This is a genomic window from Larkinella knui (assembly GCF_003858645.1).
GTDB classification, from domain to species: domain Bacteria; phylum Bacteroidota; class Bacteroidia; order Cytophagales; family Spirosomataceae; genus Larkinella; species Larkinella knui.
The window spans coordinates 749,729-807,399 of record NZ_RQJP01000001.1 but is presented as its reverse complement, the minus strand read 5'-3'; the positions used below and the strand labels follow the sequence as shown (position 1 = coordinate 807,399).

Below are 57,671 nucleotides of genomic sequence, written 5' to 3'. Positions count from 1 at the left end.
GCCGACGAAACACACAGACCCGCGCCTTTTAGCGGGTATGCATCCCGTAAGCGGGCCAGCCGGTGTACGCAAAACCGGGTTGCACGAGCACGATTCGGCCCCCGGGACACGACGCCAGCAGCTGCCCGTGGCATGCGAATTACCATCCATGCCGCATAAACTGATTATTGACACTAACTTCGCGTATAACACGACCTGAAACGGTGATATAATCACTAAAAACCACGATGGAAGATCAAAGCAATCAACAAGACCACGCCACTTCACCTGCCGATACAACCCCAAAGGTGACCGGAATTGGAGGTATTTTCTTTTTTTCAGACAATCTGCAGGCAACGAAAGACTGGTATGCAAAAAATTTAGGGTTTGACATCAATGCCTGGGGTTCGGCAAGTTTTGAATCCAGAAACATCAGCAAGCCAGACCAGATCGATTCGCTCCAATGGAGTCCTTTCAAAACCGGAGATGACTATTTTTCTCCGTCCAAAAAGGAGTTTATGATTAATTACCGGGTCCAGAATATGGAAGGCCTGCTGGACAAACTCAGAGAAAACGGCGTAACCATACTCGATAGCATTGCGACGTATGACTACGGAAAATTTGTCCATATCATGGACGCAGACGGCAACAAGATTGAATTGTGGGAGCCTGTGTAGTGGGCTTCCGCCGAAAAACAATGCGCTGAAAACCGGCTTCGGGCCCTGATTTTGTCGCGTTTGTACAAGATTCACGCAGGCGCATTCCCGAATTTTGCATCGTTTTAAAACGATGCAAAATCATGATACTGAACACGAAAAAAGTAGCCATCCTCGGTGCAGGGCCCGTTGGTCTGACCATGGCGAAATTACTACAGCAAGAGGGAGTAGACGTCACCGTTTACGAGCGAGATCGGGACGCAGGGACACGAATTTCGGGCGGTACGCTCGACCTGCATACGGGTTCGGGGCAGGACGCCCTCAAAAAAGCAGGCTTATTGGAGCGGTATTATGCCATGGCGATTCCCATGGGCAGAACCGTGGCTGATGCCCAAGGCAACGTATTGTTCGCTAAAAAACCGACTCCCGAAGACCAATTCGATTCCCCTGAGATCAACAGAACCGATTTAAGGAAACTATTGCTCGATAGTTTACCAGGCGATACCGTTGTGTGGGACCGAAAATGTACCGGCCTCGAAGCGCATAACGGCCAATGGCGGCTGCATTTCAATACCGATGTAACGGCAACGGCCGACTTGGTTATCGGCGCAAACGGAGGCATGTCCAGGGCAAGAGAACAGGTGACGGATGCCGAAATCGAATACACCGGAACGCTGATTTTGCAGGGCGAAGTACCTCAACCGGAAGCGACCTGCGCAGCGTTCTGCCAGTTGTGCAATGATACCATCCTGATGGCGGCCAGCAAAGGTAATTTAGTCGTTGCCAATCCAAAAAACGGCGGTCTGTTGAGCTACAATGTAATTTTCGAAACACCCTCATCATGGGATTTCGAAAATGGAGCAGACGTTCAGTCTAACGACCGCCTGATCAGGTTCCTCTTGCAGCGGTTTTCCGATTGGGATGAACGTTACCGGCAACTGTTCCGCGCAACCGCTTCTTTTGTGATCTGGCCAACGAGAAAAATACCGCTGGATAAACCCTGGAAAACGAATCGCCCGCTGCCGATAACGCTGATTGGCGATGCGGCTCACATCATGCCGCCTTTTGCCGGGCAGGGTGTAAATACCGGACTGAAGGACGCTTTGATCTTGTCCGATAACCTAACAAACGGGAAATTTAAAACTATTGAAGCGGCTATTCACGATTACGAACAGCAAATGCTTGTTTATGCAACAGCCGCCCAATTGGAAACCAGCAGGAATGAACGCGAAATGCGTGATCCCGACTTCTCTTTCCACAAATTGTATCACCCGGCAATCAACCGGTAGTGTTTCCCCGAAAAATTACCGGCAATTGGGCAGACGGCCTGCAACGTGTTATCGTTTGCTCTTTTTGAGTAAATTAAGGCAGGATTTGAAACCGCTCCCCGGTTCTGTCGCTAAAATGCTCCGAAACCCATGCAGCACCGTGTTTTTTCGTTGATCGTCTTCCTGACCCTACCCGGTTTGCGCAGCTACGGCCAGTGCGTCGTTTCGCAGGATGCTCAGAATCGGGTCATCACCACCTGCCGGTATTATGATGCAAAAGGTGGCTTTCTCATGAACCGGCCGGATCGAAGTCAGGCCATTACGCAGGTTACGTACCTGGGCAGCGAGTATTTAACGTATCCCGTCTGGCAAAACGGAACGGTGGAATCCGGTGCTTCCGAAAAGCCAATACCGTGCAAGATTGCCTTTAACATCGCCACCAATGTTATAAAGTGCCTGTTTGAAGGCGATGAAACGATATATGAGGTTCAGCCCGATGCGTTTACGGTCAATGACATGCGGTTTATCAGCCGGGTCAGCGAAAAGGGAGGCAAAACCAGCCGGGCCTACTACCTGGTTTTATACGCGGGTAAAACCAGGGTTTTGAAACAGTTTCGATGCACCCTGAGCAGGACCAAGAAGGAAGCCTATGCGTCGGATGAGCCGTTTGAAGGAACGTTCCGGCAGCAAAAGACCTACTTTATTCAGCGGAACAACGAGAAGCTCCGGGTCGTGAACTTATCCCGCAAATCCGTACTCGGCGTCCTCGACGATCAGGCCAGGCGGTTGGATCAGTACATCACCCAACGAAAACTGGATGTCTATCAACTCGTCGATGCCGTGGCGTATTACGATGGTTTTCAGTAGGTCACGCCCCCACCTCAAACAGCTCCACCTGGGTCACCGCCCATTCGCCCGCGATCATGGGCATGCCGCGCAGAACGCCCCGGTTATTGGTACAAATCAGGTAGAGATCACCGGATTGAAATATTGCCACAATCGTTTCGCCGGAAGTCTCCGACGGTTTGCCCACGGTTTCTGTGATCCGCAGGTTGTTGTCGTCGAACGTGATGGAATAAATCCGCAAGTCGGTGGTTTCGTAGCGGTGTTTCAGCATGGATTTCCGCAAAATCCCGTGCACTTTCTCAGCTTCTTCTAAATTCCTGGTAGCGGGAACGAAAAACTTCATCGTTTCTAATTTTGTGTTTATGGGTGTAGCTGACGGTTTTTGGTGGCTGGCGCAGGCTTACCTAAGCGTTTTTACTTCGGGCGCTGGCCACCGTAAACTGAAAACCGTAAACTTATTTCTTCCACGTCAACGTGCTGCGGTCCTGATCGACAAAGCCGACGGATTCGTACAACCGCCTGGCGCGGGTATTGTATTTTTCGGTTTGCAAATGGATCACCATCACGCCCAAATCGCCGGCGGCTTTTTGTAGATGCCGCAAAACCCGACGGCCCCACCCCGCGCCCCGGTGTCCTTCTTCGATGAACAGTTCGTCTACCAAAGCGGTTTTGCCACCAAACTCGAAGGCAAAACCGTACGTCAGCGCCACATAGCCAACCGGCTCATTTTCCGGCTCGATCAGCCAGAGCGACCCCAGCGACGGGTTTTCCAGCACATGGCGGATCAGATTCCGGCGAAGTTGCCGATCGAACGGGTAGCTGAAATGCCGGCAGAACGTTTCCATCATCCGCAATACCGCATCGGCATCATCGGTTGTGAGGGCAGGTCGGATACAATCCGGAATGGGACGACGGGTTTCCAAGGGCGATAAAAATACGGGATTAATAGTAAACTTTATTCCTAAATCCTCTAAAGGGCGCTTGAACCCTAAAATAACCGGTGCAACCGCACCTTTTAAAGGCGGGCAGAAAAATACTTCTTTTTTTTCTTGACTCTCCCCTTACGTCATAGCCTACCTTTACAACGTCAACATCGGCAATGTTCTGAAAATGAAAACCTATTCGGTCAAAAAACTGGCGAATCTGGCGGGGGTCAGCGTGCGCACGCTCCACCACTACGACCGCCTGGGCCTGCTGAAACCGTCCATTCGCACGGCAGCACGGTACCGGCTTTATGGCGAAAAAGAGGTATTCCGACTGCAGCAGATCCTCTTTTACAAGGAACTGGATTTTTCCTTGCTGAACATCCGGCAGGTCCTCGAAGACCCCGACTTTGATCTGGTGAACGCGCTCGAAAGCCACAAAAGCGCGTTGCAAGATCGGCGGGACCGGCTCACAACTTTGCTGAACACCGTTGACCGGACTATTTTAAAACTAAAAGGAGAAAAAATCATGTTAACCGACGAAGAATTATACGAAGGTTTCCCGAAAGAAACAGCGGAAGCCTACCGGCAGGAAGCCGTTGACAACTACGGTGCGAAAACCGTGGACGAATCGGAACGGAAGATCCGCCACCTAAGCAAAGCGGACTGGGCAACGCTGAAAGCCGAGGGCGAGGAAATCGCCCGTGCGCTGGCCGGGCTGATGGATAAAGATCCATCGGAGGCAGCGGTTCAGCAGCAAATTACCCGTCATTATGCCTTCATCAAATGCATGTGGGGCGATTCGGTTTGCAACGGCGATACGCTGGCCGCTTACCGCGGTCTGGCTCAATTGTACGTCGATGATCTGCGGTATACCAGCCAAAACGGGGTTTCCAACCCCGAATACGCCCAGTTTGTGAGCAAAGCGATGACGCATTTTGTAGACGGAAAGAGGTAGTTTTCGGTTTTCGGTGGCTGACGCCCGTACCAACAGACTAAAGTCTGTGTTCTGGGTCAAAAGAGTAGATAATAGAGTACTTAAGTAAACCCTAAAAACACGGACTCAAGTCCGCGGGTGCGGGCGTAAGCTACCGAAACCGGATACCACTACCCTTTTTTGTCAAAATACGTCCGCATAAACAGCAATTGATACGTTACGGCGTTGTTCCAGTAATTCCAGTTGTGGGCACCGGGGCGGGTGATGAAGTCGTGGGCGATGTTCATGTCCAGCATCTTCTGGTGCAGATTGCTGTTGACCCGAAAGAAAAAATCCTCCGTTCCGCAGTCTACGATGATGGCCTGCGAACCGGGGGTGAGCAGATACAGCAGGTTGATGACGGTATTCTGGTCCCAGCGTTCCGGGTTTTGGGCGTACGTTCCCAGCCACTTCGCCATGTTCCAGTTATTCGGAAAAGGCCGGATATCGACTCCTCCGCTCATGCTACCCGCGGCTCCGAAAACATCCTGGTGTCTGAACGCCAGATACAACGCGCCGTGCCCTCCCATGCTCAAGCCCGTGATGGCCCGGCCCGCGCGGTTTTTGATGGTTTTGTAATGGCTGTCGACCCACGACACCAGTTCCGTCGATACATAAGTTTCATACCGGGAGGACGGATCGACCGGGCTGTCGAAATACCAGCTCGAAACGTTGCCATCCGGACAGATGATGATCGACTGATAGGTATCGGCGGCTTTGTGAACAGACGGTGCTTTTTTGACCCAATCGCTATAATTGCCGCCGTGACCGTGTAGCAAATACACCACCGGAAACTCCCTGTCGCCCGTATACGAGTCCGGCGTGATGACCACCGCTTTGATGGTTTTTTTCATCGATGCGCTGTAGGTCTCGACAGTATCCACTTTGGAGGCCCGAACCGATTGCTGGAGAAAAAAGAAACTGCTTAAAAGAATGAATAAACGGGTTGCTGTCATTGGATTAGTAAGTGGGAATAAGGCGGTTTTTGGGGAAAGGCATTCGTCAATGGCTGCAAAATAAAACCATTTCCAAACTTTTTGTATCTTCATGGGCGAATTCCTCTTCAAAACAAACGCATGAAATCCATTTTCTTTTTTTGCCTGCTGACCGGCACCGTGCTGGCCCAAACCCCTCCTAAACGCCCCATTGCTCCTTCCGACATTCTGAGACTGCAAAACATTACCGACCCGCAGGTTTCGCCCGAAGGCTCGTGGGTAGCTTTTGCGCTGTCGTCGGTGGACAAAGAAAAAGACAAACGCAATTCCGACATCTGGATGATTAGCTGGGACGGCAAACAATCGGTGCAGTTGACCAGCAGCCCCGACGGCGAATCGTCTCCCCGCTGGAGTCCGGACGGGCGGTATCTTTCATTTGTTGCCACCCGCCAGGGCGATAAAGACAGCCAGTTGTGGCTCCTCGACCGGCGGGGTGGCGAAGGCAAAAAACTGACCGACCTCAAAGGCGAACTGGAGGAATACGAATGGGCACCCAATGGCAAAACCGTCGCCCTGGTCATTCGTGACAAAGATTATTCGGATTCGGCCAAGACCAAAATCCGTACTCCATACGTCATCGACCGCCGTCATTTCAAAGAAGACCGGAAAGGGTACCTCGACCGGCGGGCCGCCCACCTGTATCTGTTCGATGTTGAAACCAAAAAACTCGATACGCTCACAACCGGCATCTACGACGAAACGTCGCCGGTTTGGTCGCCCGACAGCAAACAGATTGTCTTTGTTAGCAACCGCACGGCCGACCCCGACAAAAACGAAAATACCGACCTGTTCGTGCTGGATGCGCGGCCGAAATCTTCCCTGAAGCAGCTCACCAATTGGGCCGGTTCGGACAACAATCCGGTCTGGAGCCCCGACGGCACCCAAATTGCGTATCTGCGTTCGACCGCTTCGACCAATTTTATCATGTATGACCAGCCCATTCTGTCGGTTATTTCGGCAACCGGCGGAGAACCGAAGCTGGTTTCGGCGGCATTGGATCGCCCGGTCCGGAATCCGCGGTGGTCGGTGGATGGAAAATCGGTAGCGGTTCTGGTGGACGACGACCGCCGAACCTATGTGAGCGCCTACGACCTGGCATCCGGCCAGCCAAACCGCCTGGCCGCTGGCGATTGCGCCTTTGCCGATCTGGAACAAAATCCGAAAGGTGGCTGGGTGACGCTCATGAGTAAGCCGCAGCTTCCGGCCGAAATCTATGCGGTCGAAAATGGCAACACCCGTCGGCTCACCACTATTCAGGATGCTTTTGTGGCTCCGCTCCTGCTGGCTTCGGTCGAAGGATTTACGTCGCGCAGCAAAGACGGCACCCAGGTAGAAAACCTGCTTTTCCGTCCCGCCAATGCGCCCACGGGTCAGAAAATGCCGACGATTCTATTCATCCACGGCGGTCCGGTCGGCCAGGACAATTTCGGGTTCGACCTCGCTCGTCAAATCCTGGCGAGTGGTGGCTACGCCGTCGCGGGCGTCAACTACCGGGGTAGCAGCGGACGCGGACTCGCATTTTGCAAAGCCATTTACGGCGACTGGGGCAACAGAGAAGTGGCGGATATTCTGGGGGCTGCGGATTATCTGGTTGCCAACGGCATTGCTGACCCGGCCAAACTGGGCATCGGCGGCTGGAGTTACGGCGGTATCCTGACCAATTATACCATTGCCACCGACCAGCGGTTTAAGGCGGCCGCCAGCGGAGCCGGCAGTTCGTTGCAAATGACGATGTATGGATCCGATCAATACGTCAATCAATACGAAAACGAACTGGGACTGCCCTGGAAAAACACCGACAAGTGGCTGAAAGTCTCGTATCCGTTCCTGAAAGCCGACCGCATCAAAACCCCGACCTTATTTATGGGCGGTGAAAAAGATTTCAACGTGCCGATTGCCGGCAGTGAGCAGATGTACCAGGCTTTGAAGTCGTTGAGTGTTCCGACCCAACTCATTGTGTATCCCGGTCAGTTTCACGGCCTTTCCATACCCAGCTACCAAACCGACCGCTTCGACCGGTATTTGAAGTGGTTCGATCAGTATCTGAAAACATCCGTTGCGGTTCTGGGAACTGGTAAATGAGGACGTTACCTTTGAAATTGCAACTATCCCTTTAAAAACAGAACAAATTCAATAAGCTAGTTCCTGAATTGCTACGTTTGAGCAAAAACTCCTAAGTTCGGGCGGATTTTGCCAACTAACAGGAAATCTGTCGTATGAAAACATTAGACTCTTACAATTTTTCCGGTAAACGCGCCTTGATTCGGGTTGATTTCAATGTTCCACTGAACAGTAAATTTGAAATTACGGACGATACCCGCATGAAGGCCACGTTGCCAACCATCACTAAAATTTTGAAAGATGGCGGTTCGTGCGTGTTGATGTCGCATTTGGGGCGTCCCAAAGGTGGTCCTGAAGATAAATATTCGCTGAAACACCTGGTTGGCCCGCTGTCCATTATGCTGGGCGTTCCGGTTAAATTTGCTGACGATTGCATTGGTGAATCCGCCAAAGAAATGGCCAGCGCCCTCAAACCGGGTGAGGTGCTGTTGCTGGAAAATCTGCGTTTTTACAAGGAAGAAGAAAAAGGAGACGTTGATTTTGCCGAAAAGTTGTCGAAACTGGGCGATGTCTACGTAAACGACGCGTTCGGAACCGCCCACCGCGCCCATGCGTCGACGGCGGTTATTGCGCAGTTTTTTACGGATAAAGTGTGTGGCTACGTTATGCAGGCCGAACTCGACAACGCCCAGCGCGTTCTGGACAATGCTGACCGTCCGTTTACCGCCATCATGGGTGGGGCCAAAATTTCGGATAAAATCCTCATCATCGAGAAATTACTCGACAAGGTCGATAACCTGATCATCGGCGGTGGGATGTCTTATACTTTTACCAAAGCCGCCGGTGGCAACATCGGGAAATCCCTCCTCGAAGCCGACAAGCAGGAACTGGCCCTCGAACTGCTCGAAAAAGCCAAGGCGAAGGGTGTTCAGGTCTATTTACCGGTCGACAACGTTATTTCGGATGGATTTTCGAACGATGCCAACCGGCAGACGGTGAAAACCGGTCAAATTCCGGACGACTGGCAGGGACTGGATATTGGCCCCGAAACCATTGCGCTGTTCAGCGAAGTATTGGCCAAGTCAAAAACCATCCTCTGGAACGGCCCGATGGGAGTGTTCGAATTTCCGAACTTCGCCATCGGTACCAACGCCATCGCCGACGTGGTTGTGAAAGCTACCGAAGAAAACGGTGCGTTCTCGCTCATCGGTGGGGGCGACTCGGCTTCGGCCGTCAACAATGCCGGTTATGGCGACCGGGTCAGTTACGTTTCGACGGGCGGTGGAGCTTTGCTGGAGTATATGGAAGGCAAAGTATTGCCGGGTGTTGCCGCTCTGGACGAATAAACTACAATTAATTGAATAGTAATTATCATTTAGGAAATCACAAAAAAGGTCACCAAAAGTGACCTTTTTTTATAACATTTAAATTAAACCGGTCTATTCGCTATAATTTTATTAAATGTATATACATCAGGTGTTTGAATCATATTTTGAAATTGGTTATTGTTACTGTATTTTTAAAAATCAAAAAAGCCACTCCTCAAGGTGGGAATGGCTTTCTGCTTTCTTAACCTAAACTAATTATCTATTAAAGTAACGGCGGACGGACGAAAAACCATCCGCCGTTTGCTTTATTTAACTTTTATTTAATTATTGCCCCCTCCGGCCCGGTTGCGTTCAGTCTCCGTACTGGTGCTGCGTTGACGGGCGGCTTTCACGTTCTGGTTGCCGAAACGATACGTAAACGTCAGGCGGGCAATGCGACTTTCCCAACGGGCGCGCACCCGGAAGTTGATGTCCTGATATACGGCTTTTCCCTCAAATTTATTCAGCCAGAACGGATCGTTCACATTCAGTTTCAGGCTCGCTTTCCGGTTCATCAGCGTCTTCTGTAGGCCGATGCTGAAAGCTCCCATGGGCTGGGCGCGGTAAAAACCGTACACGTTTTTTGAGTTATACCAGCCGGCCAGTTCTGCGCTAAAGCCCTTGGGCAACACAAAATTCTGGGAAGTATAGACGTTATAGGACACAAAACTGACGTTGTATTGCGCACCCAGATACGGTGAATCATACTTGTTGTAATTTGCGCCGATGTTGTTCTGCATGTTCCACCACTTGGTCACGGCCACCGGGAAACTGATCGTCAGACTCACATTATCCTGCGTAGCCAGGTTGTCGGTAGTAACGTAGGTGATGTTCTGTTCCGCAATCTGGCCGGGCACTTCGTTGACAATCACATCAGTAGTGCGGCTATAACCCAGCGCCGTCGAGAATTTTCCTTTGTAGACGTGCGTCAATTGAAAGGAATTCGTAAACTGCGGTTTCAGATACGGATTTCCCTGCTGATACGTGTAGGGGTCCAGATAGAACCTGAATGGGTTCAGATTCTGGTAATTCGGTCGGTCAATTCGGCGGCTGTACGAAATATTCAACACGTTATTGGTATCAAGCTGTCGCGAAATAAACATCGTCGGAAATAAATTGGTATAATTCCGATCCACAATTTTATTGAGCGTCACCGAGTTTCCCCGTGAGTGCGTGTTTTCCAGCCGTAATCCAGCCTGAATGCTGGTTTTTTTATTCAGTTTGCCGGAAAAATTTACGTAAGCGGCATTGATGTTTTCGGTGTATTTGAACTGGTTGCTCTGTTTGGAATTGAAAACCCAGCGACCATCGACAAAGTCTTCATACGTCAGGATGTTGTCCGAATTTACAAAGCTGGTTTTCACCCCGGTTTCCCACTTTCCGATCTTTGTTGGATGCACATAATCCGACTTGAACGCCCAGATGTCGATGGTCGACGGCATGTTGTTGCGAACGATAGCCGTTGGCTGAACAATGCTGTCGCGGGCGTTGGTATACGTCGTGCTCAGGTTGTTATACGAATCTCCGTTGAACCGGGAATAGTCGAGATCGCTCGTTAGCTCCCGGCCTTTCCCGTCAAAATCATACTTGTAGTTTACGTTACCTGTCACGTTTGACCATTTGTTTTTCACCGAAACATCCGTCGTCGGTTTCAGCGTAATCTCATGAAATTCGTTGCTGATCACCGAGTGATTGATCCCGTTGTCCTGCCGCCAGTCGTTGATAAAACCGGTTGCCAGAACGCCGATCGTGCTTTTCTTATTGATGAAATAATCGACGCCCGTCCGGAACGTGTGTCCGTCAAATCGGTTGGGACGGAAGGAATTCTGGTCGAAATAGGTGATTTTTCCGTTGTACGGAATGATCCGGTCGAGGCTGTTTTCCTGGAAGCGACGGTTATGAAAGTAGCTGTAATTGCCAAAGGCGTTGATTTTTCCGACGCGGTGATTCAGGTTCAGGCTGGCGTTGGCTTTTTCGTACCGGCCGTATCCGACCCCGGCTATGGCCGTCCCGTTGGTTCCGAAATTCTTGTTTTTCTTCATCCGGATGTTGATGATCCCCACATTACCGGCGGCATCGTATTTGGAAGAGGGATTGGTGATGATCTCGATTTTCTCGATATTATCACTTGGCGTATTTTTCAGCAAATTGGCCACTTCCTGCCCTGACAGGTACGTTTGTTTGCCGTCGATCATGACGATAACACCCGATTTTCCTTTTAACTGGATGTTGTCATTCTGGCGGTCGATGGTTACACCCGGCGCTTTTTCCAGGACTTCCAGCGCCGTACTCCCACTCGCCACGATGCTGTTTTCTACGTTGACCACCGTCCGGTCGATTTCCTGTTCGATGAACGGTTTTTTAGCCACTACTTTTACCTCCTTAAGACTTTTAGCTTCTTCCACCATCGTCAGCGTTTTCACCTGAACTTCCGGATTGGCGGCATCGACCGTGAACGGTTCCGAATATACTTTCTTATAGCCGACGAGTGAAGTAGCCACCCGATAACCGCCCTCGGCTACGTTGTCGAACTCGTATTTTCCGTGATCGTTGGTCACCACCCCCTTCACTAAAGTCGAGTCTTTGGCCTTCAACAACAGGATGGTGACGAATTCAGACGGTTTTTGGGCCTGGTCGATAACCACCCCGAGGACTTTACCTTTCATCGGAGCCTGGGCCATTGCAGTCGTCATAGCCAGCCACACACACACGGCGGTGATAAACGTTTTCATAGTGATTTATTAGTAGGTTGTTGTTTACTCTTTACGTTCAAAAGTGTTGTTTACTGTCCGGGTTTCCCTTGGAGTATGTGGCAAAGTTAAGTAGTGTGTATTACATAGAACCTTATCTTACATAGATGGTCATTTTTTTAGGATGATTGGCAAATGGGAGGCAAATCGTACATATTGACAGATGCAAATGTGGCAAGAGAGGTTGCTTTTGCCAACGCAAAAAATGTGAACGGGCGTTAAGTGGTGTTAAACGGAACGGGTTTTTGTTGGTTATACAGGTAACGACTGCTTATTTGACTGAAAACGATGATTCAACCCCTGTATAGCAATTCGCTCAGCCTGCTCACCGATCTTTATCAACTCACGATGGCGTATGGATACTGGAAATCCGGAACCGCCGAAAAAGAGGCCGTTTTTAACCTGTATTTTCGAAAACATCCCTTTCAGGGCGGCTTCACCATCGCCTGCGGACTGTCGGGCGTGATCGATTTCCTGAATGCGTTTTCCTTTTCCGAAAACGACCTTGAGTACCTCCGCTCGCTGACCGGAAGCGACCATCGGCCGTTGTTCGAACCGGCTTTTCTGGATTATTTAAGAGACCTGCGCTTTGCGGGCGAGCTGGAGGCCGTTCCCGAAGGCACTGCCGTTTTCCCAAATGAACCCCTGATTCGGGTACGCGGTCCGATTTTACAGTGCCAGCTGCTCGAAACGTCCCTGCTGACGATCGTTAATTTTCAGTCGCTGATTGCGACCAAAGCCGCCCGGATGCGGCTGGCCGCCCGAAACGACACGCTGCTGGAATTTGGCCTTCGCCGGGCGCAGGGCATCGACGGGGGAATAACCGCCAGCCGGGCGGCCTACATCGGCGGTTGCGACGCAACTTCCAATGTGCTGGCGGGCAAACTCTACGGAATTCCGGTGCGCGGCACCCACGCACACAGTTGGGTGATGTCGTTCGACGATGAACTGGCGGCTTTTGAGGCTTACACGGCTGCGATGCCCAACAATGTCACGTTGCTGGTCGATACATACGACTCGCTGCAGGGCGTAAAAAATGCCATCGAGGTCGGAAAAACCCTGAAAGATAAAGGCTATCAATTGAACGGGATCCGGCTGGATTCGGGCGATCTGGCCTATTTGAGCATCGAAGCCCGCAAATTACTCGACCAGGCCGGTTTCCCCGAAACTTCCATTGTTGGCAGCAATGATCTGGACGAATACCTGGTGAGCAGCCTCAAGGAACAGGGGGCCCGCATCGACATCTGGGGCATCGGCACCAAACTGGTTACGGCCTACGACCAACCGGCACTGGGCGGTGTTTATAAACTGGCGGCCATCCGGGATCCGGCGGGGTCGTGGGAATATAAGCTGAAATTATCGGAGCAGGCGATCAAAATTTCGACGCCAGGAATCCAGCAGGTGCGCCGGTATTCGAACGAACACGGTTTTATGGCCGACATGATTTTTAACGAAGAAACGCCACCAACCGGCTCCACAACGATGATCGATCCGTACGATTTTACGCGGCAGCGGCAGTTTAGCGAGTCCACCGCGTATGAAGATCTGCTCGTTCCGGTGTTTCGAAAGGGGCAATTGGTTTATGATACGCCGGCTATTGATTCGGTACGAAACCGGGTGCAGCAGCAACTGGCCCAGTTTCATCCCACCATCAAGCGGTTTATCAACCCACATGCCTACCCGGTTGGGCTGGAACACCAGTTGCACGAGTTGAAAACCGCTTTGATTTTTGGCCTTCGGCAGAAATAAAAGCCGAAATTGGGCGAGTAGTATCCAAACAAACCAATTTCCCGTTCATATTTGTTCTTTCCATAACAAGAGACGAATCACATCCATGAAACTTATAAAAGTTGCTGCCGGGGTTGTCAACCAGATTCCCATGGCCTGGGAACACAACCGCCGGAACCTAATCGACGCCATCGAAGAAGCTAAAAGTCAAAACGTCAGCATCTTATGTTTGCCGGAATTGTGTATTACCGGCTACGGCTGCGAAGATATGTTCTTCTCGCACGAGCTCGTCGAGCAGTCCAAGCAAAGCCTGCTGGAGATTGTGCCTCACACCGACGGGATCATCGTGGCTGTCAGTTTGCCGCTGCGGCTGGCCAACAACCGGACCTACGACACGGCCTGTCTGATTGCCAACAAACGCATTCTGGGTTTTGTCTGCAAGCAGGTGCTGGCCAATAACGGTATTCATTACGAAACGCGCTGGTTTCAGCCCTGGACCGCCGGGGTGCGCGACGAAATCCAGATTGGCGAATTTGTTTATCCCGTGGGCGATCTGCTGTTCGACGTTTCGGGCGTAAAAATCGGCTTTGAAATTTGCGAAGACGCCTGGATTTCGAACCGGCCGGGCCGCAGCCTCCACGAACGTGGTGTCGATATTATCCTGAATCCCAGTGCGAGCCACTTTTCGTTTTACAAATCGCACGTACGCGAACGGTTTGTCATCGACGGATCGCGGGCTTTTGGGGTCAGCTACATTTATTGCAATCTGGTCGGCAACGAGTCGGGACGCGCCATTTTCGATGGTGACGCCATGATTGCCTCCAACGGGCAGTTGCTGGTGTCGGGACCGCGTTTCAGCTATGCCGACCACCTGATTGTAACCGCCGTCATCGACGTCGACGATACCCGCCTGAGTCAAACCCAGACCAAAGTCAACCTCGCCTATCTGTTTCCCAACCTGCGCGTGGCCGCCCAGTTTGATTTTCCGTATGTCAAACCGGTGGTGCAGAAAGCCGAACTGGAATACTGGGAACACGATTCGCACCTGAAAGAGGAAGAATTTGCGCGCGCCGTTGCGCTGGCGCTGTTCGATTACCTGCGCAAAAGCCGCTCCCACGGTTTTGTGCTGTCGCTGAGCGGTGGGGCCGATTCGTCGGCGATTGCCGCCCTGGTCTCGCTGATGATCCGGATGGCCGACGAGAGCATCGGCCTGGACGCGTTCAAAAAGAAACTGAGTTACATCAAAAGCATTCAGAAGCTCAAAACCGTCGAGGAAATTTGCGGAGCCTTGCTGACCACCATCTATCAGGGAACCGAAAACAGTTCGAAAGACACGTATGAATCGGCCGAATCGCTGGCAAAATCCATCGGAGCGACGTTTTACAACATCAATATCAATGGTTTGGTTGAAACCTACACCAAACTGATTGAAGATCAACTGGGCCGTCCGTTGACGTGGGAAACCGACGATGTAGCCCTGCAAAACATTCAGGCGCGGGTTCGGGCTCCCAGTGCGTGGCTGCTGGCCAACATCCAGAACGCGCTGTTGTTGTCGACCTCCAACCGCTCGGAAGCATCGGTGGGTTACGCCACGATGGACGGCGACACGGCGGGCAGCATCTCCCCCATTGCCGGTATCGACAAGCATTACCTGCGCGGCTGGCTGCGCTGGCTCGAAACCGTGGGCGTGGGCGGCACCATCAAGGTGGAAGGTTTACAGAAAGTGAATAACCTGCAACCCACCGCCGAACTCCGTCCGCTCGACAAAAAGCAAACCGACGAAGAAGATCTGATGCCTTACGACGTGCTCAACGCCATTGAAAAATTCGGCATTCGCGATAAGCTTTCGCCGAAAGAAGTCATGCAGCAAGTGGAAGTGGTGTTTGAGAACCAGTATGACCGCGCTACCTTGTACACGTCCGTCGACCGGTTTTTCCGGCTCTGGAGCCGCAACCAGTGGAAGCGCGAACGGTATGCGCCCTCCTTCCACGTCGACGACGAAAACGTGGACCCCAAAACCTGGTGCCGCTTCCCGATTCTCAGCAGCGGTTTTGAAAAAGAACTGGCGGAGCTGAAGGAATACGTTGAAGGGAATGAAGGCCGGGGACGGAAAGGAAAAATTGGGTTTTAAGGGTACCGAAGTTGCCAGGTCTTAGAAATAATTTGGTTGAAGAAACCCCACGGGCAGATGGTGCCCGTGGGGTTTCTCAATGAATGAACGCTCTCTAATCGAAGCGCCCGCCAATTCACCGACACAATCGACTTATTTACCTCAAAAGTTTTCATCAGGGCAACGTAGGCCGGTTTATCGGCGTATTAGGGGTTGACTATCCGAAAAATACAACTGATGAAACACGACATTTTTTTATCCAAAAGCTCTGATTTAGCAACCACCATACGGACTAGTGCGGTCACCGTTTTGGTATTGGCCTCGCTCCTTTCCTGCTCGAAAAACAGTGACGACCTGAGTCCGGGAAGCACGACCACCACCGGCTCCCCGGTAGCGATCGACAGTACAACCACTTCTTCCGCGACCAAGGAGGGCAATACGGAAACGGCTGCAAATGAAGAGGATCTCCTGGCAAATTCAACGTTTTCTTCTACGGTGACCATCAGCTTTGGTAGCTCCATCACTATTTCCAATCCGCTGGCCACCAAGGGCGTAACCGTAACGGAGTCCAACGGCGATGTCGTTATCAATTCCACCGTTGCCGAAGTGGCGTACGTAGTATCCGGAACGACCGCGAACGGTTCCGTGAAAATTTACAGCGATAAAAAATTCAAGCTGACGTTAAACGGGGTCAATCTGACGAACACCGACGGCCCGGCCATCAACATTCAATCCAAGAAAAGAGCGTTTGTTGTGTTAGCGGATAACACCACCAATGCGCTGACGGACGGGGCAACCTACACCGCCAGTGGCACGGAGGACATGAAAGCGACGCTATTCAGCGAAGGACAGTTGATTTTCAGCGGCAACGGCACCCTGAACGTAACCGGAAAATACAAACACGCTATTTGCAGTGATGATTACATCCGGGTGATCAGCGGAACCATTACCGTACCGGCAGCTGCATCCGACGGAATTCATACCAATGAAGCGTTTATTGCCGATGGCGGTACGCTGAACATCACCACAGCGGGCGACGGTATTCAGTGCGAGGAAGGCTATATTGTGATTAACAACGGTACGTTTACGGTCAATGTGGCGGATAAAGGAATTACGGCTTCGTATGATACCGACACCACCATCAACCCGTATCTGACCATTAACGGAGGCCTTTTTACAATCAATTCAACGGCAGGGGAAGGCATTGAAAGCAAAAGTACGCTGACGATCAACAACGGTACGTTCGTGATCAAAACCGCCGACGATGGAATCAATGCGGGCAAGGCGATTTACATCAACGGCGGAACCATCTACTCGTATGCCACCTCGAACGACGGCATCGACTCCAACGGCCCGCTCACCGTTACGGGTGGCAGGATCGTTTCCGTCGGTGCTACCGGACCCGAAGAAGGGTTTGACTGCGACCGCAATACGTTTAAAATAACCGGTGGAATCATGGTCGGGATCGGCGGAGCAAGCAGCGTTCCAACGGCCGGCGTCAGCACCCAGCCTTCCGTTCTTCTCGGCGGAGGAACCGCCAATCAGTTGTTCCACATCCAGTCGGGCGACGGAGCCGAAACCCTGACGTTTCTGATTCCAAGAACGTATACGACGATGTTGTTTTCCAGTCCCAAACTAAAAACCGGTCAATCGTACAAGGTCTTCACCGGAGGCAGCGTTGCGGGCGGCACCAGTCTCAACGGGTTATACACCAGTGGAACCTATACCGCCGGTACGCAATCTTCAACGTTCACCGCAAGCAGTATAGTCACCCAGATCGGCGGCAGTTCGGGACCGGGGAGATAATTCCGGAAATAGCTGAATGCAAAAACCGTATTCGGAAAACGGCGGTTTCACTCCGTTCCCGAATACGGTTTTTTTATAAAATACTAAAAATTCAAACCAGTTCGGCAACCCGGCTAAAAACGGTGGCGTGATCTTGAACAAAATCCGCATACGACCGGGGGGCTCTTCCCAACACCTTCGTCAATACCGTAAGCTCATCGTCAGATGCTTTCAGTCCCTGAGCCTGGAAAAACCGGTACATGTGAACCCAGTCGTCGACCATCCAGCCGGGGAGCCACTGCCGCGCCTGAGCCGCCCAGACATCCAGATTATTACCGGCGTAGCGAACGTCGTAGCCAAGTTGTTCGCTCAGGATTCGGGCGGTCGATTCGCCCGTTAACGCTTCCGGCCCGGCCAGTGCAATCCGCTGCCCGTCGAACTCGTCGGTCATCAACACCCGGACGACGGCTTCGGCAATGTCGCGTACATCGACGCGGTTGAGGCCCACATTACCAAACGGCTGGGTATACAGGCCGTGATGGGCAATACCGTCTTTAAACCAGAAGTCGTTCTGATAGAAGTTATTGGGGCAGATAAAGGTATAGTTCAAACCGGACCACAGAACGGCTTTTTCGATGGCGATCTTGGTGTGAAAGTGCGGAATATGCGCGCCTTCGTGAACATTGTGAATGCTTTGGTAGACGATTTTGCTCACGCCCGCCCGTTTGGCCGCGGCCACGGCGTATGAACCCTGGGCGATTTCGGTAGGACTCTGGCGGTTGAGCAGAAAAACCCGGTCGATGCCCTCGAACGCTTTCGGCAAGGTGGCAGGTTCGTCCATGTTTCCAAGGGCAGCTTCCACGCCTTCGGGCAACAAAGCGGCTTTTTCGGCGGAGGTGACCAGCACCCGGACGGGTTGTTGGTTGCGTTGAAGTTCCTGAACAATCTGGCTTCCTACGGTACCGGTACCGCCAATGACTAATGTTTTCATGGTGTTTGGTTTGCGTTGTTTACGGGTTCAAAAGTGGGCGGTTCCGCAAACCAATTCAATACCAAACCCGCTGAAACGGAATAAGCCGGGGTTGAAGTGCCTGATTATCCGGCTTTCGGTCAGGTTTCTGAGCCTGAATTAAAAAGCTGGCTGGTAGAAGCGGTTGCTTCGCCGTACCTTTGCGGCATGAAATCCCTCCTCCCCGGCCTGCTCTTTGCCGCATTGTGGGCCTCCGCTTCGGCAGCCACCAAGTTCGGTATCCTGTCGGCCGACCCGCTTATTCTGGCCGAAATACGGTTTTTGATTGCCGGACCGTTGATGCTTTTGATGGCCCACGGAATTCAGCGTCACCCGATGCCCAACCGAACGGAATTCAAACGGCTGACGCTCTTTGCCCTTTTGAATACGACCATTTACCTGGGCGCTTTCGTTCTGGCGCTCAAACACGTAGCCGCCGGTATTGGCAGCCTTTCAACGGCCACCAGCCCCCTGTTCATCACACTGCTGTCGGCGGTATGGCTCCGGCGCCCCGTTCGCTGGTACGAATCCGCCGGTATTGTCATCGGCATGGCGGGGGTGCTGCTGGCGACCTATCCGCTCCTCCAGAACAGTTATGCCACCATTCCGGGTCTGCTGATTCTGCTGGGCGGCATGGTTTCGGTCTCGGCGGCTACGGTCTACTACGCCCGGTATACGTGGCGGTTGCCCAACCTTGTCATCAACGGCTGGCAGGTGCTGATTGGCGGTATGTTGCTGCTGCCTTTTACGCTGTCGTTTGCCGATTTTACGAACTCGCACTACGACGCCCGGTTCTGGGGATCGGTTTTCTGGCTGATCATTCCCGTTTCCGTCATCGCCTTGCAGCTCTGGTTTTATCTGGTGCGTCAGGATGCCGTTCAGGCGTCGCTCTGGCTGTTTCTCTGCCCGATTTTCGGCTTTGCCTTTTCATCCCTCCTGCTGGACGAGCCCCTGACCCTTTATACGTTCCTGGGGACCGCCCTGGTTTTAGCAGGCTTGTATCTGGGCCAGCGGGATAAGTTCACAAAACGCTGACAGCGGTTGACAGCGGTGTCAGGACTTAATGAAATTTTTCCGCGAAAACCGATTATTTTTCCACCACTACATATTCCAGATCAACGGTTTTCCCATCAGCAGCCGGAACGGGATTGATTCCGATTTCCTTCGGATTGAAATACCCCGATTCGGCCAGGGCCCGTTGGGATCTGATCAGTTTTGAACTGCTAAACAAGTCGCCGGACCGGATAGCGATCAGATCAAGAATCGTTTTACGGGCCACTTTCCTGCTCCCCTTCACCGTCACGTTTCCAATCGATACGGGTTTCCCTTCAAAAACCGTCAACTCCAGATCGACCACCGGGCCAACCCGTTTTTCGTTGACGTCGATGTTAAAAAACAGGTAGCCCTGATCCATGTACAGTGACGTAACAGTCGGCCCAACCACGCTAAAAAGGCGCTTTTTAAAATCTTCTTTGTCGTACAAATCCCCTTTCCGCACGCCCAGAGCTTTGTTCAGTTCGTCGGTTGAGTGAACGGTGTTTCCCTTCCAGCGAATACGCCCGATCGGCGTTCCCTTCACCGGTTTCTCAGCCTTCAAGTGCCTGCTCTGCCGGGTTGCAGTGGGTTGAAAAAAGGAACATAAAACGATCGTGAGTGCCAGGAACGGCAGAATAATCAAAAAAGTTAGCTTTTTCATGGGACTGGAAGGGGTTTGGGTGAACATCTGGATGCGTTGGAAAACCGACCGGTTCGAGAAGGTGTTCAACAAGGGCGCTGCGGCCATCTGAGTCGTGAGTTTCAGCAGTAAATAACCGTACGTTTTAACGTGGCTCCGGTCGCGGGTCATCGACTGATCGACGATGTATTCGTGCACCTGCCGAATCGAGAATTTCAGGTACGCCATCAGGGGATTAAACCAGAACAGGATGCCGGTTATTTCAAAAAATAGCAGATCGATCGTGTGCCGTTGTCTGACATGCACCAGTTCGTGTTCCAGTATCAGATTCTGCTCTTCTTCCGCTAAAGACCTGTTCCCGGCATGGAGAAACACGTACCTTAGAAATGAGAAAGTCGGCAAATCCGATTGCCCATACACAGAATAATACGAACCGCTTTCTCGTTTCCGGCTCGTCCGGATCAGCTTGAAAATGGCTTTCAGATTTTGGCAAAACCGCCCGGTTTTATACAGACAACCAACCAGGTAGACCGCCAGCAGAATGAATCCTGAAAACTCCCCTGGAAAAGCCGCCGGATCGGTTTGCGCGCCGGTCCGAAAGGCATCAGTCGGTAAGCCCGATAAAACACGATTCAGGCGGGGGGCCGCTTCCGAAACCGCATCGGGGCCGACCAGCTCCGGCAGTGGAAACAACGGAATGACGAGACTCAACAGCAGGCTACCGACTAAATAGACGCGGTTCCATTGAAAATGCGTGAGTCGGCAAAAGAAGAGCCGGTAAACCAGCGCGAAAATCGAAACCGTTAGCGTTGATTGGGCCAGATACAGGAAAAAATCAGTCCGCATGGCCGGTTTTTTTAGGTGGTTTTTCCTCCTTGTCGAGCAATTCAACAATCCGCTGAATTTCGTCCGCACTCAGCTTTTCTTCGTTGACCATAAACGACACGACTTTTTCCGGCGACCCTTCAAAATAGTTGGTCAGAAAACTCTGGAACGTAAATTTCCGGTAAGCCAGTTTTGAAACCGTCGGAAAGTACTCGTGCGTTTTTCCATAGGCCCTGTGTCCGACAAATCCTTTCTTTTCCAGAATCCGGATGAGCGACGAAATGGTGTTGTAGGGCGGTTTGGGGTCGGGCATGCCATCGATGACGTCCTTTACAAATCCTTTGCGAATGGCCCAAAGAATCTGCATTACCTTCTCTTCTGTTTTGGTAAGTGCTTCCATTGATCAAATGTATAACGCATTTTACAGTTACACAACGCATTTATCAGTTATATAACGTTAAAATACGTTAAAAGATAGGGAATGCCGGTTTTTTAGAAGCAAATCAGAAAAAAATCAAGCCTAAATAGATGTAAAAACAGCTCGTTTTTAAATCAATTTGGGTCCGAAAAAACGACTTTTTCGATTCATTTTTAAGATCTGTTTGCAGGGGCAAAAAATAGTTTTTAACAGTCTGATATACAATAGTATACAAACCGAAAAAAGTTTCAAAAACCTGAACATCAGGCGACTTTTTTTTGTTCTAACTGTATGAACGAGAACACAGAAAAGTCGACAAATCAAGAGGGCAAGCTGGTGTCGTTTGTGCCAGCCCAGCCCGTGGACGAAACATGGCGAAAATCGATTCCCGCACAGGTGTTTCTGAATCACTTCTTCGCGATTGATTTTCACATTCAACGGCAAGACGACCTGTTTGATTTGCGTCGTTTTCCGCTGTTTCAGGATTTTGCACCGAACGTTTCCGACGAGCAGCGTAAGGCGTTGGAAAAGTTGCTCCTCAATAGCTGGAGTGCCGAGTACGCGCTTCGGATTACGCCGGTGGTGAATGACAACCAGTATCTGCAAAGTTCGCTGCACTGGACGTTCCCGCAGGCTTATTACAGCGTTTTGTTCAGCGTACGGGCGTTTCTCCATACCATGGGCGAACCCGTCAGCAATGAAGAGATCATTCGCCGGCGCATTGGCAATATGGTCGTTCGGGGCTATTATCCGGCTTCGATTGGATTCTATGCATCCGGCCCGCTGAATGGCTACCGCACGATGCGGTTGCCGCTGGCGAAGTTCGATATTGCCAAACCGGATCTGACCCTGCCTTCGCGCGAATCAGCCGCCCAGATCGAGATTGCCCAGTTTCTGAAAACCTCCCGCGACCGGCGCATCAAAGCCCTGCGGCAGGCCATTCAGAACAACCCGAAGACGGCGTTACGCAGTGCGAAAACGGGTAAGATTTTGCAGAAATTCGGAGTGGATCAATACAAGCAATTGGGCAAGCAGATTGGTTACACGACGTATTTCGACGCCCTGAGCCGACTTCGGATTTCATCGAACAACCGCGAAATCGAGCGGTTTGTTGAGTCAGAGATCGATGTCCGGCTATTCCACGAAAGTCTGGTTAAAATCGTGTCGCACATCAATGCCGTCCACGAATCCTACATCGCCAAAGCGCTGGGACTTCAGGGCTACAAGCAATTGATTGCCAAACTGCCTTCGTATCTTCAGGAAGGATTCCTGCGCGAGCGCCTGAACACCGTTATCGAACCGATGCTTCAGTTTGAACAACAGGACCTCCGCCTGGCGGCTTAACGACCGGCATCTTTATAAAGGAAAAGCCCCGACTGAAAAATCGGGGCTTTTTTTGTTAGTACTGTACCTGTCAGGTTTTGAAAACCTGACAGGTACAGTACTAAGTGGCTTCTCGATCAGCGGTTTTCCAGATACGTTCGGCACAGTTGCAGATACTGCCCCACCGGAGGCATTTCCAGGTCGGTTTCTTTAGCCAGTTCATCCCAGCCACGGACCTGCAAAATTCCCCGGAAATAGGGATTCGTTTCAAATTCCTGCGCTTCTTCCGCCGACATCGGCCCACCCTGAAATTCGAGCGTTTTCAGGCTGGCTTCCGAAAGTTTACTGAAATAGGCCGGATGCTTGTAGGTCAAATACCGCTTGGCATTGACGTGATGTTCAATCAGTTGGGCCACTTTCTCCGAAAAACCGCGTTCACGCAGCCAGTCGGCCCCCAGTTTTTCGTGATCGACGCGACCGTAATCGTCCATGTGATCTTCCGCCAGATCCGACGGCAGCAAGTGCCCAATGTCATGCAGAAAAGCCGCAATGATCGTTTCCTCATCGGCCCCGGCCCGTTCCGCCAGCATGGCCGCTTGCAGCATGTGTTCCAGTTGCGAAACGGGTTCGCCGTAATAATCATCGGAACCATGCTGATCGAACAGCGCGGTGATCTCAGTAATCGTTTGCTCGGCTTTCATAGTTTGAATGAGCGAAAGAATGAAAGAGCGAAAGAGTGAATTAAAAGGGACGCACTTGTTTTTAATTCACTCTTTCGCTCTTTCATTCTTTCACCACTAATTATTTATCCCACCAGACGGCGGTATTGATATCATTGGGTCCCTGGCGCTGGATGGCTTCTTCAACGGACGCTTTGTTCAGGCTCAGTTCCGAACTGGGATACTGAAAACGAACCGGAACGCGGTTTTGATTCAGGTTCGACGGCCCCGGTTTGATGGCGGGGAAACCCGTTCGTCGCCAGTCGAACCAGCCTTCCAGACCGCTGTAAAATAACGCAATCCATTTCTGAGTTCCAATCAATTCCAGGGCTTTTGTTTCGGCAAACACCACATCCGGCTGGGCCAGATAACCCGCCGGAACTTCCAGGCCATAAAAGCCAAACGAGGCCGTGATGCCCTTTTCGTAGTACGTTTTGGCATCGCCGGTAATCAGCTTTTTCTGAGCCGCTTCGGCCAGGATGAATTGCAGTTCGGCATAGGTCATGATAATTCCTCTGGCGATGTTCAGGTTGGCTTCCGTCGGAGTTCCAAAACCGTCGATGTAATACGTCGATCCCACGCGGGAAACGTTCTGGGCCCCGCCGTTGTAGGTCAGGGCCGACACATCATCCAGGCTGTTGGGCACGCCGACATAAGCCGGTTTTCCGGCCGCTACCGACGCCACCGTTGGCCGGGCAAAAATGCCGAGTCGCGGGTCGTTCAACTGGATCAGTTTGTCACCCAGCGTTTTGCTCAGCCGAAACTCGTCGAAGGAGCCTACCCGTGAGGTATACAACGGAAACTGATTCGGAACCGTGGCCAGATACCGCAAAGCCGCATTGTCCACGTTGGCCGTAAAAATGGGCGTCGCCGTCGGATTGCTGACAATGGCCTGCAAATCTGCTTTTACGTCGCGCTTGTTCGAAATCCGCATCAAATACCGCAGCCGGAGCGAATTGGCCATTTTTTTCCATTTCGTCACATCACCCCCGTACAGAATATCGCCGTTAACGACGCCATTTTCGGGCGCCAGCAACGCGTTGGCATCCGCCAGGTCTTTCAAAATCCCGTTGTAAATGGCTTCCTGCGTATCGTATTTGGGAAAATACGCTTTGTCCTTGCCCTTGGTCGCTTCCGAATAGGGAGCGTCACCGTAGGCATCCGTAACCAGCGACATCATCCAGGACTTCATAATGAGCGCCACCGCCTGGTAATTTTTCTGAACCGGTGTGGTGCTCGACGCGATGTTGTACATATTCTGCACTTCCCGCAGGGTCGAATACGTAGTGCTCCAGATGCCGTTCTGTTCCCCCCAGAGGTAGCGGTCTTCGTTCACAAACTGGATTTTGGCCGTATACTGCATGACAATGTTGCCGATGCCCCAGGCCGTTCCCATGTTCTCGTTCACCGTCGACCGGATGATGTTCGGCAACAGCAAATCCGGCGTTACGGTATTGGGAACGTTGGGGTTGGTATTGACTTCCTCGAAATCATTGTCACAGGAGGTGCTGGTGGCGATGAGCAATGCCAGGCAGGCGAGTAATTGAATGTATGTTTTTTTCATTGTCCTAGTTGCTTGGTTTATACGTTATAGTTTAGTGTTAAAACTGACTATCAGCCATTTAACCAAAAACTATAAACCTTAAACTATAAACTGATTACAGATTAAACGACAGGTTGACACCGTAGCTCCGGGCCGATGGAATGGCGACCGACTCCGCCCCCGGAATGACGGTACCGCCCGAAACCGACGACGTTTCGGGATCGATGTGTGGCACTTTCGTCCACAGAAACAGATTGCGGCCCACCAGCGAAACGGTCACGTTGCGGAAAGGCAGTTTCTTACCCAGCATGGAATTCGGCAACGAATACCCCAGCTTCACTTCCCGTAATTTGGTAAACGACGCATCGAAAATGGCGTCTTCCAGAACCTGACGACCCAGGGTAAAAGCGGTGTGCCACTCACGGGCCGAAATCCGGCGGGCGTTGGCCGCAAATTGGCCTTCACCGGTTTTCACCACGCCCGGCACAACGTAATACGTTCCAACGGGCGCGTTTTTGAACTCCTTGTCGACCGAATTATCGTAATACCCGTTTTCGCGGCCCTGCAGGGTTTCGGCCAGCTGACCGCCTTCACGACCCACGACGTACGTGTGGGAATAGACCTGTCCGCCTTTGCGGATGTCGAACAGAAAACTCAGGTTGAAGCCTTTGAATTTGAAGGAGTTATTGATACCCGCCAGCCAGTCGGGGTTGTAATTTCCCAGTTTTTGCAAGGTAGATGTTGCCACAGGCCGGCCATCGGTCGTGATGACCAGTTGGCCCACATTCTGCCCGGTCGGATCGTAGTATTTACTTTTCGGATCGCTGCTAACCCGCTCATACGCATAGCCATACATGTCGCCCATGCGTTCGTTCACCCGCGCCTGAACCGAGAAATACCGGTTGGCCAGTTCGTAGGTCGAAACCCCGTCGGCCAGTTCGAGCACCTTGCTGCGGTTGCGCGAGAAATTGACGTTCATGTCCCAGCGGAACCCAATGTTGTCCATCCGGATCGGCGTCAGGTTCAGCATAACCTCGATCCCGCTGTTCTGAATCCGGCCGGCATTCTGCACAATCTGGCTGTAGCCCGTCGTTCCCGAAAGGGGCAAAAAGATGATCTGGTTTTTACTGACGGTATTGTAATAGGTGACGTCCAGCCCCACCCGGTTTTTCAGGAACCGAAGATCGATCCCGTATTCCTGCGAACTGCTGATTTCCGGTTTCAGACTCAGGTTCGGAATCCGCGTCGATTCGCTAAAGGTCGGCGTCGTGCCCCAGGGCGTTCCCGGATTGAACGGTTGCGAAAACTGGTACGGTTCCGTATCGTTTCCGACCTGGGCGTAACCCGCCCGCAGTTTGGCAAACGAAACCCAGGACGGCAGCTTCATCCAGTCGCTCATCACCGCGCTGAGCGTTCCCGACCAGTAGAAATACGAATTATCGGCCATACCGACTACGCCCTGCGGCAACGTCAGCGTACTCGACCAGTCATTCCGGCCTGTCAGTTCCAGCGTTAATTTATCTTGGTACGTGAGCTGGCCGGAAGCAAACAGACTGTTGATCCGGCGGTTCGACACGTTTTGCGAATATTCGAGCGGCACGCGGCTGTTGTTCAGGCTGTAAACGCCCGGAACCGTCAGCTGGGGCGCAAAATTGTCGACGTAATCGTATTTGTTAAGCCGTTGGTTTCCCCCGGCCGTTCCGCTCAGTGTGAACGATTCGTTGAGCCGTTTATCCACCAGAAACAGCAGATCCGTGTTGCGTTCCAGCGTCTTCACCGCTTCCCGGCGGTAGGAACCGTACGGATACCGCTGCGTGCTGAATGCCCGCTGACGCACCCGAAGTTCGTCCTGATAATCGACCTGCGTCCGCCCCTGAACCGACAGCCAGTCCGTCAGTTGATACGACAGCGTAACGTTTCCGATCACACGGTTGATGTCCTGACCGTTGGTATTTTCGTACAGGTTGAAGTACGGATTGTCGTGGTAGTTGTAGTTAAAATTGTACTGCTGAATGCCTTCCAGACCGGGTTGCCAGTAATTTTTCATCGACGCCATATCGATTTGCCGACCCCACCAGCAGTTCAGCAGGTACATGATGTTCTCGGTTCCGTAACTCAGGTTCGGGCGGTTATCGCTGTGGTTGCGGATGTAGCTGACGTTGGTGCGAGCCGTAAACCGGTCGGTGAGTTTGTATCCGGCATTGACGTTGAACGTGTTCCGGGTCAGGTCCGTGTTGGGAACGTAGCCTTTCTGTTCCAGATTCGTATACGACATCCGGAAATCACCCTTGTCATTGCTCCCCGTTACGGCGACGTTGTTGGTCAAAATCCGGCCGGTTTCAAAGAAATCCCGGATGCTGTTCGGGTGCGCAATAAACGGCGTTGGCGTGGCCACACCGGGGCCACCGGGCACTTTGGTATCCCCCGCGCGGTAGCCTTTGTCGGTCGGCGAATCGTGCTGAACGATCAGACGGCCATCCATTTTCGGCCCCCAGCTTTCGTCGGTTCCGTCGCGCAATCCCCCTCCCGAACCATCTTTGAACGCAAACTCCCCGTTCAGGCCCTGGCCGTATACGTTCTGATAATCCGGCAGTCGCAGAACGGATTCAAACGTCAGGTTCGAGTTGACGCTGACGCCGATGCCTTTCGTGGCCTTCCCGGTTTTGGTCGTAATCACCACCACGCCATTGGCCGCCCGCGAACCATACAGGGCCGTGGCGCTGGCCCCTTTCAAAACCGTCATCGTCTCAACGTCGTCCGGATTGATAAACCCGGCCCCGTTTCCGTAATCGGCATCCTGGTTGTTGCGCCCGGATGAACCGACAAAATTATTGTTGATCGGCAAGCCGTCGATGACAAACAGCGGCTGATTGCCGTTGATGTTCAGCGACTTCTCACCCCGGATCGTGATCCGGGCCGAACCGCCGATTCCGGACGGGCTATTGACCACGGTTACCCCCGCAATTTTACCCGCCAACTGACTAACCAGGTTCGTTTCGCGGGCCTGAGAGATAGCCGAATTGTCGATTTTCTGCGTAACATAGCCCAGGTTGCGCTGTTGTTTGGAAATCCCCAAAGCCGTTACCACCACTTCGTTCAGGGCTTGCGTAGAAACATTCAGGGTGACATTGATCACGGTTTTGGAGCCGACCGGTATTTCCTGCGCTTCAAAACCGATGAACGAAAATATCAGGACCGACGAGGGATTTGGCACGGTGATCGAGTAGGTGCCGTCGGTGCGCGAAGTCGTACCGGTTGTGGTGCCTTTAACCAGAATCGAAACGCCCGGCAGCGCCTGCCCGGCTTCGGACGAAACCACTTTTCCGGTGATGGTTTGCGCCAGCAGCGGCAAGCCAATCAATAGAATAGCCAGCGTCAGGGCGGCCCGACGGCAATGGTTCCTTCCTGTACGAATTGCAGAAGGTAGTTTTTGTGTCATGCTAGTTTTAGGGATGTTCCGGGGTACGGAAAAGTTGAACAATGGATACGGAAATACAGTCGTACGTTTACGAAACCGCAAAAGTAACGGGCACTTATTGTGTGATTATTACCGAATTATGAACTTTATACTACTGAAGAAAGAAATAATACAAAATTTGTACAATACTTAGATTGGCAGTATAAATAAGTAGCCTTATCTCAAAAATAAAAATTTTATATTGACTATTTGCAAAATATATATTAATTATATGTGAAGCTTTTTTACTCCGGTTAGTAGTCCAGGCTCGTAAAGACCCGGTCTTCTTTTTGAAATTCGGCCGCAATGCCATCCATAAAATCAGCGGGGAGCAAATCGTTTTTTCCCCTGGAAATGGCTTTCAGGGCCGCATACGAAACTACATTGAGGATACCGGCACCCGTGAGTTCGTAGCGGGTTGCCAATTGCGCTAACAGCGTCGGATCTTCGACGGAAGCGCGGGCCGGAATGGTCTGTTGCCACAGGGTCAGGCGTTCGGCCATCGAGGGCATCGGGAAATGGACAATGGCGTTGAACCGCCGGAGAAAAGCCGTATCGATATTGCTTTTGAAATTCGAAGCCAGCACCACCAGGCCCTGAAACGCTTCGAGCCGCTGCAACAGAAAACTCACTTCCTGATTCGCATAGCGGTCGTGGGCCGATTGTACGGAGGATCGTTTACCGAAGAGCGCGTCAGCTTCATCGAAAAACAAAATCCAGTCGCGGTTTTCGGCCCGGACAAAAACTTTCTCAAGATTTTTTTCCGTCTCACCGATGTACTTCGACACCACCTGCGACAGATCGATCCGGTAGACGTCCTTCCCGAATTCTTTCCCCAACAACGTCGCCGTGAGGGTTTTACCGGTCCCCGAAGGGCCATAAAAGAGCGTTTTATACCCCGGCTTCAACCGTTTGCCCAGTTGCCAGTCGTTCATTAACGTGTGGCTGTGAGCGAGCCACAGGCGCAGGTCTTCGATTTGCCGGCGCGTGGCGGGTGGCACCACCAGATCGTCCCATTCCATCCCCGTTGTGACCAGCCGGGCCGGAAAGTCGGGGCCAAACCGGGGGCGCGGCCGCTCACCGGTCAGCAGCCGTTCGGCGTATTCGTCGGCCAGCACCAGACGTCCGCTCATGCGGGGTTCTCCCTCGCGCACCGGTTCCAGAAACAACACCTGTTGTTGGTAAAACCAGTGTTTTTCCGAAAAAAGGCGCTGAACTTCGAGCCGTTTTTCGAGGTCAGTACCCGCCAGCAGAAACTGGGCAGTTTCGCCCGTCGGCAGCATACCCCGGTGATTCGCGCCCTTGATCCCGCCAAACGCCGGAAACTCGCCCCCCTGCGGTAGCACCTCCTCGATGAGCGCATCGAAAATGCCCGGCAATTGATGCGGAGCCAGCGCCAGCAGAAGCAAAACCGCTTCCGCATGCGTTGGCGATTGGGGCAGGTGGTCTGCCAGCAAACCCGTGCAGTCGGGCAGTTGCGCTTCGTCTTCGGTCAACGGCAGGCCAAACTGGGTTTTCAGGCGGTGGCGGAGCAGGGGGGTCAGGAGCAGGGGGGAAACCATAGCGTATATGTGTGCTGAGACTGGTCAAGGGTTTCCGGTGCCTGATGCATTCCCGGAGATACTGGAATGGGGCCCATGCGCCCGGCGCATCAACTGGAAAAAGTCGAGCGGTTCCAGAAAGAATGAAGGCTCGGATTGGGGTGATCCGGAAGGATTCTGCAGATAAACCCCCACCGACATGTGCACATGGGGACTGACGGCATTGCCGGTCGATCCGACATAGCCAATTGGGCGACCTCGTGCCGTAGGCCCTGCCGAAAATCCGTCGGCAAAATGGTAAAGATGCGCATAATAAACCTTTACCCAAATTTCCTGCTGTGTATCCGGGTTTCGGTATAGATGAAGAACGTTTGCCGTCAGACCACCCCGGTTGCTCTGAAGCCCCTGCCCTCGCAGCGTTCGGAGTAGATTCTCGATCCCCGTCATGATACCGGGATGCGTGAGAACCAATCGATTGGTGGTCCGTAGTACGGCACTCGTCGCTTCAGAGAGGGTAAAATTCCGGCCGGTCGACGGATTTATCGCATTCAAAAAGGTGGCCCTGTGAATAGACGTACTGCCCGCAAAACCGCCCTGAGAGGCATCAACCGGATCAAACAAACGACTTTCAGGCGGCAACGTAACACCCAGTGCGTTGATTATTTCCCGTTGAAGCTCCTCCACAATGCTCCTGCGCTGACTGGCTACCGCTGCCGATGGCTCACTTCCTGCCATCGTATTGACGAACAACAGACCGGCTAGTATCCGCGATGCATCCGGCGACCGGTTGGGCATGGGAGTTCCGTTCAGGTGCCGTTCAACGTCCACCTGAACGGCCCGGCGACCAAAAAAGCCATACTGAAGTTTTTCCAGAATATCGCCGTTGGCCGATAGCTCGCCAATGGCTGAACGGGAAAGAACGCGGCTGCTGACGTAGTCAAAAACGGCCCGGCGCCCGTTGCCCGCAGCCGATGCGAGCTGCAACGTCAGGTCTATGTGTTCCGGCATTTCGACCGAAACGGGCGCACCGGCCCGGGCATTGATATCATATTGCCCCGGACCATGCGAATGGTAGGTCCCGACGGTGATGTTGGCAGAAACTCCGAGTCTGGCCCGATCGTGGGCCATCTGGGAGCGGTGGGGTAAAACAAGATTCACCATCCCTTCCAGCGAGTACGCCGATGCGCCCCGTTCTATATTTAACAGGCCCATCCGGTAAATTTCCGCGCGGGCATCTTCGTTGATCACCCCCGACGAGTTAATCCCGGTTCCCAGCGTCTGAGCATCGCCCAGTTCGGCATCTCGTCGGGTTCGATACGCCGACAATTCGGCTTCCTGATGACCCGGGCCGCCCGCCAGTGCCCGTTCGGCCAAAAATGGCCGAAAATCTGGAGAAGCCGTCAGCGGATGAAGGGATCGGTCGTGCCCCCGTATTCTTCGCAATGCCCCGGCTTCCCGGATCTCCTGTTGCCTGAGCGCCTGCAGTCGGCCAGAGCGGTGTCTGCGGGTTTCTTCCTGCGGCTCAAACGCCAGCGATCGTTGCCGATTGCTGGCTTCACGGGCTTCTTGTTGGTCCTGCATCCTTCGAGCGATTATTTGCTGGTATCGGGCTTCAAAATTCAGACTGATACGGAGCTCTTCAGGTCGTAACCGGGTTCTTCGACGCTCGCTTACCAACGACTGAATCAGATCACTCATCTGATTCAGCACGTCTTCCTGCAGGTACGTCATGCCGTCCGAAGCCGCCAGCAGGGTCTGAAGGGCCTGACGCACGTCGCTTTTCAACGTGGCGTGTCTTGTCAACGATTCGGCCAAAAGACTCCGGGTCTGATTGAGTAACGCTTCGAGTTGGTCCGTTTCTTCGGCCGTCCTGGGCGGTTGTCCCCGTCGGGGTCGTCGGCCTTGGCTTATCTGCTGGGTCAGCCATTGACTAAACGCGTCCCGAAAAGCAGCCTGCCGATACGTATCCAGCAACTGATTATGCAGGGCCAATACGGTTTCACGTAACGGAGCCGTGGTTTCATAGACTTCCGTCTCACGCCTTTGGATGTAGGTCTCCAGAGCCGAACGGAGTTGCAGCACGACTTGCCTTTCGTGTCCTGCATACCCTGCTAAAAACCGCCTGATGACCCGAACCGCCTGTGCATTTTCTTCGTGATTCGGAGAATTAAGCTTCTCCAGCAGTAGTGTCCGGGCTGTTTCAAGACTGCCCGCATTCCGGTTCACGTATTGAATAAATTGGCTGGGATTTGCCCAAGCATTCTCTAATGTCCCCCGATGCGAAACCGGCGGCCGGTGCCGCTGTGACTGCCGGCGCAGTTCCGACCCTTGCTGCACCACATGCGTCAACTCATGCGCCAGCAACGCCCGCCCCCGGTTCGTGTGTGGTGCGTAGTGGCCCGATCCAAAAACGACATGATTTCCTACCGTATATGCCCGTGCACCGATTTCCTGCGCCGATTCAGCAGCCTGGGGTCCCGTGTGAACCCGTACACCCGAAAAATCCCGCCCGAAACGTGGTTCCAGAAACGAACGGGCACCGCTGTCGAGCGGTTGGCCGCCCGCTTGCAGCACCTGGTGCACCGCCGACGGCGCTTCGGCCCCGGCCAGCGAACCGTCCCCTTTTTTGTGCAGTCGCTTTTCTTCGTCCTCACAGGTTGCGCATTTTCGCTGAATCGAAACCGGGGTTCGCTGCGCCACGTCCGCAGCATCCATCCGCATAATCCGATCGGCCACGGCGTCGGCTTCCTGTTCGAAGCGGTCGTTGGACGAGCCAATCGTCAGTTTGGGCTGAAGAGTCGCCGGAGCAAAGAACGGTTTTGGGAGACCCGCCCGCGGTTTTTCGCGCCCATTGAAAAATGGTTTTGCCGGTTGATGGTTTTGAACTGGTGATGGATCAGCGGTCGTTTTCATGATTGCATCCGGCTTATCGCCACTCTACGTACAAAATTTCGGACATAAACGCCGATTTAATCAGCGAGAATCCCCACGGAAGCCGATCGAGCAGGATGTCGATGGTTTGGGGGTCCACCTGCAACCGCCAGCCGCCGTCTTTCCGGCTCAGTTTACCGTCGCGTTGCAGAAATGACTCCTGCACGGATGCTACGCTGGCATTTTTTAGAGCTTTCCAATGGCTGACAACGGCCTCAAGCAGCTTTCGAACTTCGGCTTCTTCGTTCGGCATCAGGGCAAGTTCCGCTTCGACCGGCCATTCGGGCGGCATTCCGCAGAGAATTTTGGCCAGCAGCAGGTCCGATTCCGGCATAACCGGCTGACCGGTCACGGCATACTGACACAGTAAAACCGCCCGGTTTTGGGCGGTTTGATCAACCCAACGGGTTTCGGCCAGCAAGCCCAGTTCGCGAAACAGAGAATGCAAAAAGGGATGCAGCAGAACCAGTCCGGCATTGCTGATGTAATGAGCCGCCGGGCCGTCGGCTAGTGAATTGGGTAGCCATTGGTCAACGGGTTCGGTTGGGTCCTGATTGTGGGCAATCGCTTTCGGGATCTCCCTTAGTGCCTGCTCGGTAGCGGCCCGTTGCGGAACCGGAACAAAAGCGTCGATGCCGGGTTTCAGCCAATCCAGAACGGGGCTGTTCGCTGAAGAACGAGCCGCACTGGCCAGTCGAATGTAGTGCCGGAACGTTTGCCGACCAGCCGCCGAATCGGGCAGATACGGAGCAACGGCCTGCCAAACCGCATCCAGCAAACCGACTTCCGAATGGCTGGCTTTCCGAAAAGCCGTCAGCCGGTTGAGGAACGATCCGGAAAATTGCCAGACCAACCGCAACAGAACCAGCGGTTTCCGTTGACCCAGACCAACCACCTGACGAAACAGGTCCGTCGTTGGTTCCAGCCGGTTTTCCCAGTCGGCGGGTTGCTGAACGGGGCTGTTCCAGGGCAACGAACCGGTTTCCAGAAAATACAGGAAGGATTCCCGATCGGCGGCTTGTAAGGGGATGAGCGCCGGCAAACGGCCGGCTGTCGCTGGGTGCCACTGCCGAAGCGCCTTTTCCAGTTCGAGTACGGTTTTTTCCACCAATTGCTGTTGCCAGTCGGTCGGCGTTACGGTTCCCAGATCAAGCTCCAGCCGGTCGATGCGCAGCCAGGTTTCGCCGTCCGCAAACCGGTCGAACAGTTGTTCCAAAGCCGGATACAACCGTTGCCGACAGAGATCCGACAGCTGATTCTGCATGGCCACGGCTTCGCCCGCATCGGAAATTTCGATGTCGATGGTATGCTGGCCGATGCGATGACGGAGTTCCATGGATCAGAAAGGCATATCTTCCGCGAGCCGGTTTAGCAGGAAGGTTTCCGTAAACATCCGGGTTAACTCATTGGAACAATCCGCCTGCTGGTCATGGGTAAAGTCTTCTTCCACGGTGAGCGTAATGCCAAGTCCTCTTCCTTTGATGATTCCCCTGAATTTGTCCATCGGAATGGGCTTGGACGTCGTCTCGAACGCATGGGAAATTTCAAACTCTTCCGGTTGTATCTTCCACCGGTAGCTCAACAAATTTTTAGCCTCCGCCACCAGCCGAATCTGCACCTCATTGCTTCCCTGCACCTTCACGAGCTTGACGGTAAAGGCAGCGTTCGGCACTTTTACGGTAACGTAGACCGTCTTGCTGCGGTAGGTTAACCGAAACGTTTTGGTCTTTTTGTCCGTGGGGTCAATGGTTCCGTCGGCCAAACGTTGAAACTGCTCCTGGGGAACAAACTGCAACGGCTTGTCGGGCACAAATTTCAGCTCATCGGGGTTTTGCAGTTCCTCCACGTTAAAGGTGTCGTCAATCCCAAATTCATAGGCCGTTTGATCCTTCCAGCAATAAACGGTTTGTTTAATTCCAAAGACATCCGGTTTCTCCGATTCGGATGGTTTCGGTTCGTTAATCTGGTACGAAACCGACCCGCAGGGCGAGGTATCCCGGTAAGGCAGGTAAAAATCGGCGAAAACAATACCGTCGGCAATGGCGGGTTTTACGTCGGTGAAATAATTGACCAGGTTAAGCCCCAAAATTTCTCTCAGGAATTTCAGGTCTTCCGGTTTCGTAACCGTGTTAATTCTCTGCCGGAGTTCCACCTGAAAATCCGATTCGACAAAACCGGGAGTGGTGCTCAGCGGGCCGTTTCCAATGGCTTCTCCCCGCGCGGGCCCCTTCCGGTTATCGGCATACACAATCACGAAAGTGCCGCCCCGCACAACACCCGCTTTGTGTTCGAGCGCCGGGTGAAGTTCGGCGTAATTTTTAAACAAAAACCGGCTTCGGTTGTGTGCCAGCATCGCTTCGTGCTGGTCTTTCAGCTGCTTCAGTTTTTCCGCATTCAGATGGGCGCCGTCCAGCACCTCCAGCAGCGTATCCCAGTCGCCACACTCACAGGCCAGCCGCTGGGGATCCGGGTCTTTTGCCGGATCGTCGGGCAGCGTCCCGGCCCGCAGGGCAATGAGGTCGAACGGCAGGCGGTTGTCTTTCCGCAAGCGGGCCAAACGGGCCAATACCGTCTGGTAAGGCAAACCAATGTGGCCTTCAATCCGAAAGAAATTATACGGCTCGATGTCGACCTCCAGGGGTTTGATCACGGCTGGAACGGCGGTATATCGTTCAGCCTGATAGGATAAGTTGGTATCCGCGCGATAGGCCCGGCTTTTCTGATAATTCCAGTACCGATGCAGGACGTAGTGCTCACCGGCCTTTTGGGGAAGATAATAATACGGAATAGCCCGTTCGGAAAGTGGGCGGGTTCCCAGCGACGAGGGCGTTACCTTGATGGCCAGGGCGGCATCTTTGTTCGCTGTTACATCGGGCGGTTCCGGCACGGTGAACTGGCTAACCATCAACGTCAGCCGGGTAAACAGCATTCGCAGTTCCGAACGCCACGGCTGCCGACCGGTATTCGCCGGTGAAGGCAGAAAATAGGTCCGAAAAGGGCGGTATTCCAGCAAAGCCGGGTTTTGCTCCCCATCGTCCGTCGAAACCGTGGCTTTCCCCAGCAGCAGGTGATACGGAAAAAGCGTCTCGTCCGGGCGGCAAACCGTCAGGCATTCCTGGGCTTTGTCCCGTAACTCGTGGTAGGCCCTGATCAGATCGTCCACCAGATCAACCACATACTGAATGCGAAACGTGTCCTGATGAGCCTCACGGTACGCTTTTATTTTTGTCAGTTCCGGGGCTATACTATCATTCAGGAAAGGCTTGAATAGCGTGTAAAGTTTCTCAATCGCTATAGGAACAGAGTCTAGATCAAGGATCTGATTTCTGAAAGCCGTGAGCACATCGGCCGCCGATTGAAGAGTAGAAAAAGGGACGTTAAACCGCTTCAGATGCAGATCGTTCAAAGAAAACCGCTCTTCCAGACCAGCCTTAAGCTGATCCGCAAAAAAAGTTTCGACCTCCCTCCGATTCACCAGCAACGGGCGCACCCGAAACTTCACCTGCTGACCTTTGTCACTGCAATCGGTGGTATCGCAGTTTCGCAGATCGTTCTGATCGGCTTCGAACAAAAGCATCACTATTTTTTCGTGATCATCCAGAAAAATTTTGCTCAAAGGCAGCGTGTCAGTCTGCGCTGCCTCCACCAGTTCCCAGCCCGAAAGTCGCGAATACCCTTTGTTAAACCCCGCAAACTCAACCGGCAATTGGTCTACAACCCGGCAATGTTTTGCGTTGATGCCTTCAAATTGAACCAGATAACCGAGCGAAGTGACCCCGCAACCCGCGCTGATGGTCAGCTGGTCGGAACCATTGTACGTAAGGTTGAGCCCGCAGACGATGCCAATCCCGACAAGGTGCGTTCGGGTAAACCGGGACTGGTCGTCCAGATACGTAAACAGTTCATTGAGATGCCGGTTGGTCAGAACCTGATCGGCTTCAAAAACGGGATATTGCAAGGTCGACTCCATCGCTGACGGGCTTAAAAAGTTCCTAATACACTGTTACCCAGAATCATTGTATTTTCACTAAGACTCTCCTCGCAATCGTGCAACCGGCCAGCCGGGTATTCGCTGTGCAGTTGGCCGAGGGTTTCAATGAGTTGGTCGTTGAACGGGCGCAGGGCTTCCAGACGCTCCGCTGTCGGGCAAAGCGTTTCCGTTACAAGCTGCAACTGAGTCAGCCAGGCCCGGTAAACCGTTTCGAGCCGGTGCATGGATGCGTTCGAAACCCAGCAGATTTTGAGCGACAAACCGGCGGGAGCTTCCGAGCGGATGATCTGTTCCGCATACCGCCGAAAATACCGGTTCTGAAACCGGGCCGGCCAGACCGGCAAAACCACCGTGGCCCGGAACGAATACGGATCGTCGTCGGAACAGTCCGCGCAGTTTTCGTCCAGACACACCGGCATCAGGCGGTAATGCTGGTTTCGGGGCCGCAGCAATAGGTGTTCGATCAGGTACATTCCCTCGCTTTTGCCCTGATTGGCAACCGCCCGAATCAGGGCGTCGCGTGCTTTGTCAGCTTCCAGCCAGGTACCAAACGTGGAGGTGGTCCGGGCCACGGCGGTTCCGGTTTCATCGACCAGCTCGAGCGCAAATGAACGGTCGGCCTGCTTTTTACGGCGATAGCGCTGCGGATTGGTAAACCAGTACGGCATCTGGTCGGTGTAGGGCCGGGCTTCGGGCAGGATGCCATCGACAAACACAAAACCGGCCAGCACGGCATCGTTTTCGTTCAGAATAGCAAACCCCGCCTTGTCGGTAGTCATCCGCAGCCGGGCCGGACACGCGAGGTTTCGGCGGGTATAATCGGCCAGACCCAGCAAGCGGGCGGCCCGTTTCTCCAGCCCCGACACGTTGAGGGTATCCCAGATTGGGTTGGCTGCCGGTATGCCGTTCGTCCGGGGATTGGTAGCCGCGTAATTGAACGCCCGGCCCCGTTCGCTGCTCACGACGGCATAATCGTCCAGAAACTGAATTTTATCCCGGATCAATTGGTCGGGCACCACCCTGGCGTAGTCCGCCTGACCACGCTCATCGACGCTCATTTGATAAAGCATCAGCGTATAATCGCTGAAACTTTCGGAGAACCGGGCCAGCAGATGATCGAGAAACCGGTGCCGGCGGTCATAAAACGTGGCTTCCGGCTCCACCAACTGATTCCACCGCGGCTTCCATTGGTCGGCCGCTGTACCCGAATCCCAGTCCAGCACCTTTTCGAGCAACACCTCGCCAGCTCCATTTTTCTGGTACAGTTCGTCGGTCAGCCCATCGTGTTCTACCCCTTTGATGTCGTCCAGAAACCGGTTGAAATACGTCCTGGTCAGGTTTCGGGTGGAAAGCAAGTGCCGGGAGTGGGTCAGCTGCTGAAAAAAGTCGGCCAGGAGTTGATCAAAAAACAGCAGATACGCTTTGAGTTGTTTGGCCTGCGCTTTCCGTTCGGGCGACGCACCATTCGGCAACCCCGCTTCGCCAATGCCGTAGGTTTGGGGCAGTTCATACTGCACAGAATAATACTCCGCCAGATCCCGAAACCGACCTTTCGGCACCGGCAGGTCGTCGGTATGGCCGTTGAGTTTGCTGCGCCGACGGATCGCCTGGAGCATCCGCAGGGTGTCGTCAACCTCTTGCAAACGGGCGGAATTGGTAATCGTAAACGGAATTCTGTCCTTAAAAAACAGCAGTTTCGATTTGGCGGGGCTAAAAACTGGCTTGGTATTTTGCGGGACATGCAAACACCAGCGCTGGTTTTTTTGCCCGGCATCCGGTTTTCCGTCGGTTCCGTAAAGCGTCAGCCGAACGGTTTTGACGGCCAGAACGCCGTCGACATCCATGAGCAGATTGATCAGGTCGGAGGTGCGGATTTCGCGCCGGAGTTGGGCGTTCTGCAATTCACCAGCATCCAGAAAACCGTGTTTCAGCACGGGCCCTTCAAAAATTTCGGCCGTTGTCTGGCCCCGATCCAGGAGTTCGGCCAGGGTATAAAACGACAGGGCGGGATTGAGATAATTCTGAATCTGAACGTACATTTCGGCCAGAACGCGCTCCGGATCGGCATCCGGCCGGAGGTCGACGTCCGCACAGATACCCACGTCACGTGTTTCAACTGGCTCGACGCACAGCCAGTCTTCACCGAGGTTGCGGTTGTCGTGCAGGGTCAACATCACCTGCTGCACAATCGAACGGGCTTTGTCCAGTTTTTCGACTAGTTGCTTTACCAACGCAGCAACCTGAGCGGGCGAAAAGTACGTTTCGATTTTTTCCGTCGTCACCCGAAAATCGGATGACGGTCGGCTGGCGACCGCGACTTCCAGCGGAAATGCATCGGTTGTTCCCGCTTTTTTCAGGACCAGTTTCCAGCGCAGCGACCGCGGATCGGGCTGACTCGGGGCCTCCACCGCAAGCCCCGCCGACTCCGCCGTTAGTGTATCCAGCAAAGCCAGAAAGGGTTCGGCTTCCTGCCAGTTGCGGAAAGGGGGCCGCAGCTCAAACGTAACGCCGTAGAGATCAAAAGCCGGGTCGGTATTTTTTTCAAAGACCTGATGGGAAATCTGGGCGTAGTTCAGATCGCCGTAAGCGTCGGTTTCGTCCAGATCCAGCAAAATTTTCTGCAATCCCCGCAACCAAACCCGGTTGCCGGTATCCGCAAAAGTGAGTAAATCCAGGCGATAGTCGGCAAAAAGCGGCTGCTCACCCGGTATGGGCAACCGGAACCCGTCCGCATCGGTCGCATCCTGATCGAACACAAGCCACGCATTGCTGACGCCCGGAATATCGACTACCAATTTTCGGTAATCGTTTTCGCTGACGGGTCGGCAGGTGAGAATTTGCCGGGGCGTAAAAAACGTAGCGTTCTGAATGGTGCCGTCACTGTCTTCAGCAAGCAGATCTTTGATGTCGAAATCCGTCCGGTAGCCGAGTTCGGTCAGGGCATAACACAGGGTTTCCAGCAGTGTGATTCCGGGGTCGTGGCTGTTGTAATCCGTCCAGAGCCGGCTGGCCAGGTTTTCAATGTGCTTCAACCCTTCCTGATAGAGCAGCGCGTAATCCTGACCGGGAGGAAGCCGGCGGTTTTTGTCGATTGTCAGGTGGGGTTCCATCAGCAGTCACAAGGTTCAGAATCGGTGGTCAGGATGTTTACGGTATGCCCCAGGTCGCCGTTGCCAAACGACGTCAGCACGGAACGCGCGGTGGTGGCTTCGGCGTCTTCGACATCCGGCTGGTAGAGGACATTTTCCACGTAATGATCCATCCGAAAACAGCTCAGATAATCGACGTACGGCTGTTCTTCCACAAAGTTCAGAACGACGGACTTCGTAATTTTTCCACCAAATTCAATATCCCGGCCAACGTCATAGGCCCAGGGTGCCAGAAATTGCCGGAGGCTCTGATCAAGCTTTTTCCGGTATACATCAGGATCGATCAGGGGATCATCGAAAAACTTCACGTTGAACGTAAATTTCACCTGCTCATACACGGCATTTTTGACATCGAGCCGGGTGTGCGCCGAGACAAACCGCTTCAGATACGTTCGAATCGCGTCGAGCGTTGCCAGATCGACCACCGGCCGGAAAGGATCGGCAGCGGCTTGCCGGCGCGTGTCGCGCAACGGCACAAGCAACACATAACCGGGCGCAACATCGCTATCGATCCGGCTGTGATTCAGGCATTTCACTTTATAAATACCCGGGAACTGTTCCAAAACCAGCCGTTCATAATCCCAGATGGTGATGCCGCGTTGTTTATGCCGCAGCCGCTCGCTGACGCGGGCGGAATACCGGTCATCCGACTCGACCGCCCGCCCGCCAAACGAATCATAAGGCTGGTCAATTTTTTTCAGGGCCGGGTCCGAAATCACCGCCTTGCCGATGGTTTTAGCGGGTACCGGTTGCTGGTACACCACGTTCTGATTCAGGTGATCGCTCAATACCGCCCGCACAGCCTGGGGGTGAATACCGACCACCTGACAAACCGCTCCGCGTCGTTGGGGCACCGAAATTTTCAGCCAGTGCAAACCGGCGGGCAGCAGCGTGGATTCTGTCGTGGCGGTTTCCCGAACCACGCATTGCACCAGGCCGGAATGCGTCAGATCGTCGGTTCCGTCGTACAAATCCGGGCGCGCGAACGGCTGCCAGCCTTCGTTCGTCAGAAAGCTCCACGCCACCTCCGTGCGGTTCAGAGCCGGGTCGGCGCTGCCTTCGGCCAGTTGCACCAGCAACGACTGCGCCGGTCGTAGGTTTTCGATCCCGATATACAATTCCCCCTCATCCGAAAATTGCGGCATCAGGGACACCGTCGGTGCCGGTTTTGGCCGGCTTGTCCCGAACGGAGTCAGGTGAAAAAACTGGCATTCCGCCCCGTCCGTGGCGGTACTAAAATCATACGTTTTCGCAAAAATATAATTGAGTGACAAGGACTTGATGGTGGGTACATACGGTGCCGCCGGCAGATGAGCCGGGTTGGCAAGGGCGGCTGCGACCAACTGTTGCGGGTAGGTGCCATGTCCAAAATCGTCGGTGGTTTCAAACCGGACAAAGCCCCGGTTAGCCGTGGTGGTCAACGGCGTATCCGCCGAAAAATCGGGTTCTATCGGAAAGGGGTTTCTAAATTCAATCGGATTGCCTTTCGATTTTCGTTCACCCTCAACGGGGTGCTTCACCCATTGCCCCCCATTCAGATAACTGACTTTGATAAATTCGGTCTTGAGTTCTGGCTGATCGGACAGGTCCCACTCGTTCGTTAGGTAAGCCCCGCCAATGTCCATATTACTGCTTTTCTGAAACAGCTCCTGACTACCGACCACAAACCCCGCCCCCACTTTCGGAATTCCGCCGAACGGCTGAAACGGCTTGGCAGCGTCGAGGGGGCCGAAATCGTTGCTGAGGGAAAATTTCTTCAGGCCGGTCACGTTGGCATAAATCACAATTGTAGTGAAGCGCAGACCGAACAGGCTCTGCGGCTGCATGGGTTCTTTACAGACGAATCGGGCAATGGGAAAGGCGGTTTTGAACGTCCCGTTGTGCAGTTTAGCGTTAAAAGAAACAATGGCGGGATCGTTGCCGTCCAGTTTAAGAATGACCCCTCCGGTATAACTTCGCCCCTGGATAATTTTTGCCGAAGGAACTGACCACCAGCCTTTGTCGGTGGTCAGTAAAATGTCAAACAGACCAAAGTCGATGTCGATTAATCCGGCATTGTCCGAGAACTGAATCGTCAGGGCCCGCTCTCCACCCTGACAATAGAGTTGGCTGGAAGCTACGGCAAAGCCAATTTCCGCCCGGTCGCGGCTGGTATTTCCGAAGGTTGGCCAGGCCTGGCCGGGAAGCAATTTGCCACCCTTCCCGTCCGCCGAATTAGCTATTGGGGAGGCATAGACGGCTTTTTCAGTCGGGGTATTGTCAACGTAAACGGCTTTCAGTTCCTTGATTACCGCCTGATTCAGCACCACATCGCTGGTTGTCCGGTAAAACAACTCCTGCCCGTCGGCATTCTTCCCGGCCTTAAAAACCGTATGCCGGTTCAGCACATGGGTTTCAACCTGTTTTGCCAGTTCAAACGTCAAATAAACCGCATCCGGTTGGGCCGGTCGGTGCGGCAGGCGGAGCACCTGGTTGTAATAAAAATCCAGATGGCGGGCCGTAAACGTATTTAACTGTGCTTGGCTATACCGAAACAGCTTCAGAAACGTCAGAAAAAGCGCATAATGGGGCGTGTGGGTCGGCCACTGATCGAGTGTCATTTCAAGCGAACGACCGGCCTGCACCGAAACCTGCGCCAGTGTCCGGAAAAACGAATTGATCTGGGCCACAAAGAGGGTATGCGATGCCAGATTCCGCAGTTTCTCAACGCCTGTTCCAACCAAAACCGGGACCACCGCGTCGGCTCCGTCAGTCCAGATGGGGCTTAATTGGCCAAGAGCCGCTTCGGGATTCAGCAACTCCAGCGAGGTCGCTAAAGCCAACCCCGGCAGTAGCAGGGTATCGTGCTGACACCAATCATAGTACGCTTTTAGCTTTTTGAACGGTTCCTGCAGGCTACCGGTAATAACCCCTCCAAGATACTCCCGGAACACCAGATCAGTCGGTAGCTGGCGGTATTGGTCATCGAGCCGTTGCGTCAGGGTAAACAGAAACGCGAACAGCTGGAAGAAATGTTGTTTGACGAGATCATCCGAAAGCTGCGGAGTTTGGTTTCGGACCTTTGCCAGAATCGCTTCTTCCACTACTTTCCGGTAAGCGATTCCGTTCGTGTTTGCCAGGGTCGCCAGAATGGCCGAAACATCCCACTGCATGAACGGCTGCCAGGTGCCGCTCGGTTGATCGGCCCGATTATAATAGGTCAGATACCGTCCATATTCTTTGGCAAACAGCAGCAGATCGGCCGTTGACCGTTCATCGACCCGCACAAAGTCGGGCGTCAGAGCTTTCAACAGACGTTGCGTCTGGCTTACGCCCGAACGTTGCAGCGGATGGCTATTTCGGCGAATGGGCGGCATCAGGGTGTCAGATTGGTTCCTTCGTTGAGGTAGAACGGATAGACGAAATTCAGGCGGGTGTTGGTCGCCCGGATCCGGTAGCCAACCGTGATCTGGACCAGCCCGGCCGTGCGGTCAGGTTGCTGCACGTCCAGATCGATCAGGTCGATGCGGGGCTCGTGGTACAGAATGGCCGTTCGGACGCGGTCGCGGAGGTAAGTCAGAAACGTCGTCGTCAGCGGCTCAAACAGGACTTCGTCCAGATTGGAGCCGTAATCGGCCCGCATCACCCGTTCGCCCAGGCGCGTACTGAGCAATATATGCAGACTGGTTTGGATGGCAGCCTCATCCGACACCACCTCAACCGTACCTGAATGCTGGTCAAACGTGGGCGGAAAACGCCAGCCGGTTCCTAAAAAAGAGCGATTTATCATCTTCAGTTAATTTGAACGAGGGCACCTTTCAATTCCAGAACGCCGGTTGCCTGAATGGAAATCTGGGTTCCTTCGATGGAAAGGTTTCCGCTGGCTTTGATGGTAACCCGGGAAGTACTCTGGATCGTGACGCCCCCGCCATCCAGCACAATCGTGTTACCAGACTGATCTTCAACCTGCACTTTCCGATCGTTATCACTAACCATCAGGGTATTACCGCCGGGCGTCAGGATCGTGACGGACTTCTGGTCATCGTTAAAAACCACCTTCATCCCCTCCCGCGAAACATAGCCTTTTTCCGGGTTTTGGGCCGCGGGTGTCAAGGGTGCCGGTTTGGCGCTGCTGTGCAACATGCCCATCAAAACCGGATTGCGCAGGTCATTGCTGATAAAACCAATGATGACTTCGTCATCGATTTCGGGGTAAAAAAACGTTCCCCGGCCATTACCGGCATCGAGCGTAGCCACCCGGGTCCAGATGCCTTCCCCGGCAGCATCGATCAGGGGCAACCGCACTTTGACCCGAAACTCCCCCTGCGGATCGTTGTCGATCTGGGTCACCACCCCGATCTGCAGGCCGGGCGTGGCCGACAAGGCGCCGACGGCGGCCGTGGGACTCTGGGGCTGGATCGTCTCGGCAAAAAACTGTTCGGATGGCAACCCAAACCGGATGATGGTAACCCAGCCGCCATTCTCAAATTCCTGCTCGACCGCCGAAACCAGGTGGTTGCCGTCAAACCGACCGCCGATCCGTTCAATGCGGATGATCTGGCCCGGCAACACGGTTGTCGTACCGGTGGTTTTCAGCCGTCCCCGAACCCGCGACAGGCGGCTTTTGAGCAATCGCGCATCGGCCAATGCCTGCTGTTCCTGACGCGTGAGCCGCCCCGGATACGAAATGTGCAACGGCCGATTGCCCGATGCGTTGCTCAACACGCTGGCATCGACGTTACCGCCCTGCCCGGTTTGGGCCGGTTCGCTGGCCTCGGTTTCCTGCACCTCCTGATTCTGCGGATCCCAGGATGCCACCGTCACGCCGTTGGGTTGGGTGCGCGCGTCGGTTTCGCTGCTGAACGCGATCAGATTTTCGCCGTACGTAAAGGTCGCTACCACGGCGCTGTCCGGAAGCGCAGTCGGCAATGGTCTGGCAATAAGCCGGTTGTCATTGGTCAGGCAACTGTACCCGATGGCATCCAGGCGGGAAACGACAAAGTCCCAATCGCTCTGATTGTGCTGGGTAATCTCCGCGTGCATCAGGCTCGATGCTTCGATTTCCGTATCACGAAGCTCGTTCCCGGCGAGCAACTGCTCGGCCAGATCGGTATCGGTCAGGTCGTTAAAATGACGGCTCTGGAGCGGAGCGGTCATCCGGAAAGCCTGGTCGCGGCATTCCAGAATCAGACCGGTTTCGGTTTCCTCTTCCGCATCGTTCTGATTCTGGACGATAATTCCCTTAAAAACCGTCTGCGTTTCGCCATGGTAGCCCATCAAAATCTCAACCGGCTGGCCGGGTCGAAAAACGGCGGGGTCGTCGGTCGTGAAAGCGGCTGCCGCAACGTCGGTTTCCAGCAAATGCAGCCGGGCCGATGCGATGCGGTTCAGTTCCTTGCGAACGCGAATGCCCAGAATCGGATAGTCGTCACCCAACTCGCGGTCATTGATTTTGACCGAAAAGGTAATTACATCGGCATCAGGCGCAACAATCGGCGGAACCATACGCAGAAAGGGGATTATAGGATCGGAATCGTTATTTCAACGGCGGAAAATACAGGGCCGTACCCGCCCGGATGCGCCGAAAACCGGTCAGGTCGTTGGCGCGGGCCACGTCGATGTAATACCGGTCGGTGGTGTAGACCTCCTGGGCCAGCAGCGACAGGCGGTCATTCGATTTCAGGTCTTTGCGGTGCGTGATGTCGGGGGACTGGCGATTGGCTTCGGCGGTTCGTAACCTTCGGGATTTGAACTCTTTAAAAGTCGCTTTCGCCAGCACCCGAATCGGTTTTCCATCGGGTCGAAAAAGCTTGTATTCCAGATCGAGTGCGGTCAGTACGCAGGTAAAATGCAGCGTTCCCCACAGGAGTTCGAGGTATTTGCTGCGGTGAATGGTGCCGTCGTACACGATGCCCGAAATAAATTCTTCTACTTTTGCCACCACATCTTTCGGGCTCGAAAAAGGATCGAGAGCCGTCGGCAGCAGCGACCCGTCCTGAAGAACACCGGTGCTGTCGAACAGAAATTCAAACCACATTTCGGGCGGACTCACCTTCACAAAACCCAGATCCGAGCCCACCGAACCGGCGGGCTGCGTGTCGCAATACTGAATCTGCAACTGCCGGGTGTAGCCATCAGGATTGAGCTGGACGGTCAGCGGTTCACCTTCCCGGCGCGTAAATTCAGGGTCGGAATACGCCTGAATCTTCATTTTTTCGACTTTTCCCAGAAAATTTTCCAGCATCAGCGTTCGGCTTTTTCTTTGAGTTTCTGCAACACTTTATTCACGCAGGCGGTGGTTATTTCCTGCTTCAGCCGGGCCACGTCCAGCGGTTTTGGTTCGGGATGGTTTTTTCCGCCATTCACGACCACTTTGATGTGCAACTCCCTGATTTCAATCGGCATACCTTCGAATCCGTTAATTTAAAAACCCAGCGCAGCACCCGTCCCTGCCAAACCCGCCGATGCCGCCGTATCGACGCTGAGGTAGTTGAAGTGGGTATACGACAACGTCAGCGATTCGATCACGACACTGTTCTGTTCGGCATTGAATGCGCCCACCTGCCAGCGTTTCGGAATGGCATTGACCACATACCACGATTGCAGCGGCAGGTGGTCGGAATTGAGCAGGGAGATGAGCACGTTGGTCGGTTGAAAGGAAAAATCTTCGATAGCCCGTTTGCACCAGACCGTAATGGCCGAGCCGGTGAACAAGCCGCGTTTCAGAGTCAAATCGGAATATTTCGACCGAACCGGCAACTGGTGGACGGAGCGGTTCTGCCCTCCCTCCCGAACGGTCTCCATTTCCATTTCCACCTCCAGGCCCGAAACTTCCTGAAACCGGAAGTCGTTGGGCAACTGCGGGAAGAGTTCGAAGACCACCGAAAAATGAAATCCGACGGGTGGATACGTGACCATCGCTTATTCGTTCTGAATGGTCAGCCCTTCGTGCGCCAGTTCCAGCGTTTCAATCGCCACCTCGTTGCCGTCGGCTTTGAGGTCGGTCGATTGTACCTTGACGGGCCAGGCATTTTTGATTTTCCAGACCACCGTCGGTTCGTGATTTTCGTTCAGCAGGGAGATGGTCAGATCCCGGCGCTCGATTTTGTTGAGCTGAACGGTATTCCACCAGTTGAAGAATTCGTTATCACCCTTGAAGGTGCCGCGTTTCAGCGTGATATTGCTGAACTTCTGCATCCCCGGCATTTTGACCTTGCTATATTCGGGACTCGATCCGTCGCGGTATTCGATCACTTCGGTGCTAACTTCCAGTCCGCTGACTTCGGTGAAGCCAATTTTGGTGCCGCCCCACTCCACCCGGAAGTGAAACTTTGGTATTGGATATTCGGCCATGAGTCGCGTATTCGTTTAGGACTGCTGCATGAGTTGGGAAAAATTCAAAATAATGAATTCAGCGGGCCGAACCGGAGCCATTCCGATCGTGACAATCATCCGGCCTTCGTTGATATCGACGTCGGTCATGGTCGTTTTGAGTCCGACACGAACATAAAAAGCCTGTTCGGCTTTGGCCCCCGCCAGTGCGCCCTGTCGCCAGAGCGTGGTGAGGTAATTTTCGATCATGCTCCGCACTTTCACCCAGGTGTTGGCGTCGTTGGGTTCAAACACAAAATGCTCACACGCTTTCCGGGCCGATTCTTCCACCAGGTTGTAAAACCGCCGAACGGGCACATAGCGCCATTCGCTGCTGGTGGCGTCCAGGGTGCGCGCGCCCCAGACCAGAATGCCTTTGCCGACAAAAGTCCGGATGGCATTGATCGATTTACCGGTCGGATGGTCGTTCAGACTCTCCTGTTTTTTGTCGTCAAGTTCAATCGTCACTCCGCTGACGCTGCTCAGGCTGACGTTTGCCGGGGCTTTCCAGACGCCCCGGGTGCCGTCGACATAGGCGTAAATTCCGGCAACAGCCCCGCTCGGCGGCACAATCGACGACGAGGATTTCAAGGTGTTCAGAATGGACTTCAGAGCCGGAAACCCTTCGATCAGCACCGTTTGCAAGGTTAATTCATAGTTTTCAGCCGCCTGCCGCAGCGATTGAAGAGAAAGCAGCACAACATTGAAAGTGTCCCTGAGCGTTGGCCATGCGGCCGTCATCTGGGCTATTTTCTTCGCTTCGTCGCTGCCGGCAGCAGCTGCATCGAAGATGGCCGTACTGGCGGCCGGTATGTGGGTGCCCGTGCCGGCACCGTCTCCAAAAATACCCTCCCAGTTAGCGTGGACATTCGGTTGATGGGCGGCTTTGGAAAAACGCGGAAATTTGGCACTTCCGGAAAAACCAGCCACATCGGCAGCACCGACATCGTGGCTGATCAGCGTACCATACACACTTTTGACAGCCGTAATGCTTTGTTCTGCCTGCGTCTTCAGATTGATGGAACCCAGTCCGGCACTGGTTGTATACGTCTGTAACAAATCGGCCAAACTGTACAGATAATCAAAGACGAGCACCAGAGTGCCCAGCTTTTCGGCCAGGTCGGAGGCCGTGTTGAATTTGTCATTCAGCCGGTTGAATTCTTCCGCTTTAATCAGGTTTGCCGTAAAATCAGCCCGGAGCTTATTAGAATCGGCAATGGCCTGGTCAAGTGCCGTAAGGCGATCACGAATCGTTCCCCGTTCCGAATCGGTGTAACTGTTGGCCAGATCAATGATGTTGACCATTACCCCACCCCGCCGAAGTTTTGACGTAAACACAGGAGCGCTGGTATCCAGTAAATCGCGGTACCCTATGTTTTTGCTCAGCGTCGCTTTCAACCAAGGCGTATAGGCCGCGCCGTATTTCAGGTTGTTGATGCCGACCTGGTTTCTGAAGCTATCGATACCGGTTTTCCAGCTCAGTTCGGAAGCATCCTGCTGTAAATCCATCACCACGAAACGGTTGAAATCCACCCGAACCGCCGGGTCACCGCATTCGCGCAAGGCCGCCTGCTGAACGGCATGAAACTCATCTGCCGGCAACGAAACCGCGTCCGGAAACAGAATCAGGGTAGGCTCATCTTTGCTGCGTAGCGCAACCAGGCCTTTTTCGATAAAGTCATCTTTCCTAATTTCGGCCGTATAGAGACCTACTGATATAATGAAACACTTCCCGCCACCATTATTAAAAAACAGCCGAATGCTGTCATATAAATAATACGTCTGGTTGCTGGTGCTTTTCGACACGCCATTGGAGGCATCCAGTTCAATGGTACTGTACTGGATGGACGGCCCAAATCCAAAATACAACTGATACTCCGCCAGCGAATTGACTTCCTGCGGCACATTCGATAAGTCGTTGGGCTGAAGCAAATCGGCTTTTTGCGTGTAGCCGATAAAGGCCGGAATTGCCGTCTCCACCTCAGAAATGGAAGGTGGTAAAAGCGAAATTTCCTCAACATACACTCCTGGAGTTCTGTACTGCATATTGGTACGGATTTAGGAATTATTAAACAGGTTCGTTTCGAATGATCTCGCTGTTCACTTGAGTTTCCAGAATGACCGGTCCGCCATCGGTTTCGCGATTTTCCTGAACGGAAATCATGCGCATTCGATAGACCACCGAAGGCATATACCGCCCACCCAGCGACGACCATAACTGGTGCGTCTGCTCACTAGTGAGACTCACCAGTTCGAGGGATATTTTTTCAATTTCAGCCAGCAACCCCGGCGTATTGGTTGGCGTAAAAACACTTTTTTGCTGAAAAAAGCGAATAACACCCTCCAGATACAGGAGTGAATCGGCATACCGGCTGCGGGTGTTTTCCTGGCTATAGGCGGCAAACAACAGGGTCAGATTAAAATGCTGGCTCGGATTGCGGTAAATCGTCCGGTTGTCGCGCCGGACAAAATGATCCGGATCCCGGCTCATCCGGTCTTCCTCAATGTTTACGATGGAAAGCGTAATGAAGGTGGGGGCCACCAGAAACTGGTCTCCGTCGTTCAATTGAGCCACATTCAGCATGTCGACCGGGACGGTATCACTGCCCGTAATGTATTGGTTCGCTTCCCGAATAATCTGGTCCAGCGCATTTACGAACAACGACCTGCTGATTGCCATATTTAAGCATGGTTACGTACCTGACAAACCGTATAAGAGCAACGTTGCCTGCAATAAGCCATCTCCCAGGCACATCCTTTCCCCGCTGTGTGGCAAGATCTAAAACCGGGCCCTGGCAGGGCGTTTTTTTTAACGCATACCAATCGAGTGAAGATCCCGTACAAATATGAAGACCTGTTTTTCAATTACATAGCGTAGAATTACGCTATCTGACCCGGATAAACCCTATTATTTCCTTTTGGTAAGTTTCAATTAAGCCATTGTGGAGCCCCGCACAATCAGGCGGGTGGGCAGCACCACCAATTCCGGCTCCGGTCGCTCGTCTTCGGCGGCCAGTTGATTGAGCAAAAGGCGGGCAGCCTGTCGGCCAATTTCATCGACGGGTTGAGAAACCGTTGTCAGTCCGGGTTCGATAAGGGCCGAAATCGGGTCGTCGCTGAAACCGACAATGGCAATCTCTTCCGGTATTCGCAACCCCCGGCTTTTGATCACTTTCAGCGCTTCGATGGCCGTCGGATCGTTGATCGCAAACAGAGCGTCGGGCGGCTGCGGCAGATTCAGCAGGTGATTGACGTAAATATTGGCCTTGTCGAGCGTCAGATCGTAGGAAATAATCAGGGATGGGTCGATCGGGATCTGGTGGTTCGTCAGGGCATCCCGGTAGCCGTTCAGGCGGGAGCGGCTGTTTTGCAGTGAATCCGGCCCGGCCAGATGGGCAATCCGCCGTTTGCCGGTTTTGATCAGGTGCTCGACGGCCTGATAAGCGCCTTCGTAATCGTCGACGGCCACTTTCGATACGCTCATCTCATCGACAATCCGATTAAAAAATACCACCGGGATCCCTTTCCGCTCAAAGATTTTGAAGTGTTCAAAATTACGGGTTTCCTTCGTGTGCGAAACCAGAATACCGTCTACGCGGCTAGCTAACAGCAACTTCGTGTTGCTGATCTCGGTTTCGTACGACTCGTTCGAGTGGCAGATTACCACGTTGTAACCCGCCTGCGCCAGAACATCCTGCGCACCGATAATCACCTTTGGAAAAAAGGAACTCAGAAACTCCGGCACCATGATCCCGATGGTTTGCGTCCGGTTGGTCAGCAGCGAAATCGCCAGTTGGTTACGCTGGTAATCGAGTTCCGCAGCCAGTTCGAGCACGCGTTCGCGGGTCTTCAATTTGACGTTCGGATGCCCCGTCAGCGCGCGCGAGACCGTCGACTTCGATAAGTTCAAGGTGTTGGCAATGTCGATGATGGTGATCTGGTGATTTTTCATTAATGGTATTATTCAAATAAATACAGCCTTTTCAGGCACTTCCTTTAACGCGATTCCCGGTAATTGCTTCCCGTTTTTGGGAATGTTCCCAGTATTTTGGGAATGTTCCCAAAAATATAATTCTATTTTTTCTTTTCAAAATTATTATTCAGTCGTAATATCAATCAGGAAAAGCAAAAAAACCAGATTTAGTTGGTTTTAACACGGTATAAGACTTATTGAACGGTCAAACGGCGTTTTAGAACAGCACTGGTTAACTCTCTTTTCAAAATTGTAAATTTTCAATACCAACCTTTAACCATAAGGACAATGTCCAGATTTACGTATGCTGCCTCTTAAACGTAATTGGCTGGCGAGCGGACTCCTCTGTCTCCTCTTGCTGCCCCTCTCCTTTTCATCTTTTGCCCAGTCGGCCCGGAATGCCAGTATTCGTGGCCGGGTCACTTCCGGCACCGATCCGCTGCCGGGTGTCAACGTCATTCTGAAAGGTACCCAGCAGGGTACGACCACCGACGCCAATGGTCAGTATACGCTGACCATTCCGGATGGAAATGCCGAATCAGCTACCCTGGCCTTCTCGTACATTGGCTACGTTTCGCAGGAAGTGAAAGTCGGCAATCGCACGACCATCGATGTGTCGCTCGCGTTAGACGACCGGGCGCTGAGTGAAGTGGTTGTGGTTGGTTACGGAACCCAGCGGAAAGTCGAAACCACCGGGGCCATTGCCTCCGTCAAAGCCGCCGATCTGGTGCAGACGCCGGTTGCCAACGTGGCGCAGGGCCTGCAATCGCGGGTGGCCGGGGTTCAGGTCAGCCAGAATACCGGAGCGCCGGGTGGTAACATCAGCGTCCGGATTCGGGGAACGAACTCGATCAACGGAAACTCCGAACCACTGTATGTCGTCGACGGTATTCAGATTTCCAACATGGGTGGGATCAACGACGTCAGTCCGCTGTCGACCATCAATCCGAACGACATCGAGTCGGTCGAAATCCTGAAAGATGCCTCGGCTTCCGCCATTTACGGGTCACGGGCGGCCAATGGCGTCGTGCTGATTACCACCAAACGCGGCAAAACCGGCGCTACCCGCGTCACGTTTGACAGTTACTATGGTATTCAGAAAGTAAACAAAACCCTGCCGGTTTTAAACGCGTCTCAGTTTGCGCAGCTGGAAAATGAGGTTTTCAAGAATAATTTCTACCCCGATCCGGCTTCGCTGGGGGAAGGCACGAACTGGCAGAACCTGATTTTCCGCCAGGCCGCCATCCAGAATCACCAGTTGTCGATCAACGGCGGAACGGAAAAAACCCAGGTAGCTTTGTCGGCCAACTACTTCAATCAGGACGGTATTATCATCAACTCGGCATTCAAACGCTACTCCTACCGGTTGAACGTTGACCATAAAATCAGTGACCGGGTTAAAGTAGGAACCAGTATCCTAGGCAGTTACGCCATCAACTCGGGCATCACGACGGGTTCGCCAACCATCGGTGATGCGGGGGTTGTGACCGGCTCCATTCTGGGTGCGGCCATTGGTGCCCCACCAACGCTGGTGCCTTACCGGGCCGACGGTTCGGTATTCCCGTTTGGTGAACAGGCTGGTGGTCAATACCGGGAAGTAACCAATCCACTGAATTTCGCTAGTGTATTGAACCGGAACGCCATCAAGCGGACCCTTGTCAATTTCTACGCCGATTTCAACATTCTGAAAGGACTGAATTACCGGGCTTCGTTCAACGCGGACATCCAGAGCAACCTGCGCGATGGGTATTCGCCCCGTTCGATCGTCAATAAATCGGACTTGAATGACAATTCGGGGTCCGGGTTCAAAGTCAACGGCAATAACCTGAATTTGCTGCACGAAAGCATTTTGACCTACAGCACGAGCTTCGCGACCAATCACACCTTCAAAGCCACGGCAGTGGTTGCGTCGCAATCGGAACAATACAATCAGAACCAGATCAACGCCAACGGTTTTCCGAATGATGCCACCCAGAATGAAGCCCTGCAACTGGCATTAAACCGCACGGTGACCAGTACGCGGGATCGCCAGCGCCTGGATTCCTACCTGGCCAGGGTCAATTATGGGTACAAAGACAAGTATTTTCTGGATTTGACGGCGCGCGTCGATGGATCGAGCAAGTTTGGAGCCAACCACAAATACGGTTTGTTCCCGGCGGTTTCGGCCGCCTGGCGGATCATCGAAGAGCCGTTTGCCAAAAACCTGACCTGGCTTTCGGACCTCAAACTTCGGGGTAGTTACGGAATTACCGGAAATGCCGCGGGACTTGTCCCCTACCAATCCCTGGCGACGGTTTCAGCCTCCGGCAGTGACTACAACTTCAACCACGGTTTCGTAACGGGTATCAACCCGTCGGGGATCGCCAACCCCGATTTACGCTGGGAAAAATCCTCACAAGCCGACATTGGTCTTGACATCAGTCTGCTCAACAACCGGATCAGTTTCATTGTCGACGCCTACCAGAAAACGACCAACGATTTGCTGTATGTAAAAGCACTGCCGCTCAGTTCGGGCTACGGCACCATCACCGGGAACTACGCGAAGCTGGAAAACAAAGGGCTGGAGTTCGCCGTGAACGCCCGGATTCTGGACGGTCCGCTGAAATGGAACGTTTCCGGTAACCTGACGATGAACCGCAACAAGGTGCTGGATCTCGACGGTGGAACAACCCAGGAACGGTTTATCACGGCCTATACCGTTTTGAAAGTAGGGCAACCGCTCGGCATGTTCAAAACCTACGTTTACGACGGCATCAACCAGACCGGCGAGACCATTTTGCCGGGTTACGACGGCCGTTTGGGTGGTCTGAAAGTGAAGGATATCAACGGCGACGGCACTATTTCGGCGGCCGACCAGGTGATTACCGGCAATCCGAACCCGAAGTTCATCTACGGTTTTTCGACGAACCTGTCGTACAAAGGTTTTGATCTAAACATGTTCCTTTCGGGTTCGCAGGGCAATGACATTTACAACGCGGCCCGGCTTTCGTTCGAGATGCCGCTGGGTCAACGCAACCAGTTGGCCGGACTTGCCAACCGCTGGTCGCCCACCAACCCCAGCAACGACTACGTGAGTGGTGCGCAGGCGGGTCGTTTACCGGTAACCAGTCAGGTCGTGGAAGATGGCTCATACCTGCGCTGTAAAAATTTAACGTTGGGCTACACGGTGCCGCGCATCAAGGGAATCCAGCAAATCCGGGTGTATGTGAGCACCAATAACCTGTTCACCATCACCAAATACAGCGGTTTTGATCCGGAAGTGAACACGTATGCGGGTCAAAATACCGCCATTGGTATCGACAATCTGGTGTATCCACAAGCCAAGTCATTCCTGGGCGGTCTTCAGGTCACCTTTTAATTAGTGAATTAGCGATTGAGTGAAAATCAGTACGCAACGTCACGATCACTCAATCACTCATTCACACAATCACTCCAATGAAAATGAAGAAAATACTTATCCCGATACTAGCCGCCTTCTGTCTGACCGGCTGCGAACTGGATGAAACGATTTATTCGTCCATCTATACCGAAGCGTTTTATAAAACCGCTGCCGATGCCGAGAAAGGGCTGGTTGCGGCCTATGATCCGTTTGCCGACATGTACAGCGGTCCGGCCGGCACCTTGATTGCCGACTTCAGCGACGATCAGACGTACCCACGCGGGGTGGTCGGCCGAAATACTCTGACCCTCTTCACGTACGATGTCAACTACACGACTCAAAAGAGCAATTCCCGCACCAACGAATCGCCCCAGCAAATCTGGTCGTCGGGCTACGACGGAATTGAAAAAGCCAACTGGATCATTGCCAAAGTTCCGGCAGCGGTGATGGACGAAACCCGCAAAAAACAGATCATCGGCGAAGCGTATTACCTGCGGGCGTTCTACCTCTGGATGCTGACCAAAAACTTCGGCGATGTGCCCATCAAGACGACGCCAAGCTATTCGGAAGCGGATGCCGTGGTTGGAAAAAGTCCGAAAGCCGAGGTTTACAAACAGATTTATGCGGATTTGGACATGGCCCTGGCGGCCGGTTTACCGTCGTATCCGGCCGTTGACAAAGGTCGCCCGGCCAAGGAAGTAGCCAACGCGCTGTATGCCAAAGCGGCTCTGTATAATGAAGAATGGCAAAAAGCGCTCGAAAAAGCGCAGGCCGTGATCACCTCGGGCAAATATGCGTTGATGCCGGATGTGCGCGATGTCTACAAATATGACAAGGAAGATGCCGCGCGCATCGAGAACATGTGGGCGTATGAAGTGGACCCGATTTCGCCGGGCCGCTCGCACCAGATGACGGGTTTGTGCGGACCGGCTGCCAGTAGCGGTCCCGAATACGGTAAAACCACGTTCGGGTCGATGTTCGCTTATATGTCCTTCTACAAGTCGTTCAATCCGCAGGATAAACGCCGGCAACTGCTCGATACGACGTATGTGGACAAAAACGGCAAAACCGTTCCGCAAAAAAGCGTAACGCCCATTACAACGGACGGCGTTTTGATCAAGAAATACCAGGATCCGGTTTCGACGCAGGGCCTGATTCCGAACATTCCCATCTTCCGGCTGGCCGATATGTATCTGATTGCCGCCGAAGCCGAAGCGCGTCTGAACGGCGCAACACCGGCGGCTTACGGCTACATCAACACGATTCGGAAGCGGGCGGGTCTGGCCGATTTGACAACGGGTTTGAGCAAAGACGCCTTTATCGAAGCGGTTTTGCAGGAACGGGCCTGGGAGTTTTTTGCCGAAGGCGATCGCTGGTATGATCTGACCCGCACCGGTAAATTCCTGACGGTGATTCCGAAAGCCGTCAATGCGGTTTACCCGGTCCGGAATGTGACGGCGAAGAACAAATACTTCCCGATTCCGCAGGATGAAATGAACGCGAATCCGAAGCTCGAACAGAATCCGGATTGGAAATAGTGGTCGGTTTTCGGTATACAGTTTACAGTGGCTGACGCGCGTCCAGGATGCCTTAACCACCGCAGACTGAATACCGAAAACCCTAAACTAAACATAGTACTCACGTTGAAAATGAAAAAATTCCGTGGCCTGCTTTTTTGGGTACTGGTGCTGCTCGCACCATTCGGGCTTCCGGCCGATGCTTCGGCCATCGGGAAAAAGCCGGAGAAAATCCGCGAGTTTACCATCACCGAGAACGACACCACGACCTATACGCTGAAACTGGCCTTCGACGAGAATGACCAGCCGTCGTATTTTTTCCGGAATATTTTCACACCGGTTTGCCTCACGGGCGAGTGTAAACCGGTGTATATCAACTTTTACTGGGACTTGTTGGGCAACTACACGCGCTACGACTTTCCGCCGGGCGAAGTGCTGACCAAGATGGACCACCGGGAATTCAAGCAGGAAGATTACGACAAGTTGCAGGACATTCTGAGCCGCCCGAATTCGTTGCTGAAAGACGTGGCCATGGAAGACCTGGTCGGCAAAGGCACCGAAAACCTGGCGGATTCGGTGGATGCGAAAGCCGGGGCCACCTTGAAAACCGTCAAGAATGAGGTGATCGACGGGGCTGTTTATACCTGTTATACGCTCTGGCACATCGCCCACGGACCGGTGGTGGATGAAATGCTGAAGATTACGGAAAGCTACAAAAGCGAGCCGCTGCTCCACCAGTTTCTGACGGGCACCAACCATTTCTACCAGTATTGGGCGATGGAACGGGTGATCGACAAAAGCGGGAACGTAGCCGCTTCGTTCAATCCCGATTTGCAGCAAATCATTCGGGGAAAGAACGTTTTTACCGCCCGGTATGCCCTGCAAAAGCTCACGGATGCGTATTTTTTTGATCCGAACCGGCAAATCTGGCTGTGGAAAACGTATCAAATGGCTCCGTATCCCCTGCAACTGATGATTCTCAAAAAGCTGACCAAAATCCCGTTCCGCGCACCGTTGGCCGAAATGACCGCGCAGGATCTGACTAAAACGAATTCCGAGCAGTTTGCTCTGTTGTTGAAACTGCTGGCGGCTCAACCCAAATTACCGGAGAAAGCGTTACAAACGCTGGCGGCTCAACTGGCCGGTCCAAATCCGGAGTATGCGGCTGAAATCTACCGCGTTCTCAAAGACTTTCGACCTAAAAACCGGGCCGTTCTTGCAAAGATGAATGCCTATAAAATCGCTGGTCGGGATTTATAATCCCGACCCTAACTATCCCGGATCGCCGGGCGGCCCCGTTGTCATCCGAAACCCTAAACGCTCAATAACACAACCGAAAAACTGATGAAAACCCTTTTCCGAATGCTCCTTTTCCTGCTGGTTTCCCGGCAACTCGTTGCTCAGGACCACGTCTTCGTCGAAACCGA

41 protein-coding genes (2 of these 41 running past the window's edge) are annotated in these 57,671 nt (G+C 53.2%); 16 read left to right on the top strand and 25 right to left on the bottom strand.

The window, feature by feature from the left end; genetic code table 11:
* The 4 genes from EHT87_RS03165 to EHT87_RS03150 all read left to right on the top strand — a co-directional run.
* A protein-coding gene (locus EHT87_RS03165) for an FAD-dependent monooxygenase (RefSeq protein ID WP_124903767.1) crosses the window boundary here: on the top strand, positions 1-32 show its end. Its footprint begins 1,093 nt before the window's first position; 32 of the gene's 1,125 nt are visible here — the last part of the coding sequence; the start codon falls outside the window, past its left edge; its stop codon occupies positions 30-32.
* A 195-nt stretch (positions 33-227) separates the two neighbouring features.
* Positions 228-656: a VOC family protein gene (locus EHT87_RS03160; protein ID WP_124903765.1), complete on the top strand. Its 429-nt coding sequence runs from the start codon at positions 228-230 to the stop codon at positions 654-656.
* A gap of 122 nt (positions 657-778) precedes the next feature.
* Positions 779-1,924: an FAD-dependent oxidoreductase gene (locus EHT87_RS03155; RefSeq protein ID WP_124903763.1), complete on the top strand. Its 1,146-nt coding sequence runs from the start codon at positions 779-781 to the stop codon at positions 1,922-1,924.
* Between the two features lie 129 nt (positions 1,925-2,053).
* A complete protein-coding gene (locus EHT87_RS03150; RefSeq protein ID WP_124903761.1) occupies positions 2,054-2,770 on the top strand; it encodes a hypothetical protein in 717 nt (238 codons plus the stop codon).
* A 1-nt stretch (position 2,771) separates the two neighbouring features.
* Here the strand turns inward: EHT87_RS03150 and EHT87_RS03145 are convergent, their stop codons facing one another.
* The gene (locus EHT87_RS03145; protein WP_124903759.1) at positions 2,772-3,092 is read right to left on the bottom strand and encodes a hypothetical protein; all 321 of its coding nucleotides are present in this window, start codon (positions 3,090-3,092) and stop codon (positions 2,772-2,774) included.
* 112 nt (positions 3,093-3,204) lie between these two features.
* Positions 3,205-3,672: a GNAT family N-acetyltransferase gene (locus EHT87_RS03140; RefSeq protein WP_124903757.1), complete on the bottom strand. Its 468-nt coding sequence runs from the start codon at positions 3,670-3,672 to the stop codon at positions 3,205-3,207.
* A 187-nt stretch (positions 3,673-3,859) separates the two neighbouring features.
* On the opposite strand from EHT87_RS03140, the gene EHT87_RS03135 reads away from it, so the two are divergent.
* Positions 3,860-4,630 carry a MerR family transcriptional regulator gene (locus tag EHT87_RS03135; protein ID WP_124903755.1) on the top strand — a complete coding sequence of 257 codons (771 nt, stop codon included), beginning with the start codon at positions 3,860-3,862 and terminating at the stop codon, positions 4,628-4,630.
* A gap of 149 nt (positions 4,631-4,779) precedes the next feature.
* Here EHT87_RS03135 and EHT87_RS03130 read toward each other — a convergent pair whose 3' ends face one another.
* Entirely contained in the window at positions 4,780-5,604 is an 825-nt protein-coding gene (locus EHT87_RS03130) for an alpha/beta hydrolase (protein ID WP_124903753.1), read from the bottom strand.
* A gap of 120 nt (positions 5,605-5,724) precedes the next feature.
* Here EHT87_RS03130 and EHT87_RS03125 point away from each other — a divergent pair, with 120 nt between their 5' ends.
* Both EHT87_RS03125 and EHT87_RS03120 read left to right on the top strand, forming a co-directional pair.
* A complete protein-coding gene (locus EHT87_RS03125; protein ID WP_124903751.1) occupies positions 5,725-7,725 on the top strand; it encodes a S9 family peptidase in 2,001 nt (666 codons plus the stop codon).
* 134 nt (positions 7,726-7,859) lie between these two features.
* Complete coding sequence (locus tag EHT87_RS03120) at positions 7,860-9,050, top strand: phosphoglycerate kinase (protein WP_124903749.1); 1,191 nt, start codon at positions 7,860-7,862, stop codon at positions 9,048-9,050.
* 302 nt (positions 9,051-9,352) lie between these two features.
* Here EHT87_RS03120 and EHT87_RS03115 read toward each other — a convergent pair whose 3' ends face one another.
* Positions 9,353-11,803, bottom strand: coding sequence for a TonB-dependent receptor (locus EHT87_RS03115; RefSeq protein ID WP_124903747.1), 2,451 nt, complete (start codon positions 11,801-11,803; stop codon positions 9,353-9,355).
* A 306-nt stretch (positions 11,804-12,109) separates the two neighbouring features.
* Between EHT87_RS03115 and EHT87_RS03110 the strand changes: the two genes are divergently transcribed.
* The 3 genes from EHT87_RS03110 to EHT87_RS03100 all read left to right on the top strand — a co-directional run bounded on the left by EHT87_RS03110 (position 12,110) and on the right by EHT87_RS03100 (position 17,465).
* Positions 12,110-13,570: a nicotinate phosphoribosyltransferase gene (locus EHT87_RS03110; RefSeq protein ID WP_124903745.1), complete on the top strand. Its 1,461-nt coding sequence runs from the start codon at positions 12,110-12,112 to the stop codon at positions 13,568-13,570.
* 85 nt (positions 13,571-13,655) lie between these two features.
* Complete coding sequence (nadE, locus tag EHT87_RS03105) at positions 13,656-15,680, top strand: NAD(+) synthase (RefSeq protein WP_124903743.1); 2,025 nt, start codon at positions 13,656-13,658, stop codon at positions 15,678-15,680.
* 216 nt (positions 15,681-15,896) lie between these two features.
* Positions 15,897-17,465, top strand: coding sequence for a carbohydrate-binding domain-containing protein (locus EHT87_RS03100; protein WP_124903741.1), 1,569 nt, complete (start codon positions 15,897-15,899; stop codon positions 17,463-17,465).
* A gap of 91 nt (positions 17,466-17,556) precedes the next feature.
* On the opposite strand, the gene EHT87_RS03095 is transcribed toward EHT87_RS03100, so the two are convergent.
* Entirely contained in the window at positions 17,557-18,435 is an 879-nt protein-coding gene (locus EHT87_RS03095) for an SDR family oxidoreductase (RefSeq protein ID WP_124903739.1), read from the bottom strand.
* Positions 18,436-18,621: 186 nt separating this feature from the next.
* Here EHT87_RS03095 and EHT87_RS03090 point away from each other — a divergent pair, with 186 nt between their 5' ends.
* Positions 18,622-19,488 (top strand): DMT family transporter, encoded by an 867-nt coding sequence (locus EHT87_RS03090; protein WP_124903737.1) that lies wholly within the window; start codon positions 18,622-18,624, stop codon positions 19,486-19,488.
* Positions 19,489-19,540: 52 nt separating this feature from the next.
* On the opposite strand, the gene EHT87_RS03085 is transcribed toward EHT87_RS03090, so the two are convergent.
* A complete protein-coding gene (locus EHT87_RS03085) occupies positions 19,541-20,974 on the bottom strand; it encodes a M56 family metallopeptidase (protein WP_124903735.1) in 1,434 nt (477 codons plus the stop codon).
* A complete protein-coding gene (locus EHT87_RS03080; RefSeq protein ID WP_124903733.1) occupies positions 20,964-21,353 on the bottom strand; it encodes a BlaI/MecI/CopY family transcriptional regulator in 390 nt (129 codons plus the stop codon). The genes EHT87_RS03085 and EHT87_RS03080 overlap by 11 nt, the downstream gene beginning before the upstream one ends.
* Positions 21,354-21,662: 309 nt before the next feature.
* Here EHT87_RS03080 and EHT87_RS03075 point away from each other — a divergent pair, with 309 nt between their 5' ends.
* Positions 21,663-22,715, top strand: coding sequence for a hypothetical protein (locus EHT87_RS03075; protein WP_229320815.1), 1,053 nt, complete (start codon positions 21,663-21,665; stop codon positions 22,713-22,715).
* 116 nt (positions 22,716-22,831) lie between these two features.
* Here EHT87_RS03075 and EHT87_RS03070 read toward each other — a convergent pair whose 3' ends face one another.
* From EHT87_RS03070 to EHT87_RS02990, 18 genes are all read right to left on the bottom strand, one after another.
* Positions 22,832-23,395, bottom strand: coding sequence for a phosphonate degradation HD-domain oxygenase (locus EHT87_RS03070; RefSeq protein WP_124903731.1), 564 nt, complete (start codon positions 23,393-23,395; stop codon positions 22,832-22,834).
* A gap of 100 nt (positions 23,396-23,495) precedes the next feature.
* Positions 23,496-24,977 carry a SusD/RagB family nutrient-binding outer membrane lipoprotein gene (locus tag EHT87_RS03065; protein WP_124903729.1) on the bottom strand — a complete coding sequence of 494 codons (1,482 nt, stop codon included), beginning with the start codon at positions 24,975-24,977 and terminating at the stop codon, positions 23,496-23,498.
* A gap of 94 nt (positions 24,978-25,071) precedes the next feature.
* Positions 25,072-28,395, bottom strand: a complete 3,324-nt coding sequence (locus tag EHT87_RS03060; RefSeq protein ID WP_124903727.1) for a SusC/RagA family TonB-linked outer membrane protein — start codon at positions 28,393-28,395, stop codon at positions 25,072-25,074.
* A gap of 272 nt (positions 28,396-28,667) precedes the next feature.
* Complete coding sequence (locus tag EHT87_RS03055) at positions 28,668-29,975, bottom strand: ATP-binding protein (RefSeq protein ID WP_124903725.1); 1,308 nt, start codon at positions 29,973-29,975, stop codon at positions 28,668-28,670.
* Between the two features lie 24 nt (positions 29,976-29,999).
* Entirely contained in the window at positions 30,000-32,867 is a 2,868-nt protein-coding gene (locus EHT87_RS03050; RefSeq protein WP_221621976.1) for an eCIS core domain-containing protein, read from the bottom strand.
* A gap of 13 nt (positions 32,868-32,880) precedes the next feature.
* Positions 32,881-34,221, bottom strand: a complete 1,341-nt coding sequence (locus EHT87_RS03045; protein WP_124903723.1) for a contractile injection system tape measure protein — start codon at positions 34,219-34,221, stop codon at positions 32,881-32,883.
* A 3-nt stretch (positions 34,222-34,224) separates the two neighbouring features.
* Entirely contained in the window at positions 34,225-36,855 is a 2,631-nt protein-coding gene (locus EHT87_RS03040) for a hypothetical protein (RefSeq protein WP_124903721.1), read from the bottom strand.
* A gap of 11 nt (positions 36,856-36,866) precedes the next feature.
* Positions 36,867-39,986, bottom strand: a complete 3,120-nt coding sequence (locus EHT87_RS03035; protein ID WP_124903719.1) for a baseplate wedge protein — start codon at positions 39,984-39,986, stop codon at positions 36,867-36,869.
* Positions 39,986-43,381: a baseplate J/gp47 family protein gene (locus EHT87_RS03030; protein ID WP_124903717.1), complete on the bottom strand. Its 3,396-nt coding sequence runs from the start codon at positions 43,379-43,381 to the stop codon at positions 39,986-39,988. The genes EHT87_RS03035 and EHT87_RS03030 overlap by 1 nt, the downstream gene beginning before the upstream one ends.
* Positions 43,381-43,794 carry a gp25 family contractile injection system sheath assembly initiator gene (locus tag EHT87_RS03025; protein WP_124903715.1) on the bottom strand — a complete coding sequence of 138 codons (414 nt, stop codon included), beginning with the start codon at positions 43,792-43,794 and terminating at the stop codon, positions 43,381-43,383. Before EHT87_RS03025 ends, EHT87_RS03030 begins: the two co-directional genes overlap by 1 nt.
* 2 nt (positions 43,795-43,796) lie before the next feature.
* The gene (gene vgrG, locus EHT87_RS03020; RefSeq protein WP_124903713.1) at positions 43,797-45,509 is read right to left on the bottom strand and encodes a type VI secretion system tip protein VgrG; all 1,713 of its coding nucleotides are present in this window, start codon (positions 45,507-45,509) and stop codon (positions 43,797-43,799) included.
* Positions 45,510-45,540: 31 nt separating this feature from the next.
* Positions 45,541-46,248 (bottom strand): CIS tube protein, encoded by a 708-nt coding sequence (locus tag EHT87_RS03015; RefSeq protein WP_124903711.1) that lies wholly within the window; start codon positions 46,246-46,248, stop codon positions 45,541-45,543.
* Positions 46,248-46,409 (bottom strand): DUF5908 family protein, encoded by a 162-nt coding sequence (locus tag EHT87_RS31215; RefSeq protein ID WP_185716127.1) that lies wholly within the window; start codon positions 46,407-46,409, stop codon positions 46,248-46,250. The genes EHT87_RS03015 and EHT87_RS31215 overlap by 1 nt, the downstream gene beginning before the upstream one ends.
* Before the next feature lie 18 nt (positions 46,410-46,427).
* A complete protein-coding gene (locus EHT87_RS03010; protein ID WP_124903709.1) occupies positions 46,428-46,922 on the bottom strand; it encodes a phage tail protein in 495 nt (164 codons plus the stop codon).
* Positions 46,923-46,925: 3 nt separating this feature from the next.
* Positions 46,926-47,357, bottom strand: a complete 432-nt coding sequence (locus tag EHT87_RS03005) for a phage tail protein (protein WP_124903707.1) — start codon at positions 47,355-47,357, stop codon at positions 46,926-46,928.
* A gap of 15 nt (positions 47,358-47,372) precedes the next feature.
* Positions 47,373-49,421 carry a phage tail sheath family protein gene (locus tag EHT87_RS31550; RefSeq protein WP_124903705.1) on the bottom strand — a complete coding sequence of 683 codons (2,049 nt, stop codon included), beginning with the start codon at positions 49,419-49,421 and terminating at the stop codon, positions 47,373-47,375.
* Between the two features lie 22 nt (positions 49,422-49,443).
* Positions 49,444-50,055, bottom strand: coding sequence for a contractile injection system cap protein (locus EHT87_RS02995; RefSeq protein WP_124903703.1), 612 nt, complete (start codon positions 50,053-50,055; stop codon positions 49,444-49,446).
* A 252-nt stretch (positions 50,056-50,307) separates the two neighbouring features.
* Positions 50,308-51,327 carry a LacI family DNA-binding transcriptional regulator gene (locus tag EHT87_RS02990; RefSeq protein WP_124903701.1) on the bottom strand — a complete coding sequence of 340 codons (1,020 nt, stop codon included), beginning with the start codon at positions 51,325-51,327 and terminating at the stop codon, positions 50,308-50,310.
* 325 nt (positions 51,328-51,652) lie between these two features.
* Here EHT87_RS02990 and EHT87_RS02985 point away from each other — a divergent pair, with 325 nt between their 5' ends.
* From EHT87_RS02985 to EHT87_RS02970, 4 genes are all read left to right on the top strand, one after another.
* Complete coding sequence (locus EHT87_RS02985) at positions 51,653-54,706, top strand: SusC/RagA family TonB-linked outer membrane protein (RefSeq protein WP_124903699.1); 3,054 nt, start codon at positions 51,653-51,655, stop codon at positions 54,704-54,706.
* Between the two features lie 83 nt (positions 54,707-54,789).
* Positions 54,790-56,265, top strand: coding sequence for a RagB/SusD family nutrient uptake outer membrane protein (locus EHT87_RS02980; protein WP_124903697.1), 1,476 nt, complete (start codon positions 54,790-54,792; stop codon positions 56,263-56,265).
* 111 nt (positions 56,266-56,376) lie between these two features.
* Positions 56,377-57,504, top strand: coding sequence for a hypothetical protein (locus EHT87_RS02975; RefSeq protein ID WP_124903695.1), 1,128 nt, complete (start codon positions 56,377-56,379; stop codon positions 57,502-57,504).
* 84 nt (positions 57,505-57,588) lie between these two features.
* Positions 57,589-57,671: the 5' end (the start) of an FAD-dependent oxidoreductase gene (locus EHT87_RS02970; protein WP_124903693.1), read on the top strand. Its footprint extends 1,720 nt past the window's final position; only the first 83 of its 1,803 coding nucleotides appear in the window; the start codon lies at positions 57,589-57,591; the stop codon falls past the right edge of the window.

What these genes read in the sequence shown, in the direction of transcription:
- EHT87_RS03160 (WP_124903765.1), top strand. Translation starts at nt 228, where the DNA reads ATGGAAGATCAAAGCAATCAACAAGACCACGCCACTTCACCTGCCGAT.
- EHT87_RS03155 (WP_124903763.1), top strand. Translation starts at nt 779, where the DNA reads ATGATACTGAACACGAAAAAAGTAGCCATCCTCGGTGCAGGGCCCGTT.
- EHT87_RS03150 (WP_124903761.1), top strand. Translation starts at nt 2,054, where the DNA reads ATGCAGCACCGTGTTTTTTCGTTGATCGTCTTCCTGACCCTACCCGGT.
- EHT87_RS03145 (WP_124903759.1), bottom strand. Translation starts at nt 3,092, where the DNA reads ATGAAGTTTTTCGTTCCCGCTACCAGGAATTTAGAAGAAGCTGAGAAA.
- EHT87_RS03135 (WP_124903755.1), top strand. Translation starts at nt 3,860, where the DNA reads ATGAAAACCTATTCGGTCAAAAAACTGGCGAATCTGGCGGGGGTCAGC.
- EHT87_RS03130 (WP_124903753.1), bottom strand. Translation starts at nt 5,604, where the DNA reads ATGACAGCAACCCGTTTATTCATTCTTTTAAGCAGTTTCTTTTTTCTC.
- EHT87_RS03125 (WP_124903751.1), top strand. Translation starts at nt 5,725, where the DNA reads ATGAAATCCATTTTCTTTTTTTGCCTGCTGACCGGCACCGTGCTGGCC.
- EHT87_RS03120 (WP_124903749.1), top strand. Translation starts at nt 7,860, where the DNA reads ATGAAAACATTAGACTCTTACAATTTTTCCGGTAAACGCGCCTTGATT.
- EHT87_RS03115 (WP_124903747.1), bottom strand. Translation starts at nt 11,803, where the DNA reads ATGAAAACGTTTATCACCGCCGTGTGTGTGTGGCTGGCTATGACGACT.
- EHT87_RS03110 (WP_124903745.1), top strand. Translation starts at nt 12,110, where the DNA reads ATGATTCAACCCCTGTATAGCAATTCGCTCAGCCTGCTCACCGATCTT.
- nadE (WP_124903743.1), top strand. Translation starts at nt 13,656, where the DNA reads ATGAAACTTATAAAAGTTGCTGCCGGGGTTGTCAACCAGATTCCCATG.
- EHT87_RS03100 (WP_124903741.1), top strand. Translation starts at nt 15,897, where the DNA reads ATGAAACACGACATTTTTTTATCCAAAAGCTCTGATTTAGCAACCACC.
- EHT87_RS03095 (WP_124903739.1), bottom strand. Translation starts at nt 18,435, where the DNA reads ATGAAAACATTAGTCATTGGCGGTACCGGTACCGTAGGAAGCCAGATT.
- EHT87_RS03090 (WP_124903737.1), top strand. Translation starts at nt 18,622, where the DNA reads ATGAAATCCCTCCTCCCCGGCCTGCTCTTTGCCGCATTGTGGGCCTCC.
- EHT87_RS03085 (WP_124903735.1), bottom strand. Translation starts at nt 20,974, where the DNA reads ATGCGGACTGATTTTTTCCTGTATCTGGCCCAATCAACGCTAACGGTT.
- EHT87_RS03080 (WP_124903733.1), bottom strand. Translation starts at nt 21,353, where the DNA reads ATGGAAGCACTTACCAAAACAGAAGAGAAGGTAATGCAGATTCTTTGG.
- EHT87_RS03075 (WP_229320815.1), top strand. Translation starts at nt 21,663, where the DNA reads ATGAACGAGAACACAGAAAAGTCGACAAATCAAGAGGGCAAGCTGGTG.
- EHT87_RS03070 (WP_124903731.1), bottom strand. Translation starts at nt 23,395, where the DNA reads ATGAAAGCCGAGCAAACGATTACTGAGATCACCGCGCTGTTCGATCAG.
- EHT87_RS03065 (WP_124903729.1), bottom strand. Translation starts at nt 24,977, where the DNA reads ATGAAAAAAACATACATTCAATTACTCGCCTGCCTGGCATTGCTCATC.
- EHT87_RS03060 (WP_124903727.1), bottom strand. Translation starts at nt 28,395, where the DNA reads ATGACACAAAAACTACCTTCTGCAATTCGTACAGGAAGGAACCATTGC.
- EHT87_RS03055 (WP_124903725.1), bottom strand. Translation starts at nt 29,975, where the DNA reads ATGGTTTCCCCCCTGCTCCTGACCCCCCTGCTCCGCCACCGCCTGAAA.
- EHT87_RS03050 (WP_221621976.1), bottom strand. Translation starts at nt 32,867, where the DNA reads ATGAAAACGACCGCTGATCCATCACCAGTTCAAAACCATCAACCGGCA.
- EHT87_RS03045 (WP_124903723.1), bottom strand. Translation starts at nt 34,221, where the DNA reads ATGGAACTCCGTCATCGCATCGGCCAGCATACCATCGACATCGAAATT.
- EHT87_RS03040 (WP_124903721.1), bottom strand. Translation starts at nt 36,855, where the DNA reads ATGGAGTCGACCTTGCAATATCCCGTTTTTGAAGCCGATCAGGTTCTG.
- EHT87_RS03035 (WP_124903719.1), bottom strand. Translation starts at nt 39,986, where the DNA reads ATGGAACCCCACCTGACAATCGACAAAAACCGCCGGCTTCCTCCCGGT.
- EHT87_RS03030 (WP_124903717.1), bottom strand. Translation starts at nt 43,381, where the DNA reads ATGCCGCCCATTCGCCGAAATAGCCATCCGCTGCAACGTTCGGGCGTA.
- EHT87_RS03025 (WP_124903715.1), bottom strand. Translation starts at nt 43,794, where the DNA reads ATGATAAATCGCTCTTTTTTAGGAACCGGCTGGCGTTTTCCGCCCACG.
- vgrG (WP_124903713.1), bottom strand. Translation starts at nt 45,509, where the DNA reads ATGGTTCCGCCGATTGTTGCGCCTGATGCCGATGTAATTACCTTTTCG.
- EHT87_RS03015 (WP_124903711.1), bottom strand. Translation starts at nt 46,248, where the DNA reads ATGCTGGAAAATTTTCTGGGAAAAGTCGAAAAAATGAAGATTCAGGCG.
- EHT87_RS31215 (WP_185716127.1), bottom strand. Translation starts at nt 46,409, where the DNA reads ATGCCGATTGAAATCAGGGAGTTGCACATCAAAGTGGTCGTGAATGGC.
- EHT87_RS03010 (WP_124903709.1), bottom strand. Translation starts at nt 46,922, where the DNA reads ATGGTCACGTATCCACCCGTCGGATTTCATTTTTCGGTGGTCTTCGAA.
- EHT87_RS03005 (WP_124903707.1), bottom strand. Translation starts at nt 47,357, where the DNA reads ATGGCCGAATATCCAATACCAAAGTTTCACTTCCGGGTGGAGTGGGGC.
- EHT87_RS31550 (WP_124903705.1), bottom strand. Translation starts at nt 49,421, where the DNA reads ATGCAGTACAGAACTCCAGGAGTGTATGTTGAGGAAATTTCGCTTTTA.
- EHT87_RS02995 (WP_124903703.1), bottom strand. Translation starts at nt 50,055, where the DNA reads ATGGCAATCAGCAGGTCGTTGTTCGTAAATGCGCTGGACCAGATTATT.
- EHT87_RS02990 (WP_124903701.1), bottom strand. Translation starts at nt 51,327, where the DNA reads ATGAAAAATCACCAGATCACCATCATCGACATTGCCAACACCTTGAAC.
- EHT87_RS02985 (WP_124903699.1), top strand. Translation starts at nt 51,653, where the DNA reads ATGCTGCCTCTTAAACGTAATTGGCTGGCGAGCGGACTCCTCTGTCTC.
- EHT87_RS02980 (WP_124903697.1), top strand. Translation starts at nt 54,790, where the DNA reads ATGAAGAAAATACTTATCCCGATACTAGCCGCCTTCTGTCTGACCGGC.
- EHT87_RS02975 (WP_124903695.1), top strand. Translation starts at nt 56,377, where the DNA reads ATGAAAAAATTCCGTGGCCTGCTTTTTTGGGTACTGGTGCTGCTCGCA.